The 56,832-nt window shown below is 45.1% G+C and carries 49 protein-coding genes and 1 pseudogene (1 of these 50 cut by a window edge); 23 read left to right on the top strand and 27 right to left on the bottom strand.

Annotation, left to right across the window (positions count from 1 at the left end; all coding sequences use genetic code 11):
* Positions 1–204 precede the first annotated feature (204 nt).
* From MU515_RS14425 to MU515_RS14415, 3 genes are all read right to left on the bottom strand, one after another.
* Positions 205–531: a DUF6176 family protein gene (locus tag MU515_RS14425; protein WP_260261113.1), complete on the bottom strand. Its 327-nt coding sequence runs from the start codon at positions 529–531 to the stop codon at positions 205–207.
* Between the two features lie 201 nt (positions 532–732).
* On the bottom strand, positions 733–1,185 hold the full coding sequence (gene azu, locus MU515_RS14420) for an azurin (RefSeq protein WP_260261112.1): 453 nt from the start codon (positions 1,183–1,185) through the stop codon (positions 733–735).
* A 225-nt stretch (positions 1,186–1,410) separates the two neighbouring features.
* Complete coding sequence (locus tag MU515_RS14415; RefSeq protein ID WP_260261111.1) at positions 1,411–3,468, bottom strand: TonB-dependent receptor; 2,058 nt, start codon at positions 3,466–3,468, stop codon at positions 1,411–1,413.
* 586 nt (positions 3,469–4,054) lie between these two features.
* Here MU515_RS14415 and MU515_RS14410 point away from each other — a divergent pair.
* The 4 genes from MU515_RS14410 (at position 4,055) to MU515_RS14395 (ending at position 9,213) form a co-directional block, all read left to right on the top strand.
* Positions 4,055–5,293 (top strand): ferredoxin reductase family protein, encoded by a 1,239-nt coding sequence (locus tag MU515_RS14410; protein ID WP_260261110.1) that lies wholly within the window; start codon positions 4,055–4,057, stop codon positions 5,291–5,293.
* Positions 5,294–5,605: 312 nt separating this feature from the next.
* Complete coding sequence (codB, locus tag MU515_RS14405; RefSeq protein WP_260261123.1) at positions 5,606–6,844, top strand: cytosine permease; 1,239 nt, start codon at positions 5,606–5,608, stop codon at positions 6,842–6,844.
* A gap of 9 nt (positions 6,845–6,853) precedes the next feature.
* Positions 6,854–8,131: a cytosine deaminase gene (locus tag MU515_RS14400; protein ID WP_260261109.1), complete on the top strand. Its 1,278-nt coding sequence runs from the start codon at positions 6,854–6,856 to the stop codon at positions 8,129–8,131.
* A 635-nt stretch (positions 8,132–8,766) separates the two neighbouring features.
* Complete coding sequence (locus MU515_RS14395) at positions 8,767–9,213, top strand: dCMP deaminase family protein (RefSeq protein ID WP_260261108.1); 447 nt, start codon at positions 8,767–8,769, stop codon at positions 9,211–9,213.
* Here the strand turns inward: MU515_RS14395 and MU515_RS14390 are convergent.
* Positions 9,210–9,590: pseudogene (locus tag MU515_RS14390) on the bottom strand (response regulator); the annotation flags it as partial. The gene MU515_RS14395 and the pseudogene MU515_RS14390 overlap by 4 nt on opposite strands.
* A gap of 706 nt (positions 9,591–10,296) precedes the next feature.
* Here MU515_RS14390 and MU515_RS14385 point away from each other — a divergent pair.
* The 4 genes from MU515_RS14385 to MU515_RS14370 all read left to right on the top strand — a co-directional run bounded on the left by MU515_RS14385 (position 10,297) and on the right by MU515_RS14370 (position 13,906).
* Positions 10,297–11,736: a glyceraldehyde-3-phosphate dehydrogenase gene (locus MU515_RS14385; RefSeq protein ID WP_260261107.1), complete on the top strand. Its 1,440-nt coding sequence runs from the start codon at positions 10,297–10,299 to the stop codon at positions 11,734–11,736.
* 233 nt (positions 11,737–11,969) lie between these two features.
* Positions 11,970–12,170: an FxsA family protein gene (locus MU515_RS14380; protein WP_260261106.1), complete on the top strand. Its 201-nt coding sequence runs from the start codon at positions 11,970–11,972 to the stop codon at positions 12,168–12,170.
* A 19-nt stretch (positions 12,171–12,189) separates the two neighbouring features.
* Positions 12,190–13,365 carry an alpha/beta hydrolase gene (locus tag MU515_RS14375; RefSeq protein WP_432816154.1) on the top strand — a complete coding sequence of 392 codons (1,176 nt, stop codon included), beginning with the start codon at positions 12,190–12,192 and terminating at the stop codon, positions 13,363–13,365.
* Between the two features lie 55 nt (positions 13,366–13,420).
* The gene (locus MU515_RS14370) at positions 13,421–13,906 is read left to right on the top strand and encodes an acyl-CoA thioesterase (RefSeq protein WP_260261105.1); all 486 of its coding nucleotides are present in this window, start codon (positions 13,421–13,423) and stop codon (positions 13,904–13,906) included.
* Between the two features lie 45 nt (positions 13,907–13,951).
* Here MU515_RS14370 and MU515_RS14365 read toward each other — a convergent pair whose 3' ends face one another.
* The 10 genes from MU515_RS14365 to rbsD all read right to left on the bottom strand — a co-directional run bounded on the left by MU515_RS14365 (position 13,952) and on the right by rbsD (position 23,847).
* Positions 13,952–15,109, bottom strand: coding sequence for a conjugal transfer protein TraF (locus MU515_RS14365; protein ID WP_260261104.1), 1,158 nt, complete (start codon positions 15,107–15,109; stop codon positions 13,952–13,954).
* Positions 15,110–15,313: 204 nt separating this feature from the next.
* Positions 15,314–15,994, bottom strand: a complete 681-nt coding sequence (locus MU515_RS14360) for a Crp/Fnr family transcriptional regulator (protein WP_260261103.1) — start codon at positions 15,992–15,994, stop codon at positions 15,314–15,316.
* A gap of 200 nt (positions 15,995–16,194) precedes the next feature.
* On the bottom strand, positions 16,195–16,926 hold the full coding sequence (locus MU515_RS14355) for a nucleoside phosphorylase (protein WP_260261121.1): 732 nt from the start codon (positions 16,924–16,926) through the stop codon (positions 16,195–16,197).
* A complete protein-coding gene (pnuC, locus tag MU515_RS14350) occupies positions 16,923–17,654 on the bottom strand; it encodes a nicotinamide riboside transporter PnuC (RefSeq protein WP_260261102.1) in 732 nt (243 codons plus the stop codon). The genes MU515_RS14355 and pnuC overlap by 4 nt, the downstream gene beginning before the upstream one ends.
* A gap of 131 nt (positions 17,655–17,785) precedes the next feature.
* Positions 17,786–18,790: a substrate-binding domain-containing protein gene (locus MU515_RS14345; protein WP_260261101.1), complete on the bottom strand. Its 1,005-nt coding sequence runs from the start codon at positions 18,788–18,790 to the stop codon at positions 17,786–17,788.
* Between the two features lie 12 nt (positions 18,791–18,802).
* Positions 18,803–19,726 (bottom strand): ribokinase, encoded by a 924-nt coding sequence (gene rbsK, locus MU515_RS14340; protein WP_260261100.1) that lies wholly within the window; start codon positions 19,724–19,726, stop codon positions 18,803–18,805.
* 176 nt (positions 19,727–19,902) lie between these two features.
* Positions 19,903–20,781, bottom strand: a complete 879-nt coding sequence (gene rbsB / locus MU515_RS14335) for a ribose ABC transporter substrate-binding protein RbsB (protein ID WP_260261099.1) — start codon at positions 20,779–20,781, stop codon at positions 19,903–19,905.
* A 125-nt stretch (positions 20,782–20,906) separates the two neighbouring features.
* Positions 20,907–21,893 (bottom strand): ribose ABC transporter permease, encoded by a 987-nt coding sequence (gene rbsC, locus MU515_RS14330; RefSeq protein WP_260261098.1) that lies wholly within the window; start codon positions 21,891–21,893, stop codon positions 20,907–20,909.
* Positions 21,890–23,395 carry a ribose ABC transporter ATP-binding protein RbsA gene (rbsA, locus tag MU515_RS14325; protein ID WP_260261097.1) on the bottom strand — a complete coding sequence of 502 codons (1,506 nt, stop codon included), beginning with the start codon at positions 23,393–23,395 and terminating at the stop codon, positions 21,890–21,892. The genes rbsC and rbsA overlap by 4 nt, the downstream gene beginning before the upstream one ends.
* A gap of 32 nt (positions 23,396–23,427) precedes the next feature.
* Positions 23,428–23,847, bottom strand: coding sequence for a D-ribose pyranase (rbsD, locus tag MU515_RS14320; protein ID WP_260261096.1), 420 nt, complete (start codon positions 23,845–23,847; stop codon positions 23,428–23,430).
* A gap of 461 nt (positions 23,848–24,308) precedes the next feature.
* On the opposite strand from rbsD, the gene MU515_RS14315 reads away from it, so the two are divergent.
* Positions 24,309–24,857 (top strand): MSHA operon transcriptional regulator, encoded by a 549-nt coding sequence (locus MU515_RS14315; protein ID WP_260261120.1) that lies wholly within the window; start codon positions 24,309–24,311, stop codon positions 24,855–24,857.
* An 83-nt stretch (positions 24,858–24,940) separates the two neighbouring features.
* Here the strand turns inward: MU515_RS14315 and MU515_RS14310 are convergent, their stop codons facing one another.
* A complete protein-coding gene (locus MU515_RS14310; RefSeq protein WP_260261095.1) occupies positions 24,941–25,846 on the bottom strand; it encodes a DMT family transporter in 906 nt (301 codons plus the stop codon).
* A 105-nt stretch (positions 25,847–25,951) separates the two neighbouring features.
* Between MU515_RS14310 and MU515_RS14305 the strand changes: the two genes are divergently transcribed.
* On the top strand, positions 25,952–27,370 hold the full coding sequence (locus tag MU515_RS14305) for an aminotransferase-like domain-containing protein (RefSeq protein WP_432816151.1): 1,419 nt from the start codon (positions 25,952–25,954) through the stop codon (positions 27,368–27,370).
* Here MU515_RS14305 and MU515_RS14300 read toward each other — a convergent pair.
* Both MU515_RS14300 and arcC read right to left on the bottom strand, forming a co-directional pair.
* A complete protein-coding gene (locus MU515_RS14300; protein ID WP_260261093.1) occupies positions 27,367–27,648 on the bottom strand; it encodes a hypothetical protein in 282 nt (93 codons plus the stop codon). The two genes, MU515_RS14305 and MU515_RS14300, sit on opposite strands and share 4 nt — an antisense overlap.
* Positions 27,649–27,826: 178 nt before the next feature.
* Positions 27,827–28,756, bottom strand: a complete 930-nt coding sequence (arcC, locus tag MU515_RS14295) for a carbamate kinase (RefSeq protein WP_260261092.1) — start codon at positions 28,754–28,756, stop codon at positions 27,827–27,829.
* A gap of 333 nt (positions 28,757–29,089) precedes the next feature.
* Between arcC and MU515_RS14290 the strand changes: the two genes are divergently transcribed.
* Genes MU515_RS14290 through MU515_RS14275 form a run of 4 tightly spaced genes read left to right on the top strand, consistent with a single transcriptional unit; the run spans position 29,090 to position 30,897 of the window.
* A complete protein-coding gene (locus tag MU515_RS14290) occupies positions 29,090–29,626 on the top strand; it encodes a DUF924 family protein (protein WP_260261091.1) in 537 nt (178 codons plus the stop codon).
* Positions 29,626–30,222 carry a LysE/ArgO family amino acid transporter gene (locus tag MU515_RS14285; RefSeq protein WP_260261090.1) on the top strand — a complete coding sequence of 199 codons (597 nt, stop codon included), beginning with the start codon at positions 29,626–29,628 and terminating at the stop codon, positions 30,220–30,222. Before MU515_RS14290 ends, MU515_RS14285 begins: the two co-directional genes overlap by 1 nt.
* A gap of 22 nt (positions 30,223–30,244) precedes the next feature.
* On the top strand, positions 30,245–30,655 hold the full coding sequence (locus MU515_RS14280; RefSeq protein ID WP_260261089.1) for a VOC family protein: 411 nt from the start codon (positions 30,245–30,247) through the stop codon (positions 30,653–30,655).
* Positions 30,652–30,897 (top strand): Rho-binding antiterminator, encoded by a 246-nt coding sequence (locus MU515_RS14275; protein WP_260261088.1) that lies wholly within the window; start codon positions 30,652–30,654, stop codon positions 30,895–30,897. The genes MU515_RS14280 and MU515_RS14275 overlap by 4 nt, the downstream gene beginning before the upstream one ends.
* Before the next feature lie 54 nt (positions 30,898–30,951).
* Here the strand turns inward: MU515_RS14275 and MU515_RS14270 are convergent, their stop codons facing one another.
* Positions 30,952–31,518, bottom strand: a complete 567-nt coding sequence (locus tag MU515_RS14270; protein WP_260261087.1) for an aldolase/citrate lyase/malate synthase family protein — start codon at positions 31,516–31,518, stop codon at positions 30,952–30,954.
* Between the two features lie 184 nt (positions 31,519–31,702).
* Between MU515_RS14270 and MU515_RS14265 the strand changes: the two genes are divergently transcribed.
* Positions 31,703–33,202, top strand: coding sequence for a DUF3612 domain-containing protein (locus MU515_RS14265; protein ID WP_260261086.1), 1,500 nt, complete (start codon positions 31,703–31,705; stop codon positions 33,200–33,202).
* A 275-nt stretch (positions 33,203–33,477) separates the two neighbouring features.
* On the opposite strand, the gene MU515_RS14260 is transcribed toward MU515_RS14265, so the two are convergent.
* Positions 33,478–34,848: a diguanylate cyclase gene (locus MU515_RS14260; RefSeq protein ID WP_260261085.1), complete on the bottom strand. Its 1,371-nt coding sequence runs from the start codon at positions 34,846–34,848 to the stop codon at positions 33,478–33,480.
* A 176-nt stretch (positions 34,849–35,024) separates the two neighbouring features.
* On the opposite strand from MU515_RS14260, the gene MU515_RS14255 reads away from it, so the two are divergent.
* Both MU515_RS14255 and MU515_RS14250 read left to right on the top strand, forming a co-directional pair.
* Positions 35,025–35,624, top strand: a complete 600-nt coding sequence (locus MU515_RS14255; protein WP_260261084.1) for an alpha-ketoglutarate-dependent dioxygenase AlkB family protein — start codon at positions 35,025–35,027, stop codon at positions 35,622–35,624.
* Between the two features lie 97 nt (positions 35,625–35,721).
* Positions 35,722–36,789, top strand: a complete 1,068-nt coding sequence (locus MU515_RS14250; RefSeq protein WP_260261083.1) for a DUF3541 domain-containing protein — start codon at positions 35,722–35,724, stop codon at positions 36,787–36,789.
* A gap of 89 nt (positions 36,790–36,878) precedes the next feature.
* Here the strand turns inward: MU515_RS14250 and MU515_RS14245 are convergent, their stop codons facing one another.
* Positions 36,879–37,799 (bottom strand): DMT family transporter, encoded by a 921-nt coding sequence (locus MU515_RS14245; RefSeq protein WP_260261082.1) that lies wholly within the window; start codon positions 37,797–37,799, stop codon positions 36,879–36,881.
* 101 nt (positions 37,800–37,900) lie between these two features.
* Between MU515_RS14245 and MU515_RS14240 the strand changes: the two genes are divergently transcribed.
* On the top strand, positions 37,901–38,830 hold the full coding sequence (locus MU515_RS14240) for a LysR substrate-binding domain-containing protein (protein ID WP_260261081.1): 930 nt from the start codon (positions 37,901–37,903) through the stop codon (positions 38,828–38,830).
* A gap of 192 nt (positions 38,831–39,022) precedes the next feature.
* Positions 39,023–40,204 carry a GGDEF domain-containing protein gene (locus MU515_RS14235; RefSeq protein WP_260261080.1) on the top strand — a complete coding sequence of 394 codons (1,182 nt, stop codon included), beginning with the start codon at positions 39,023–39,025 and terminating at the stop codon, positions 40,202–40,204.
* Here MU515_RS14235 and MU515_RS14230 read toward each other — a convergent pair.
* Both MU515_RS14230 and ppnP read right to left on the bottom strand, forming a co-directional pair.
* On the bottom strand, positions 40,185–40,478 hold the full coding sequence (locus MU515_RS14230; protein ID WP_260261079.1) for a hypothetical protein: 294 nt from the start codon (positions 40,476–40,478) through the stop codon (positions 40,185–40,187). The two genes, MU515_RS14235 and MU515_RS14230, sit on opposite strands and share 20 nt — an antisense overlap.
* Before the next feature lie 226 nt (positions 40,479–40,704).
* On the bottom strand, positions 40,705–40,986 hold the full coding sequence (gene ppnP / locus MU515_RS14225; protein ID WP_260261119.1) for a pyrimidine/purine nucleoside phosphorylase: 282 nt from the start codon (positions 40,984–40,986) through the stop codon (positions 40,705–40,707).
* Positions 40,987–41,492: 506 nt separating this feature from the next.
* On the opposite strand from ppnP, the gene MU515_RS14220 reads away from it, so the two are divergent.
* Positions 41,493–41,915 carry a DUF2850 domain-containing protein gene (locus MU515_RS14220; protein ID WP_432816153.1) on the top strand — a complete coding sequence of 141 codons (423 nt, stop codon included), beginning with the start codon at positions 41,493–41,495 and terminating at the stop codon, positions 41,913–41,915.
* Positions 41,916–41,993: 78 nt separating this feature from the next.
* Entirely contained in the window at positions 41,994–43,091 is a 1,098-nt protein-coding gene (locus MU515_RS14215; RefSeq protein WP_260261117.1) for a mechanosensitive ion channel family protein, read from the top strand.
* A 60-nt stretch (positions 43,092–43,151) separates the two neighbouring features.
* On the opposite strand, the gene MU515_RS14210 is transcribed toward MU515_RS14215, so the two are convergent.
* Together MU515_RS14210 and MU515_RS14205 are read right to left on the bottom strand one after the other, a co-directional pair.
* Entirely contained in the window at positions 43,152–44,399 is a 1,248-nt protein-coding gene (locus MU515_RS14210) for an MDR family MFS transporter (protein ID WP_260261078.1), read from the bottom strand.
* A gap of 140 nt (positions 44,400–44,539) precedes the next feature.
* Positions 44,540–45,700, bottom strand: a complete 1,161-nt coding sequence (locus MU515_RS14205; protein ID WP_432816150.1) for an MBL fold metallo-hydrolase — start codon at positions 45,698–45,700, stop codon at positions 44,540–44,542.
* Between the two features lie 109 nt (positions 45,701–45,809).
* Between MU515_RS14205 and MU515_RS14200 the strand changes: the two genes are divergently transcribed.
* Positions 45,810–46,421: a TetR/AcrR family transcriptional regulator gene (locus MU515_RS14200; protein WP_260261076.1), complete on the top strand. Its 612-nt coding sequence runs from the start codon at positions 45,810–45,812 to the stop codon at positions 46,419–46,421.
* A 226-nt stretch (positions 46,422–46,647) separates the two neighbouring features.
* Positions 46,648–47,976: an anaerobic C4-dicarboxylate transporter gene (locus MU515_RS14195; protein WP_260261075.1), complete on the top strand. Its 1,329-nt coding sequence runs from the start codon at positions 46,648–46,650 to the stop codon at positions 47,974–47,976.
* A gap of 77 nt (positions 47,977–48,053) precedes the next feature.
* Here the strand turns inward: MU515_RS14195 and MU515_RS14190 are convergent, their stop codons facing one another.
* From MU515_RS14190 to MU515_RS14180, 3 genes are all read right to left on the bottom strand, one after another.
* Complete coding sequence (locus MU515_RS14190; protein ID WP_260261074.1) at positions 48,054–49,361, bottom strand: peptidoglycan DD-metalloendopeptidase family protein; 1,308 nt, start codon at positions 49,359–49,361, stop codon at positions 48,054–48,056.
* Between the two features lie 136 nt (positions 49,362–49,497).
* Positions 49,498–49,893, bottom strand: a complete 396-nt coding sequence (locus tag MU515_RS14185) for a hypothetical protein (protein WP_260261073.1) — start codon at positions 49,891–49,893, stop codon at positions 49,498–49,500.
* 169 nt (positions 49,894–50,062) lie between these two features.
* A protein-coding gene (locus MU515_RS14180) for a retention module-containing protein (RefSeq protein ID WP_260261072.1) crosses the window boundary here: on the bottom strand, positions 50,063–56,832 show its 3' portion. Its footprint extends 6,895 nt past the window's final position; the window shows 6,770 of its 13,665 coding nt (coding positions 6,896–13,665); its start codon lies beyond the right edge, outside the window; it ends in the stop codon at positions 50,063–50,065.

Here is a 56,832-nt window from a genome sequence, read left to right as displayed (position 1 = left end):
TCCATGTTTATCCTACCGCCTCGAAGAGAAGATAGAAGTTATCCTCGATGGGTTAAGTTGAAACCCAAGAAGTACGCAACAAATAGGAAAAATGCCAGTCAGCTTAACTGACTGGCATTACACCTTTATGGTGGCTTTTCTTTTACTACTATATCTTTAGATTTTCAGCTTATCTCGTTTACAGCTTATTGAGGCGTTAAATCATTACGCGCTGAAATCAAGCAACGGCTGAGCGAATATTTGCTCACTCCCTTCTGCCATTTTTACGATAGATTGCATATGGAAAATATCTATCTCAGCAGTCGAAGCTTGGAACGCTTGCACGGCCTTCTCTAAAGATTCCGCTCGCATATACCATAATAGATAAGAGTTCGATTCGATTTCTAACTTAAACCAGCTTTCGACCATCACTTGCTCATTCTTTAATGACGCCGTCACTTGTTCAACACTCTCATTCATGCGCTGTTGCCATTCAGCCAAAGTCTCTTGATGCGATGTTTGCAATTTAATTAAGCCCGCTGCTACTTCCACGCTTTCTCTCCAAAATTTAATTTCAGAGCTATCTTGCGTAACTTCAGAATCAGTTCAAGCAAAGTTACATTTGAATCTGCGTTATCCGACAGAGGTTTTAATTCGACATAAAAAAACGCCTAGCGATATGGCTAGGCGCTCTTCGTAAGAACTTAACGACTTGAATACGCGTAACGGTTCTGCGTTTCAAGTAAACCGCGATTACTTGAACTCAAACTTACCCTTCATGATCGCCCAGTGACCAGGGAACGAACAGAAGAAAGTGTAATCACCACCCGCGGTGAGTTTTTCAGTACTAAAAGTCAAAGTGGTTGTTTCGCCGCCGCCAATCACTTTTGAAAAAGCATAAACACGAGCATCACCCGGTTTAACATAACTGTTATCAATGCCAGCGCTCATACCTTCTGTTCCCACAGCTTGAACATTCGCCGTATCAGAAATCACCACGTTATGGCCCATGGACGTAGCAGGCAGTGAACCTGTATGTTTCAAAACAATCGTCACTTCAGAACATGATGCAGGAACGCTCAATACATCCTTATTAAACTTCATCATGTCGTTTGCTTCTAATTCAAGGTTACATTCAGTGGCAGCTTGCGCAGAAAATGCGGCAAAAAGAACAGCAACACCAGATAGGATATTTCTAAGTTTCATTATTTATCTCCTTATTTGAAAGCCTTAGACATTATACGTCAAAGCTAAAGTGATGCTTGTGAAAAGCGCCCGGATAATCGGAATTAAACAACTTCTCTGTCACGCAGATCACTTTTTAAACATTTGCACCATTTATCATGCCTATTAATACTCCTAGCTTAGAGAATATGATCACCAAAACGAAAAACGCACCCGTTTGGGTGCGTTAGCTTGTCTTAATCGGTGTTAGAACCTTAGTTCCAGTGACGCGCCAATTAGGCGTTCACGCTGCTTCAATACCTCGGTACCAGTACGGCTTGCTGAATAAAGTAATTCATCATCAGAATCAAATAGGTTTTCAACAAACAATGCAGCTCGGCCATATTCGAAGTCATATGCAAATTGAGCGTCTACTAACCAGTAGCCGTCAATTTTTAACTCTTCAATATTATCCTTTTCTGAATAGTATTCGCTCGTGTATTTCGCATTAGCGCTCAACTCAAAACCGTCACCAAAGTAGAACAAACCACCTAATGTTGAAGTAAACGCAGGTGAGCGATCTAGCTCTAACGTTTTACCGCCTTGAGAAGCTTTCTCTTTATATTCTGTCTCTAGCCAACCAAGGTTTGCATACAACTCCACGTCTGAAGTCGCATACCAACGGGTTGCAATCTCTGCACCGTAGGTCTCAGCATTATCGATATTCGTTACAACACTAATATCATTGTCATTTCGCTGACTAATTTGGAAGTTGTCATAATCATTAAAGAATATATTCGATGTCAACTCGACAGCTCCGTCTGCTAAAGCATGACGTGTGTATAACTCATAGTTCCACACATATTCGCTGTCGTACTCAAAATCTTGGTAACGACCACCTGTAGAATCGAATCCTAACCCAGCGCCACCACCATTATAGCCCTTAGCAATTTTGAAACCGACGGTACTCGTATTAGCTGGCTTATATGCTATATCAAAGCGAGGAAGAAACTCAGAGAAGGTTTCATCATAATCAACTGTCATGTTCAGAGGATTAGGCTCTACAACTCGAATTTTATGCTCTTGCTCAAAGCGGCCCGCAAAAGTAACGGTTACTTCAGGTACAACATCGTAAGATACTTCAGCAAATGCCGATTTTGTTACCGTTCTATCATACATAGGGCTTGAGCCAGCACTATGAATATAAACTTCATCTTGCTCAGAATTAAAGTAACGAATACCAGCTAAGCCGTAAAGCTTGTCTTGTAGGGCATTGTAACGAACAATAGCTTCAGCCTGAATTTCATCCCCTTCAATCAAAAAGTCAGCTGGATAGGAAGGAGGAGTGCGACGGTGATTAACAAAGTCAGTATAGATTACGTTAGTTTCAAACCTTAAGTGGTCGTTAACGTCGAAACCGGTATCCCATGCATAACTTATCGAATCCGTTTCATAGATAGCCCTATCAGCTGTATAGCCAGAGCTAATATCGTGCTCAGATTGAGGAGAACGAGAATCTAAATAAGCTACCGATAAACCTGTTCGGAAACCCGGAAGTGACGTTGGCTCAAGTAATAACTTGGCACGGACTGTCGACATTTCAATGTCTCGAGAATCACCAACAGGGTCATAAGAAATCATTTCAATATGACTCTTACGTTTTTGTTGATCAACAGACAAACGGAAAGCCAGTTGGTCTTCCACAATTGGTGCTGAAATTATTGCTGCTGTTTGAGAGTAGTTGTGCTGCCCTACTGCAACTTTTACCGCACTTTCAAAATCATAGGTTGGGTCTTTCGACTTCATCACGATCGCACCTGCGATAGCATTACGACCTTGAATATAGCTTTGTGGACCAAGATAAATCTCAGCCTGCTCCATATCCCATAACGAACGAGGACCAAAAGCGATTTCAGAATAATTTAGAGAGCGGCCATCGATTGAAAGATTCACGCGTGGGCGAGAACCAGAGAAGCTTGCAATACCACCAATAGAAGGGCCAGAAGCATCCACACCTCGAATAGCAGGAAGGTTATTACCTAGGCCAGAATCAACCACATTTGGAGCAAGCTGAATTAGGTCTTTAATCTCATTGGCATTTGGCGTGCTATCAAGGCGATCAGAGTCGTATACCTCTACGCTTGAGCTAGTATCGTAGATTGTACGATCAGTCTTCTCACCAATTACCGTAATTACATCTTTAACTTCTTGTTGAGCAAAAGCTGGTTGGGCTCCAACTGCACTGATGCATACGCCTGCGATCAATGCCGACAGAGGACGAATTCTAAATTTCGTTACTTGTCGAGCTGGAATAGACGCTGTCATTTCAATTCTCCTTCATTAAACAATAACAACTATTTGGCTCATTACGAGGAGCATGAAAAGGCGTGCAACAAATATTCAGGGTGCACGAAACCTACCCTACTTCTAAGGTACAAGCGTCATGACGCGCGACATTTGTTAAACGTCGTTCAAAAACCAATCGTGTTTATGAGCTAATATCCCATAACTCAATCGACTACGTGAAAGCAAAGCGAAACGCTCCTTTAACCACAGGTTCAGGAATGCTTTAACTGCGTATTTTTGCCAGATTGATTTATGGGTCAATTTTCAAGCAGAGCAATAGAATGCTCGCCATTAACAATCAGCTAGATGAAGGTGAACATATGGGATGAATCACAATCACTGCGTTAACTATTGTTTTAATTATCTATATTGACGGGAGAAAACTAACAATTAGCGAGCTAAATGTAAAGCATTCTCATTAATAATTTGTCGTTCTATTATTAAGTTTTCTTAATGTTCTTACTATCGCCTGTTTAAGCCGTAATAAGCAACCTGACTAAAGCATTCATTAAACGTTCATTTATCGAGTGTCATTCTGTGTAAAACTTTTTGCTCAGAGAACGCTATGAAAGCACGAAAAATCATTATCTTATCTTCAATTGCCTTACTCGTGTCTAGCGGTGTTTGGGCACTGCTTCCCGTTGATTTAGAGCTTGCCAGAAAAGTGCCAGCCTTTTTCGCCACCGTTTCTATGATAGCCATGGCATTAGCCATGCTGCTTAGCTGTCGATTAAAATGGTTAGAACCAATATTCGGCGGGATGGACAAGGCCTACATTTGGCATAAATGGCTAGGCATTGCAGGGCTAGTAGGCGCAAGCTTTCACTGGCTACTGGTTCCCGGCCCTGCGGGTAATGGCATTGACCCACAATTTGCTGATTTTGGTGAAGAAGTCGGTCAGTGGGCCATGTATGGCTTATTGGTGCTCGGCAGTATGAGCATGGTAAAGCAGATTCCTTATCGTATTTGGTTTTACACCCATAAGTTGATGGGGCCTATTTTCCTGATCTCGGTTTATCACACGTTTTTCTCTGATGTGCCATTTGAGCTTTTTAGTACTACTGGCGCAGCGCTGTTCACTGTATCCACGATTGGCACTATTGCTTACCTCTATAAATGCCTAGTTAAGCCGCGAAGCTATAAAGCCTACACGGTCAGTCAGGTAAGCTCTATTGATAATGCAGTTGAAGTGACCTTAACGGCAAATGAAGACGGCATTAAGCATCATGCTGGGCAATTTGCCTACCTTGACTTTGGCTTGGATAACATTGAGCACTTTCATCCATTTACTATTGCTTCAGCGCCAACAAATGGCCACCAGCTAACCTTTATTATTCGCGCACTGGGGCGTCATACTCAGCAATTGCAAACCGCAATTAGCGTTGGCCAACAAGTTACGGTTGATGGCGCTTATGGCCGATTACACGCGCAGCGTAATCGCAACAAACCTCAAGTTTGGATTGCAGGAGGCATTGGAATCACGCCATTTTTGGCATGGTTACAAGCTCGCGATACTGATCAGCCGATCGAATTATTCTTCGTTGGCCGAGGTAAGCTTTATCAATTGCTGATAGACAAAGTACAACAGCTTATTGGTAACACAAACGTGACACTGCACTTACCTAGCACGAAAAACCAACGCCTTGATGCAAAAATGATCCAGAAATCGCTCGGAAAACCGCTAGATAGCTATCAGTTTTTTGCATGTGGACCAAATAACATGATGAAGTCGATAAAAGATCAACTTTGTGTTGCGGGAATGAAGCCTAAACAGTGGCACAATGAAAATTTTGCTATGCGCTAAGCTTATTAAACCGATCAAGGGCGATAATGAGCTCCCTTAATTTTTACAGTATTACACATTAATCAGTTTTAATTATATATTTTACAAAAATCGCAAAATAATAAACTAACCTTCAAAAAGCAAACGTTATCAACCTTGATTCATAAATAGCTCGCCTCACTCAAATAACTGAAAAATAAAAGAATTATTTTAAAATAATCACAAATCAATTTAATAACAAAAATATCATTGACTATTGAGTTTAGATCCACATAATACGCGCCGTTTAACTAAAATTTGTTCACCAATTTTAAAAGCGATACGAGGGTAATGATGGCTGCTGATAACAACTATAGTCTGGGTCCGGTTCCTAATTCCGCAAGGAAAGGGGTCATGTCTTTAACCATGGTAATGTTAGGACTGACCTTCTTTTCTGCCAGTATGTGGACGGGTGGTTCACTCGGTACTGGTCTCTCATTTGACGATTTCTTCCTTGCTGTTCTCATTGGTAACCTCATCCTCGGTATTTACACTTCTTTCCTCGGTTACATCGGCGCTTCTACTGGTCTTTCTACTCACCTCCTTGCTCGTTTCTCTTTCGGCTCAAAAGGCTCTTGGCTTCCTTCTGCATTACTTGGCGGTACACAAGTTGGTTGGTTTGGTGTTGGCGTAGCCATGTTCGCCCTTCCGGTTCACAAAGCAACCGGCATTGATACCAACACTTTGATCGTCATCTCTGGCTTATTAATGACCGCGACCGTTTACTTCGGTATCTCTGCATTGATGATACTGTCTGCGATTGCCGTACCAGCCATTGCGTTACTTGGCGGCTACTCAGTCATCGAAGCGATTAACAGCATTGGCGGTGTTGCCGAGTTGCAAAAAGTACAACCGGCAGAACCTATCGATTTCTCAGTGGCATTGGCACTGGTGGTCGGCTCATTTATCAGCGCAGGGACACTCACGGCAGATTTTGTTCGATTTGGTAAAAAACCAAAGAGCGCGGTTCTAGTCACCATGGTGGCCTTCTTTATCGGTAACTCGCTTATGTTTATCTTTGGTGCAGCCGGTGCTTCAGTAACAGGTCAATCAGACATTTCAGAAGTTATGATTGCGCAGGGTCTACTGATTCCAGCAATCATCGTGCTTGGCCTAAACATTTGGACTACCAACGATAACGCACTTTACGCATCAGGCCTTGGCTTCTCAAATATTACTGGCCTACCAAGCAAGTACATTTCTATGGTTAACGGTGTAGTGGGAACTTTGTGTGCGCTATGGCTTTACAATAACTTTGTTGGCTGGCTAACATTCTTATCGCTAGCGATTCCACCGATTGGCGGCGTTATCATTGCAGATTTCTTTATTAACCGTAAGCGTTACACTAATTTTGAAACTATCCAGTTCCAAACGGTTAACTGGGCTGGCATCATCGCGGTAGCGATTGGTGTGGCTGCGGGTCACTTCCTACCGGGCGTAGTACCTGTAAACGCAGTGCTAGGCGGTGCAATTAGTTACCCAATATTAAATTCTATTCTTAATAAAATAACACTGGCAAAGCAGCCAGCGTAAGGAACCAAAATGACAACTCTGTTGATCAAGAACGTAGCGCTACAAGGCCAAGCAGGCCTTAAGCAAATTTTGATTGAGAATGGTCAATTCAAGCGTATTGAAGACAACACTCTAAACCTAGATGTTGCTGGCGATATTCTTGATGCAGAGGGCGGCATGGCTGTCGCGCCTTTCTGTGAGCCCCACATTCACTTAGATACCACTCAAACAGCAGGTGAACCAAACTGGAATATTTCTGGTACGTTGTTTGAAGGCATTGAACGTTGGGCCGAACGCAAGGAAATGCTGTCAATCGAGGACGTAAAAGCCCGCGCGAAACAGACGCTAAAATGGCAGATTGCCAATGGCGTTCAGCATGTTCGTACTCACGTTGATGTTTCAGATCCTACACTTGTCGCACTAAAAGCGATGATCGAAGTACGCGAAGAGATGAAACCGTGGGTCGATATTCAAATCGTCGCGTTCCCACAAGAAGGTATTCTTTCTTACCCTAATGGCAAAGAGTTATTGGAAGAAGCGGTTCAACTGGGTGCGGATGTGATTGGCGCAATCCCTCACTTCGAGTTCACTCGTGAATACGGTATCGAGTCACTTCATTACGTGTTTGAGTTGGCGCAAAAATACGATCGCCTGATTGATGTTCACTGTGACGAAATTGACGATGAGCAATCTCGCTTTGTTGAAACTCTAGCTGCATTGGCACACAAATTTAATATGGGTCATAAGGTTACAGCGAGCCATACCACAGCGATGGGCTCATACAACGGGGCTTACGCCTCTCGCCTATTCCGCTTACTACGTATGTCAGGCATCAACTTTGTCGCTAACCCGCTAGTGAATATTCACTTGCAAGGCCGTTTCGATGATTACCCGAAACGCCGCGGTGTTACCCGTGTAAAAGAGATGTTGAATGCTAATATCAATGTATGCTTTGGCCATGATGATGTGTTCGATCCTTGGTACCCACTTGGCACAGCCAACATGCTGCAAGTGTTGCACATGGGTTTACATGTATGTCAGGTGATGGGTTACGATCAAATCAATAACTCGCTTGATCTGATCAGCACGAACTCGGCGCGTACATTAAACATTCAAGATAAACATGGTATTGAGACAGGTAAGCCAGGCAGCTTACTGATCCTGCCTGCGGAGAATGGTTTTGATGCTGTGCGCCGCCAAGTGCCGGTACGTTACTCAGTGCGCCAAGGTAAAGTGATTGCAGACACTCAGCCTGCGACAACGCATCTTCATCTAGAAAAGTCTGAACCCGTAACTTTCAAGCGATAAAAGAAAAACCCGCTAGGTTCTCACCTAGCGGGTTCTATTCTTACTCGCAGCAATCCGGCTACTAATAAGTGCTCCCTGCATCATATCCTTGATAGTACGCTGCTTCCCTCAGCACTTCCTTAACATCGCTATCCTAGCGGTGTCCTTTGCTATCCTAGCTAGTCATCTGTCCTCGATGACTATATCTTCGTCCTGAAGATGACCAATCCTTGGGTCTTTCCTGTTCCATGTCCGCTTCCTGCCGACACGTTTAAGATATCGCTAGTGCCGATTTTAAACAACGCGGCGATCACCATTATTTCCGGCTTACAAACCATCAACCAAACAAATAACCAAATAAAATCATATGCTTAAATAGAAACGCCCGGTAATCACTCTAGATTGAATCGCCTCAATCTCACGCATTTGTAAGAGATCTCGCACAGAGTACTATCGACAAATACTTACTCGCCTTCTAAGTAGTTATTGTTCTCTGAACAAAAAACACACTATCCCACAGGCTAGATTCAACAAATTCGGTTCTAACTTGTTAAAAATTGAGATATTATTTACTGATCAAAATCACAATTTTGTATCTTTAAAGTGTGCGGGCTTAACTATCTGCAACACACATTAACCATCACTAAGGAACTTAGATGATTTCAAAATGGGCGCAACGCTTTTACCAAATGGCTGAACTTGTTGGCTCTTGGAGTAAAGACCCTTCAACACAAGTTGGTGCAGTCATTACAAAACAAAACCGCATCGTATCGGTTGGCTTCAATGGCTACCCACACGGTATTTCTGATAGCGCGATGACAGATGAACGCGAAATGAAATACCTAAAAACCTTACATGCAGAAGAAAATGCGATTCTGTTTGCTAAGCGTGATCTTGATGGCTGTGAAATTTGGGTGACACACTTCCCTTGCCCAAACTGCGCAGCGAAAATCATCCAAACTGGAATCTCTGCAGTGCACTGCCCAGAGCAAACGGAAGATTTTCTGTCTCGTTGGGGCGATAAAATCAAAGTAAGCCAAGAGATGTTTCTTCAAGCGGGCGTAAAGGTAAATTGGTTACCTTTGGATGAACTGGGTAACTAATCCGCTGCGCGGATAACATCCAATTTTTGCAATGTTTCTAATAGCTGCTCTAATTTGTAGGGTTTCGATAAATACGCATCCATACCCGCATTAAAGCAGCTATTTACTTCCTCAGGTAACTCACGCGCAGTCAGCGCGATAATAGGTAATCTGTCTCGTTGATTGTCACTTTCCCACTGACGAATTTGTCTCGTTGCGGTTAGCCCATCCATCACGGGCATCATGCAATCCATCAAAATAACGTCGAACTGCTCTCCTTGAGTGATAATGTTCAATGCTTCACGGCCATTACACGCCAGTTGATGGGGCATTTGTGCTCGATTGAGAAAGCAACTGGCAATCTTCTGATTCATCAAATTATCTTCTACTACCAAAACATGTGGCGCTTTGCTCGCAGTTAACGCGATAGAGAGCGATATTTCAGAACTAGTCACTTTTCTGTTGGGCTCAGTAGGTTGCAGCAATCCTTGCTTGGCAACTCGAATTGAGTGCATAGGTTCATTCATCCTTTGAATAAATTTTGACCAAATATAGAGAGTTGAGTCCGCGGCTACCAATAAGTCTGTCACTAATTCAAGGCCTTCTTACAAATAAAACAAGCAAATCATTGCCCGCTAGCAACTGTGATCAATCTCAGCTTTTGTAGCAAAACTCTTAATCGTTGAAGAAAATCTTCTCCATTCACGCTGTCAAAACAGCACGCTATTGCGATGACCAAAGTCGCAACCACTCACTTCTCACTTGTTATAACTATTTATGTTGATAAATTGACAAATACCTCAACCAACAGTCTTGATGTCTCATCATTTTCAACCTTGACTTGAACTGAGTATTTATCGGCACGAATTAACTGACCACTTTTACAAAAGTCAATCAGCAAAACAACCTAGTCCTTCATGCTTAAAACCTATAAAAACCGCAATACACAGCACAATAGCCTGTCATTATTTTTACTAGCAGAATAAGAAGTCAGCAATTACACTCCCGCCACATAAAAATTACAAATAATTCACCACCTCACATTGCCGTTGACCTGTGAGGTGGCCCCTATATCTATAACGTGAAATAAGGCCCCAACAATCCATGAGCCCTGAGAAACACCTTCTAGATTGGCAAACCAGCCAAACGATTGCAGAAACCATCTCCCCTTTGCTCGGTCAACTGTATCGTCAAAAAGGCGTAGAAGTGACTCTGTTTGGTAAAACCTTGGTGAATGCCGCGACCATCGACATCATCAAGACCCACCGCTTGTCACGCCACTACACTAAAGAAGCAATCCAACCGAATCAGACCCTTCCTATCATCCAAGCCTTGTGTGAAATGCCACTTTCGCCATGTCGTATTGATGTGGGCATGTTGGCAGAAAAGTTTTGGCAAGATAGAGACGATGCCCACGGAGTTAAAGACTTCCTCTACTCTGCTTTGCTTACTGCAATGACGGGCGAAAGCGTCAGCAAACCTAGAGATGTTGTTTTATATGGCTTTGGCCGTATTGGTCGATTACTCACTCGTTTGCTGGTCGAAAAGAGCGGTCCGGGCTATCCACTGCGCTTACGAGCGATCGTCGTTCGTGGCGGCAAACAAGGTGATCTTGAAAAGCGAGCCAGCCTTTTACGCCGCGACTCAGTACATGGTCAATTCAACGGCAGCATAGTGATCGATGAAGAGCGTAAAGCGATCATCGCTAACGGTAACTACATTCAGATCATCTACGCGAACAACCCAGAAGAAGTGGATTACACTCAGTACGGAATTAACCAAGCGCTTATCGTAGATAACACTGGTGTATGGCGCGACAGTGAAGGACTAGGAAAACACCTCGCGTGTAACGGCGCAGAGAAAGTTCTTCTTACCGCACCGGGCAAAGGCGACATCAAGAACGTCGTATTTGGCGTCAATGAATCAGTGATTCAAAAAGAAGATGCCATCATTTCTGCGGCGAGTTGCACTACCAACGCCATTACACCAGTATTAAAAGCGATCAACGATCGTTACAGTATTACCTCTGGCCATATTGAGACCGTTCACTCATTCACCAACGACCAAAACCTAATTGATAACTTCCATTCTGGTGAACGCCGCGGCCGCAGTGCCTCACTCAACATGGTGTTGACCTCTACTGGCGCAGCAAAAGCAGTATCGAAGGCCTTACCTGAACTTGCGGGTAAGTTAACGGGCAATGCGATTCGAGTTCCGACTCCGAATGTGTCGATGGCAGTGGCTAACTTAAACCTAAACAGCGCAGTCGAGACAGAAGAACTCAACCATTACCTACGTGAAATGGCGCTTAACTCCCCATTATCAGGCCAAATCGATTACACCGACTCTACTGAAGTCGTATCGTCAGACTTAGTGGGCTCTCGATATGCAGGAGTGGTTGATGGCGCAGCTACCATCGCGCAAGACAATCGCTGCGTATTGTATATTTGGTATGACAACGAGTTTGGCTACAGTTGCCAAGTCGTGCATTGCATGGAACAAATGATGGGGGTTCGCTACAAGAGCTACCCTGAATCCAACTAGCCTTTAATAACCTCCACAACATAATAATAACGATACTTTTTTTGCCGCTTTTCCCCAAAAAGCGGCTTTTTTCTCTCATTTCAAACCTCGTTTGCATTTCTTCCATTATGTGAGGAATTCAATCCTAAATGTGATGTTCATCTACTATTCATTTTCAACCGATTAATATGATTCCATATTGCGAATGAATGTTTATCAACACGCTTTCGCCCCACTGAATTGAGGTATTGATTATGTATAAATTCATCTCAGGCGTTATGGCACTGTTGGTCGGTTTTATATCAGTATTGTTTGGCCTACTGCTTGCTATTCCACTTACTATTCTTGCCTTGATTACCGGCAAGAAGCTGCGTGATACAGTGAAATCTCAACAAGCAAACCAGCCAAAACACGGTGCGGTACTTGAGGGCGAATATGAAGATATCTCAAAATAAAAAGGAACGTCTGGAATATATGATGCGTAAACGCTCTGCCATGGTATTTTACGTTGCGGCCGCCGTAACAACGGGGTTAATAGGCTGTACCTCAAACCAAAGCAGTGATCCGCACTTTCAAGCGGCTCAGTCATTGCCAAGTCATACACAGGCAAGTTTTGCTGAGTACATTAATCAAACGCAGCAATGGCTTGAAACCAATCGTATCTTCATGTCCGCAGACAAGCAGAGCGAGTTAAATCAAATTTTACCGCGCGAGTACCGCCCCGCTGAGCCAAATGGCCAAGGGGTACTGCTTGTTCATGGCTTAGGGGATTCTCCCTACTCGTTTGTTGATGTTGCCACACACCTAGCCGAGCAAGGCTACCTTGTAAGAACGGTTTTATTGCCAGGCCACGGTAGCAAGGTCGGAGATCTACAATTGCCAAGCCTTGATGAATGGCAAAGCGTGGTCGCACACCATACAGAACTACTCAAGCAGGAGGTAGACTCAGTTTGGTTAGGTGGTTACTCAACCGGTGCGAACCTTGCGACTTCACAAGCAATTACTGATAACGAGATAGGAGGCTTATTGCTATTTTCACCTGCGTTTGAACCGGGTTCTTCTCTCGTAGGCTTTGCCGATATTGCCAGTTACTTTGTTACTTGGGCCGACCAAGATAAAGAAGATAACCCTCTGCGTTACAACTCATTACCTATGAATGCCGCAGCGGTTTACTATCAAACTTCGGAAGTCGTGCGCAATCAATTACAAGAAGCTAATTATCAAAAGCCCGTCTTTATGTTGATGAGTGAAGGCGACAAAGTGATCAACACAAAATTTGCTATTGATACTTTCAGCCAGCATATGCCAAACCCTAGCAACATGATTGTATGGCAAGGTGAAGAAGGCATCAGCGATCCACGCTCGACCCGATTTAGCATGAAACTGCCAGAGCAGCGTATTTCCAATGGTTCACACATGGGCTTGCTGTTTTCGCCAACCAACCCAAACTATGGCATTGGCGGCAGAAACATTATCTGCGATAACGGCCAAACCGCCGCTAACGAAACCAGCTGCGCAGGCGGTGAACAAATCTGGTACTCCGCTTGGGGTTACTCTGAAGCGGGTAAATACCATGCTCGATTAACTTATAATCCATACTTCGACCAAAGCATGGCAATTATGGATAAAGTGATGGCTCAGCCGTTATAATCTAAGCAATTGATGTAGCCTATTGGGCAAAGCGAATGCATAAAGGAGTATGACAATGAGCGAACCACAACGAGAGATTACCTTACGCTTTCTCGCCGAGCCGAGTGACGTAAACTTTGGTGGCAAAGTGCACGGTGGCGCGGCAATGAAATGGATCGACTTAGCAGCCTATGCCTGTGCTGCTGGTTGGTCTGGTAAGTACTGTATCACTGCTTATGCTGGGGGCATCCGCTTTGTTGCGCCAATTCATGTCGGAAACTTAGTAGAGGTCAGTGCGAAAGTCATCTATACCGGAAGTTCATCAATGCACATTGCGATTGATGTACAAGCAAGTGATCCGAAAGAGCTGAAAAACCGTTTAACCACCCACTGTATTGTAATCATGGTGGCGGTGGATGAAGAAGGGAAACCAACCAAAGTACCGGAGTGGATTCCGCAATCTGATGAAGATATTGAGTTAAAACAATCGGCCATTCGCCTAATGAATATGCGTAAACAAATTGGCGAAGAGATGCAAGCTCACGTCAAATACCTTAAATAGTAAAAAAGCGACCTCAGGTCGCTTTTTGTTATCTTCTATCTTGCATTAGAAAGTAAATGCTAAGTTTAGAGACGCACCAAATTGATTATCACCTGCGTAAGAGCCCGCAAGATCTAAGCTAACCACATCAAACGGACTAATACCGATACCCGCAGTGATTGAGTTCTCTAGCGTATCTTCTAGATCGATCTCATAACCTGCACGTAGCTGTGCCCACCCCCAAGCATTGCCTTCAATACCAAAACGTAAGAACTGAGTATCGTCTGCCAGTTGCTGGAAGCGCTTTTGCTTAGTCAGGTCAAAATCAACACTTGCCGCCACAAACTCACCAGCATAACCAAAGCCGACAGTGGCTTGAGGATTTAGCTCATAAGTGTAGTTGCCCACTTGCGTGTTGATTTCTTGCGAGAATAGGTTTTTCAGTGCAAGACCTGCGCGTAAAGGGCCTGAGTGCCAAGCCATACCCAAGTCTAGGTTGAACGCGCTCTCGGTCACTTCACTCTTGTCATAGTTATCAAGATCAAAAGAATCGATGCTATCAAGTTGTGAATAGGTCACCAAGTTTTGATATTTAGGTGAGATACCAAACGCAATATCATGATTGCCAAATTCAAAGCTCTTAGCGAAAGATAAACCCACTTCGGTCACACCAAAGGCAACCATAGCGAACTTAGAGTTCAAATAACGGTTTTCCACGTCTGTTGGATCGGTTGGATCATAACCTGCTTGCTCTGAAGCGATCTGAGTATCCGCAATCACATCTGTATAGCCACCAGCGAACAAGTTAATTGAAACAGCGCGTGTAGGAATCGCTACCGCGAAATTTGCACCGCCGGTAATAGCGACAGGTTGGTTGCCTTCTAGCTCATCCATAAAGCGGTCGAGCTCTAATGCATCGCTCGCCACCACTGAACCGTTTTCAAAACGGTCATATAGGCCTTGAGCATCATCAATGGTCGACACGGTTTCGTCTTTATCACTAACGTTCACACCCAAAGCTGGCAGCAGGATACCTACATCGTCGTCTTCACGATGGAGTGCACCTAGCGCCGGGTTATGAAATGGAGCTAACAGATAGTCAGATGAAACAACACCTGTATTACCCATAGCGTTACTGCGAGCATCGGCGACTATCGTGCCAGCTAGCGCTTGAGAAGACATCGCGCCTAACGCGCATACCACTGCGATCGTTGTCTTTTTCATACAATTTCCATTTTATTTACGTTGTTGAGTTTAACTCTTTGGTCAAATCTCTAGTTAGCGTGGCAATAACAAGCACCCATTACCATTAGATAACGGTTATTCCACCCCATATAACATAGACAATATTTATGATTTTTCAGTTAATTAGAAAACGCTTCATCAAATATTGATCATTAAACTGGATTAGAGTTGGCTAAGCGTGACTTAGCTATCACTTTCTAAGTAACGGCTTAATCGCGTGATATCGACGATTTTCAATCCTGAGTCGCTCTTTTCAACCAAGCCTTTTTCAACCAACTCCTTCACTGCGCGTCGGTATACACGGCTTGATGTGCCAAAACGTTCTGCCTCTTGGTTTACTTTCTCGAAGCCGCCTAAGCTAATACTATCTTGGTGCTGTATCAGCAAATCGTGGGCGATATTGTAGGCGATTGGGTGTAGTAAACGGCTGGTGTAGATATCCAGTGACTCTTGATAATCCTCAGCCAAAGCAGACGCAAAAAACAGCATCATTTCAGGCTGTTGTTGCAGCATTTGGCTCAGCGTTTTTATACAAATCACATCCACTTGCATTGATTCGTCAGCCACCACATTCCACTGGCATGGGGTCGCGGTGAAAAACTCCATCTCACCAAAGATATGATCATCGCAAACAGCTTCACCCAATTGAAAGCAGCGTCCATTGGCAGCAATGATGTTCATCGACACGCGGCCTACTGGCACAATATATAGAGAGTCTAATTGTTCACCTTGAGTGAGGATCGCCTCACCAGCGTCCACATATCTTGAACCCGTTTGACACTGATAAATTAGGGATTTGAACTGCTCACTTTGCGCAGCTAACTGCTGTGAAAATCGACCGATGGAAGAAGGCTTAACTCGCATGGAATTGACTCTGTTTTATTAAACGCCGCCAAACTAACGACTTGGTCTAGTGATTACAACTTTAGCTAAAAAGTTTAGCTGCAATATCTGCCCAAGCTCCCGTTTTATCGATTGAAGCCCAAAATAAAAAAAGCGACATCTATTGATATCGCTTAAATTGATGTCGCTCGAAACGGGGGAAGTTTCAGGATGTCATATGGCTATGCTGCGTTGACTAAGGCATGCAAAGCCGCTTTGGCAGCCAGAGTTTCTCCAGCCATCATTGCTTGGTTTTCATCGACGTATTGCGCCACTCCTTGCTGCACATCTTGCTGGTAAAGCACCACGTTATTCAAGATAGACGCCACGTTTAAACCTCTTAGCCGACCAACAGTTAGCAGTGCTGACGTTTCCATATCTGCGCCAAGCACGCCTTTTGCGCTCCAGCGCTCACATAACTGGTCTTCTTCATCGGTGTAGAAGCTATCATGAGAGCGAACCGCTCCAGAATGGTAGCGAACGTTTTCTGCACTCAGATAACCATGAATGCCACCTAGTAAGCCAAAGCTCGAGTATGCAGGGTAAGCCGCAGAAACATAAGCTTTCGAGCCACCTTCGTCTCTTACCGCGGCTTCTGCCACAACAAGCTCACCAAGTTTAATATTGCTTTGCAATGCACCTGCAGAGCCCACGCGAACAATATCCGTTGCACCGCATTGCTTTAATTCTTCAACAGCAATGATCATTGAAGGTGAACCAATACCCGTACTACACACAGTGATGGGTTTACCTTGATATTGACCAGTAAACACACGGTACTCGCGGTTTTCAGCCATCAGTTCTGCGTTATCAAGCAGCGCGGCGATTCGGTTTGCTCTGTCAGGTTCACCGCACACAATAACCTGTGCGGCAACTTGACCACTCTCTACACAAATATGCGGTTGTTTCATTATGCGCGAGCCTCTTGCATTGGCTCAGAGCGATTTTGCTTCGCAGTACGTGCCCATTCACGAGTGCCGTTAGCGGCAATAAACATTAGGATTGCGTATTGTACTGACATAGCCATAACACCTTGCGTTGCATACACGCCCACACTGATGATGTTAATCACGACCCATAGAATCCAGTTTTCAACGTACTTACGCGTCATCAGAATTTGCGCCACAATCGATAACACAGTCATGGTTGCATCCCAGAATGGGAACGCATCAGGTTCTAGTGTTGGAGCTGCGATCTCGGCACCAAATAGATTTAACACGTCCACAGAAATGTTAGCCAAAGAGAAGAAGAATGGGTCAATGTAGATGGTCAGCAGCGCAATCGCGACAGCACTAACACCGGCAGTCACCACCAGTTTTTGTTTACTCAACCAACGTACTTCTAATGTGTCTCCCTGCGCATTCGGGCGAGTCCATGCGTACCAGCCATAGATGTTGGCGCAGAAGAAAAACAGTTGCAGTAGCAACAATCCGTACAATTGAATTTGGAAAAAGATCACCGCAAACAAGGTTACGTTAATCAGACCAAACAGGTAGTTGATAGTTTTCTCTTGGCTAGCAAACCAAATACACAGCAAACCAAACAGTGTGCCAAAGCCTTCAATCCATGACATAGCGTAGCCGCCACCGATCGGAATATTGACTAGGGTATTGTTGATATCAAGTAGGGCGAATAGGTCCATTGTGATGTCCTTTAATTGTTATTACTTACGTTAGGTGCATCATAGAAGGGTTCAAAATGAAAACAGGAGGACAATTGTCCTCCTGAATATCGATGCGATCATAGTTTGAAATAATACTGATAGTTTTATACTTATTTCAGCATCGCGACACTATCCCGCTCTACCAAAGTTGGCTCAAGTTGCACCACTTGCGCATCTTGGCTCTCCTTATTGAGTTTGCTCAACAAGGTATCTACCGCGGCCTTACCTAAACGATATTTTGGCTGGTGAATAGTACTTAATGATGGCGACATAAACTTAGCAATATGGATGTCATCATAGCCAATAATGGATAAGTCATCAGGAATCGAAATCCCCTTTTCGTTAGCCGCATTGATCACGCCTAAAGCCATCATGTCGTTACAGACAAAAATAGAACTCGGCAGAGGGCCTTTGTCGTACATCTTATTGAACGCGTCATAGCCGCCTTCACTTTCGAAATCAGATTCGATAATCCAATTTGGGTTGAAGGTCAGCCCTTCTTCGTTGAGGGCGCGTTTGTATCCTTCATAACGCATTTGCGCTTGATGACGGTTCAACGGGCCTGTAATACAGCCAATCTCTTGGTGGCCACACTCAATCAAGTGTTTCGCCGCCATGTAGCCACCGCGTAGCGAGTTATCTTGAATCTTATCGCTGGCAAATAGCATCGGGCCCCAGTCCATGACCACAACGGGTACGTCAGGGTACTTATCAAACATATCAATGCGCTCACCTTCTAGCGATGAGCACATCAAAATCATGCCATCCACACGCTTTTGCAATAAGGTTTTAATGGACGACTTCATTCGTTCATTATCCCCTTCGGTATTACACAAGATGAGGTTATACCCTTGCTGATAACAGCTACGTTCTACCCCTTTTACCACTTCACCAAAGAATGGGTTGGTTGAGGTTGTCACCAACATACCGAGGGTTTTGGTGCGATTGACTTTAAGACTACGGGCTAGCGCTGAAGGTGTGTAGTTAAGATCCTGAGCGGCTTTGTTCACTCGCTCAGAAATCTCTTCACTCACATAGCGCGATTGGTTAATAACATGGCTGACGGTCGAGGTAGAAACCCCAGCGAGTTTGGCAATGTCTTTCATTGTGGCCATGCTATCGTTCTCCTACTGCTGCTTGGCGAGAAATTCCTCTACCTCTTCACGGGCTGGAATTGACGTTTGCGCGCCAAAGCGAGTCACACTGATCGCTGCTGCTGCGTGGGCAAACGTTATAGCAGATTCTATCGGCTTATCTTCTAACAAACCAGTGACGAATGCCCCATTAAAGGTATCGCCCGCAGCGGTTGTATCAGTCGCATCAACGCGAAAACCTGGGATAATTTTGCCGCGGCCATTTTCACTCAGCCACACCCCCTTCGCGCCTAAGGTAATCATAACGATATCAATACCTTTACGGTGCAACACATTTGCCGCTTCTTGTGCTGAATCGTCGTCATTGACCGTGATACCGGTTAGCACTTCTGCTTCAGTTTCGTTTGGCGTAATGATGTCGACATTTGCAAGTAAACTATCTGGTAAATCACGCGCTGGCGCTGGGTTTAGAATTACCTTGGTTTTGTTCTGGTGAGCAATCTCAGCCGCATACTCGATACCATCAAGTGGCGTTTCAAGTTGCATCAGCAGATATTCGGCGCTGGCGATATTCGCAGAATCGCTCTCTTCAATGGCTTGCTTGGTTAGACACGCATTGGCTTCTGCCGAGATGCAAATGCTGTTTTCGCCGCTATCGGCAACTTGGATCATCGCAATGCCGGTAGGCGTGTTTGGTTGCATCTTAATCCCATTGATATTGATGCCATCCATTTTGAAATTTTCGCGAATATTGATGCCAAACGAATCATCACCGACACAGGCAATAAAGCCGATATCCGCTTTTAGTCGCGCGGCTGCAACGGCTTGGTTAGCCCCTTTGCCACCAGGAATTACTTGATAATTGGAACCGTGTAACGTCTCGCCCGGACGAGGAAAAGAAGGCACTTTCAAAACATGGTCTGCGTTTACACTACCTAAAACCACTAACTTATTCATACAGAGATCCTCGGCTCTTACGAACCTGATGTTACTTAGATACTGCTCGCTCTATGGAGCAACAAAACTGATGGTTATGGGCTCTACTTATCTGTGATAGGAAAAGCCCAGAAGCATCGGCTTTGCTCTCTCAGGCCGATAGGGGAACACCCTGAGAGAGCAAATCGACTCAATGGTTATTTAGCAATAACTTTTAGCGGCACAGGAATGCTCGCTTCTACTGATTCACCTTTTAGCACTTTCGCTGCGGTCTCTACGCCAAGAGCACCGATTAGGTCCGGCTGCTGCGCGACAGTTGCGCCTAGCTTGCCACGGTTAACTGCTGCAATGCCGTCGTCTGTACCATCAAAGCCAACGATCAGCACGTCTTTACCTGATGCTTGAACTGCACGTAGTGCACCCAATGCCATCTCATCGTTCTGTGCGAATACGGCTTGCACATCTGGGTTAGCAGCCAGTAGGTTTTCCATTACGTTTAGACCTTTAGTACGGTCAAAATCAGCTGGCTGGCTAGCAAGAAGATCCATGTTGCTGCCTTTTACTGCTTTCATGAAACCTTCGCCACGCTCACGCGCTGCAGAAGTACCAGCGATACCTTCAAGCTGAATTACTTTTGCCGTTTCACCTACTTTTTCCATGATGAACTTACCTGCCATTTCGCCACCAGCAACGTTGTCAGAAGCAATGTGGCTCACTACTTCACCACGGCTTGCGCCACGGTCTAGTGTCAATACAGGGATGTTTGAACGGTTAGCCATGCGAATCGCATTGGATACCGCATCAGAATCAGTCGGGTTGATTAGAATTGCTTTCACGCCGCGGATTGTTAGATCTTCAACGTTTGATAGCTCTTTACTCGGGTCGTTTTGCGAGTCCAGAACAATCAGGTCATAACCCAGCTCTTTTGCTTTCGCCTCTGCACCATCTTTCATTGTTACAAAGAAAGGGTTGTTAAGAGTTGAAAGTACAATCGCCATCGTATCTTGCGCTTGTGCAGATACAGAAACGGTTGAAGAAAGTAGTGCAGCAGAAATAAGAGTTGCGAGTTTTTTCATCGTTATCGTCCTTTAAGTAGAGATGCTTGGTGCATTCTTTTGTTTTGTATTCACAAGGCTCAGGGCCTAGTTAATGTGAATGATGTTGTGGCCAGAGAGCCATTTCACTCTCTGGCTAAGGGGAATTATTTGTTTTTGTTGTCGACCAGTACCGCCAGAAGAATAACCACCGCTTTGGCAATCATCTGGTAGTAAGAAGAGACATCAAGTAGGTTTAGTGCGTTGTTCAAGAAGCCGATAATCAGTGCACCAATCAGTGTGCCCATGATTCGACCTTTACCACCCATCAAGCTGGTACCGCCAAGCACAACCGCCGCAATCGCATCTAGTTCATAGCCCATACCTGCCGTTGGCTGCGCCGAAGATAGACGAGAGGTAATGATGATGCCTGCAAGCGCTGCCAGTAGACCACAGATGGCGTACACACCGATTTTTACGCGGTCAACGTTGATGCCTGATAGACGAGTCGCTGATTCGTTACCACCGAGCGCGTATACATAGCGGCCAAAGCGAGTGTGGTTTAGTAGGTACCATGCCGCAGCAAATACAATCACCATTAGCCATACAGGTACTGGGATGCCCAATGCGTAACCTGTACCAAACCAAGCAAATGCATCTGCTGTATCAGTAAAGCCTGTAGATATAGGTCGGCCATCGGTGTAAACCATGGTTACGCCGCGAAGCAGAGTCATAGTAACAAGCGTCGCGATAAAGGCTTGCACCTTACCCTTAGCGATAATGATGCCACTGATCGCACCAAGCGCAGCGCCCGCTACCAATGCCGTTGGCACGGCGATCATGACAGGTATTTCTAACCCAATCATGGTTGCGGCAAATGCACCACACAGTGCCAGCACTGATCCGACGCTCAAATCGATACCAGCGGTCAAGATAACCAGTGTCATACCGACCGCGATAATCGCATTAACCGAGGTTTGACGCAGAATGTTAAGAATGTTGTCTACAGTAAAAAAGTTCGGGTTTAAGAATGAAACAACAACGATCAGGAACAAAAGTGCGATAAGAGATTTTTGCTCAATCAGCCACTCTTTACTGAATAGTTTTTTACTGTTTGCTTGGGGTGTTGGTTTGCTCATGGTATTGGTACTCATGCTGCTTCCTCATTAATCTTTTTACCTACCGCACAGGCCAGTAGCTTCTCTTGGTCTGCCTCTTTGGCATCAAACTCACCGCTAATGCGGCCTTCATGCATCACCATGATGCGGTCACTCATCCCCAAAACTTCCGGCATTTCAGAAGAGACCAAAATGATGCTCATTCCTTCTGCTTTGAATTTGTTGATCAGTTGGTAAATTTCTTTCTTCGCGCCGACGTCCACACCGCGGGTTGGCTCATCAAGAATCAATACTTTCGGCTTAGTCATTAAGCCCTTCGCGATCGCTACCTTCTGCTGGTTACCACCCGATAGGTTGCCGATAATCTGTTCGCGAGTCGGAGTTTTGATATTGAACAGCTTGATGAAATCATCCACCGCTAACACTTCGTCTGAGTGTTGGATGCGGCCACCTTTGGTTAGCTTGTTCAACGCGCAAAGTGACATATTTTCTTTCACTGATAGGCCAAGCACTAAGCCGTCGCCTTTACGGTCTTCAGAGATATACGCAATACCATTGGCTAAGCCATCTTGTGGGCTAATTGGGTTAATGGTTTTGTTGTCTAGATTAATCACGCCACGCTCACTTGGTAATGCGCCGTAAACAACCTTCATAAGTTCAGTGCGTCCCGCGCCCATCAAACCAGATACGCCTAGAATCTCACCGCGCTTAAGGGTAAAGCTCACGTCATGTACGCCTGAACCCGTTAGGCCAATGACCTCAAGACAGGTTTCGCCATGCTGCACATCAATGCGTGGATATTGTTCTTCAAGCTTACGGCCTACCATCATCTCGATTAGGCCATCTTCGTTGGTTTCTGCCACTTGGCATTCACCAATGAATTTGCCATCACGAAGCACGGTGATGTCATCGCAGATTTCAAAAATTTCTTTCAAACGGTGAGAGATATAAACAATGCCGCAGCCTTGATCGCGCAGTTCATTGATAACCTTAAACAGAGATTCGGTTTCAGTATCGGTTAGAGCATCGGTCGGCTCATCCATGATGATGACTTTAGATTCAAACGACAGCGCTTTCGCGATTTCCACCATTTGCTGCTCACCTAAACTCAGATCGCCAAGTAGCGTTTGAGAGCTGTGTTTTACATTAAGACGAGCCAGTAACTTATCCGCTTCCTCATACATCTTTGCCCATTGAATACGCCCCATTGCGCCCGTAAATTCGCGGCCAATGAAGATATTTTCAGCAATAGTGAGCTCAGGAATAAGGTTCAGCTCTTGGTGAATAATACTGATACCCGCTTGTTGGGAATCACGCGGGCCTTTGAATGCCGCTGGTTGGCCTTGGTAATGAATCGTACCGCCATCAAGAGGATGAATACCGGTAAGTACCTTCATCAAGGTCGACTTACCCGCGCCGTTTTCACCCATCAACGCCATTACGCGTCCCGGATAAACATTTAGGCTCGCTTTATCGAGAGCCTTAACGCCCGGAAACGCCTTTTCAATCTCGTTGAGTTGCAAAATTGCTTGAGTCATAAATGATCCTCAATTCGTTTCTTTACTGACGTTTAAAAAACAACGCCAGATTGGAATATAACGTTCGCATAAGGTGTGCATTCACCAGTGCGAATCACCGCTTTACTATATGCGGTACGCTGCTTGAACTCTTCATGGCTGATATAACTGATAGCAATGTTTTTGCCCGTGCGCTGCTGCTCTTGCTCTAGTAAATGGCAAAGCTGCTGATGCAATTTTGGGCTCACATTGGTGAACTCTTCAGCCATGATGACGCCTTCAAATTGCGCTTCATCTAGCATCACTTTCACCGTGTCAATAAAACTCGGTACGCCGTGAGTAAGCGCGAGATCGATACGCTGCACTTCATCAGGGATAGGCAAGCCAGCATCACAAATAGTGGTTTCATCGGTATGACCCAATGTCGACACTAGGTAAGAAATTTCAGAATTCAGTAGGGTGCTTTTTTTCATCTCATCGACCTTATTTGGTTAACGTTTCATCCGATACAACGTTTCTATCTTGGAATTTTATTTATTGATAAAAACATCATCGAAACGTTTCGATGGGAATAATAGCTCACCAAATTGGCTTTGCATCTCATCAAAACGAGATGTGTGATTTCGATCTTTTTAACCTAGGATTTGAAGTGAAGTTTGGAGAGTTTGATCACGAATATTGACGATTTACTCAATTAATAGACTAGGCAACGCGTTTCAATCGACATAATTAATCGTTCAAAAATCATAAGTAGTGCTTGAACAAAGCCTTAAAATGATTACACTTTGACGTGAATTTGTTCATAACGCATAACTAAGCCGTGAATCGTATCACCGCGACAATAGCGTTACTTTCTAACCTTCTGCTGAATTCTGCACCTATTCAAGACCATGCAAATCCGTCGCTTTGCTGGTGTATGTGAGTGTTTATTGATATGGACCAAGATAAGTTTACTAACATCTATCGCCTGCCAACCGCTATTCAAATTCGAATCGGCAAATGGCAACAAACGTTTAACGGCACCTCCGATCTGGTGCTGCATAACGCTATCGACGTTCGTAACAAGCAATTCAAACGTCAGGACTTTTTGCCATCCGGCTGGTGCGTGAAACCGTTCGAGTTGGACGATATTTCTATTACTAACCATGGCAAGTACATCCAAACAGCAATGCGTACGATGAAAGACCGTAAGGTGTCGTACAAGCGTGTTTACCTGTCACGCGTACCTTTGGAGCAAGCGGAGCCCGCGCTAAAAGAATTTAAATTAGAGTGGATAAAGAAACACAATCGAGTTGCTAAGAAATACAACCAAATTAAGAAAAAGCAGTTCTTAAAATTTGCATTCGAAGAGTTTGAAACCCTCTACCCTTCTATTCCTAAAGGCGAATTTGACCGTCAACTGTGGAACAAATTGGTGTGGTCTGAGATTGGGCCAGAGAAGAAGTTTGATAATCCATACTTCGTTAAAAAAGCGTGTTTCTAGTTTCAACACAGAATCAATAAAGCCGAGCAATTAAGCTCGGCTTTGTCGTTTATCCACTTCTGAAAATGAACAACCGGGTGAATTTAAGTCTTACTCACTCGCGGCACTTTTCTAACCATACTCGCCAGTTTAGGCCCCTTAACCACTAAGTAAACGGCGACAGCGGCCAAAGCAAAGCCCATAATACCAAGCCAGTCAAAAGACTCGCCAAACAGCAGCCATGCTTGCAAGGCGGTAGTGGGTGGCACCAGATAAAATACCGATGCAACGCTCGACGCCGCGCCATGCTCCACCATATAAAGCAACAGCAAAATCGCGACACAAGAAAGCACCACCACCAACCAAACCATGGTTAACATGAATTCTAGCGTCCAATGGATTTGCATCGTTTCAAAGCTATACGCGACCGGAAAAAACAAACAACCTGCAGCAAAATATTGCACCATGGCACTGCCTACCATATCAGCGCCTTGGCAAAACTTTTTCTGATATAGCGTACCAATAGTGATGCCAATCAACGCGCCCATAGAAGAGAGTATCGCCAGCACTTTATATTGCTCCGATTGCCACTCGGTTTTCCCAATCAACACACAAGTAATACCAATAAAACCAAGAACCAAACCTAGCCATTGCGATGGGGTAAATCGCTGCGCAGCAAAACTGACTAAGATTAATGCCGTCACGATTGGCTGCAAGCCAACCAAAAGCGAACTAAGCCCGGCTGGCATACCAAGTGCAATCGCTAAATAAGTACCGCCTAGATAGAAACCGTGAATCAGCAACCCGACCACAACGCAATGAAACAAAAACTTACCCTTTGGCATGGGGCGCTTTAGCACCACCATCAGCAACACAAAAAGTAGCACATTACACATCATGCGCAGCGACAGCAACGTCGCAGGCTCCGCATACTGCAAACCAAAGCGCGCACCAACAAACCCTGATGCCCACAACAGAACAAAAACAAAGGGTATTGCTCGTATCAACATAATCTTCCCCTGACAATCCGCCAACTTTCCGTTACTTTATTTAGGTACAGTGATTAGAAATAGACACAGACAACACTATTTTATTGGGTACAGATGGAGCATAGGATGAACAGCATCAACAAATACCTGTCAGTAGAGCAGCACCTAAAACAAGCCATTGATTTAGGTGTTTATGCGGTTGATGACAAGCTACCTTCTATTCGGCAACTGAGCGGCGAGCTTGAGGTGAGTAAAAATACTGTCATTCGCGCGTATCAAGAACTTGAAGCCCTTGGCACCATTTACTCTGTACCCAAATCAGGTTACCGAGTCAAAGCGCCACTCTCTCAACCTTCGGCCAAGCAAGCACCAAGTGAGGTCGATATGTTGGCTATTTGCAAAGAGATCCTCAGCCCAATAAATCACAAAGCGTATTTACCCGCAGGCTCTGCGCACCCGCGTACCGATGCCCCTGCCATACGTAGTCTATACGCAGAAATAGGCCGCCATAGCCGCTTACAAAGCCAGATCCCGAGTAACTACCAACTGCCACCAGGGCATGACAAATTGATTCAGCAAATCGTGCGTATTTGCCATGAAATGAAGGTCAGTGCTCATGCTGACGATATCGCCATCACTCATGGTGCTCAGCAAGCGATCAGCTTGGCACTGCGAGCAATCACCCAACCGGGTGATATCGTCGCCGTCGAGTCACCCTGTTATTTTGGCAACTTATTGCTAATGGAGTCGCTAGGGCTAAAGGTGGTTGAGGTGGCAAGCTGCGTCAATAATGGCCTTAACCCAGAAGCCTTGGCCGAAGCGATAGAGCAATGGCCCATTGCGGCAGTGCTACTTACGCCTAACTTTTGTAACCCAACGGGGTCGCGCATTCCCCTCAAACAAAGAGAACGAATACTCGATGTCAGCCGTGACATCCCAATCATTGAAGATGATGTCTTTGGTGAACTCGCCTACGATCAAGGCATCCCATCACTCTACCAACTCGATGATAAGCAGAGGGTTATCTACGTGAATTCATTTTCCAAGACGCTAGATTCTCGCTTACGCGTGGGATGGGTTATCTCAGGCCGCTACCGAGCAGCGATAGAAAAGCAGTTGTTGTGTGACAACATGGGAAGCTTAAACCTGATGCAATCAGCCTTGAGTAGTTTTCTTGCCTCGGGAAAATATCGCTCTCACATCAATAAGATGAGGCGCGTCTATCAGCAAAACAGTAAGCAGATGATAAAGCTGCTTAAACAAGCATTAAATGAATATCCTAGCCTCAAAGAGCACTATCATTTGACTCAGCCTGAAGGCGCATTCTTAATTTGGTTTACGTCGCCAAAACTGAAAGACAGTTATCAACTCTACCTAGAGTGTAAGCGCGATAATATTAGCCTGCTGCCCGGCAAAGTGTTTGCAACTAGCGATCAATTTAATCACGGGCTTCGCTTAAGCAGTGCCAACTTTGATGACACACCGAAATGGCGTCAAGGTATTACAGCGTTGGCCGCCAAAATCGCCGCCCACTGCAGCGATTAGGCTGACAGCAAGTTATTACGGTCTAAGCCGCGACGCACGCTATTGCACATTTTGCCAAAGCGACGAATCTCATCAAACTGGGGCACTATCCCGCGCTCCATCGCGCTTTGCCAGTAGCTCAGTTCCCCATCGACCATCTCTAACAGTTTCTTGGGGCAACCGACACAACTGCCTTTACTCCCGCAAATAAAGGATTCTGGCTCATACAAAGGCAACTCATTGATAACGTCAGCGATCAGTTGTTTCATCGCGGTAGTTCGATCGGGTTTTCTACTCATGGCTATTGTTCAAGCACGTCTAATATGGGCGACGGATTATATGAACAGAATTGAGATTTGCAAACTGATAATCACAAGAAAGCCCACTTAGAATCGGGAATCTAAGTGGGCTTTGGGTTTGCCCTTTCGGGCCTGCAAAGAAAAGTATTAACAAGTCAGAGGCATACGCCTAACTGAATTAGTAGTATTCAATACCTTCGCCTTGTTTAATTAATGTACCCGCTTCATTGGTGATCACTCGATCCAATTCAAACAGCGAGCCGATAGCCGCGTGAGAGCCTTTCGCTTCAACAAAGCGACATACTGCTTCCACTTTTGGTCCCATAGAACCGGCCGGGAAGTTAAACTCAGATAGGCCTTTTGGCGTTGCAACCTTCATTTCAGCTTGATCTGGTTTACCGTAGTTACGGTAAATCGAACCATCTGTCAGGATAACAAATAGGTCTGCATTGATTTTTTCAGCAAGCAATTCAGCGGTAAGATCTTTATCGATCACACACTCTACGCCTACGCCTTTGCCATCACGATTTGCAACTGGTACGCCGCCGCCACCACAAGCGATTACGATGTTACCTGCGCTAAGCAAGGTTTCAATTTGCTTAAGCTCAACAATGTCGTTTGGCTTTGGAGAAGGCACTACGCGACGGTAGTATTCGCCATCGGCTTTGAATACTTTATCGCTAGCAGCCATCATCTCTTTAGCGCGTGCTTCTGTGTACACTGGGCCAACAAATTTTGTTGGGTTAGCGAACGCAGGATCTGACTCATCAACCAATGTTTGTGTTACAAGTGTCGCGATATCAAGTGTTTGATCTTCGTTACGCAGCTCTTGCTGCAACATGTAACCGACCATACCACAAGTTTCTGAGCCTAGAACGTCCATCGGGTAAGGCGTTGTCTGCGGAGATACTTCTTGGTATGCCGCATTCTGCTCCATCAATAGACCAACTTGAGGTCCGTTGCCGTGCACGATAACAATTTCATGTTCTTTGGCGATAGCCGCAATACTTGCTGCTGCCTTTTGGATATTTTCACGCTGGTTCTCTGCGGTAAGAGCTTGTCCACGAGCAAGCAAAGCATTACCACCTAAAGCTAAAACAATACGCATAATTCTGCCCTTTTGATTATTATTTTTCGGAGGTAAGAATAGAGAGTTAGGCGGCGCATTTTAGTGAGCGTTATCATAGTATAACTGGATGAATAAACATGGATTTTTATCCAACAATATTCACTCTGACTAATATTTCACAGAACACGCAAAAGCCGCTACTAGAGTGTTTTTTTGCTCGTAGAATTGCGAATAAAGTGCATATTCGTTGCCACACAATGAATCGTAAAAAGTGAGCTTTTTGCGAACAGTTTAAACAAACTCACAAACTAGGCTATATTGATGTGCTTCAAGCAATAAATATCCCTAGGTTATGCAAGACAAGGAGTTGGTATGCCACAACAAGTGCTCGATTTCTGGTTCAAAGAACTTGAAAGCAAAGATTGGTTTGTAGCCAGTGATGATATAGACGCGCTCATTACTCAGCGCTTTACGCCTTTATTGCAACAAGCCGCAGCAGCAGAGCTTTTCACTTGGCGCAGCAGTGCTAAAGGTCGCTTGGCAGAAATCATAGTGCTCGATCAGTTCTCCCGTAATGTCTACCGCAACAGCGCAAAAGCGTTCAGCCAAGATCCACTCGCGTTAGCGCTCGCCCAAGAAGCCATCGCCCTTGGACTGGACAAGTCGCTCTCAGCTATAGAGAAAAGCTTCCTCTACATGCCCTTTATGCACAGCGAATCAGCGCTTATCCACCAGCAGGCGGTTGTACTCTTCAACCAACCTGGGCTAGAGCACAATTACGATTTTGAACTCAAACACAAAGCCATTATCGACCGCTTTGGCCGCTACCCACACCGCAATCAAATTTTAGGCCGTGAGAGCAGCGCTGAAGAAATTGAGTTTCTTACTCAACCGGGGTCGAGTTTTTAATGACCAGTTATTTTGCTGGCTTAGCGCTTGGGTTGTCGTTGATCGTGGCGATTGGCGCGCAAAACGCTTTTGTACTTAAACAAGGTATTCAACGGCATCATGTGTTTTGGGTCTGTTTCGTCTGCGCCTTTTCCGATGCGTTGCTGATTTCGGCGGGCGTGGCAGGCTTTGGATTGCTTGTCAGTCAGTACCCACAAATTGAAACTATCGCCCGCTATGGCGGCGCACTGTTTTTGCTGTTTTACGGCTTGAGTAACCTCTATTCTGCATGGCAGCGCAAACATCAACTGACCCCGCAAGGCGATAGCAAAGCGAGCTTATCGAAAACACTTGGCCTATGCCTTGCGTTTACTTGGCTTAATCCACATGTCTATCTTGATACGGTTGTCTTACTCGGTTCAGTCTCCACCCAATATGAGGCGACTAAGCTAAACTTTGCTTTAGGTGCCATCAGCGGTTCATTTTTATTCTTCTTTTCACTCGGCTACGGTGCGAGGTTACTTGCGCCTGTGTTTCGTCATGCGAAAGCGTGGGTTGTGGTCGACAGTGTTATGGGAATCATCATGCTGAGCTTAGCGTACAGCTTGATCCGCTAATCACGCCAACAAGGAGAGGTTAATGATAGCCATTGTCGGATTAGACCATATCGTTTTGCGTACCACCAAGCTGCAAGCCATGCTGAACTTTTACTGTGAGCATTTGGGTTGCCCTATTGAACGTACTCTACCAGATCTTGGCCTTACTCAGTTAAGAGCGGGCAATTGCCTAATTGATATCGTCGAAGTAGACAGTGAACTCGGTAAGCTTGGTGGTAAAGCGCCTAGCCAAAATGGCCGAAATCTGGATCATTTTTGCCTGCAAATTGAGCCCGTCGATCCACAAGCGCTCATCGCATGGCTGACCGAGCGAGAACTGCACTTTTCTCCTCCAGCGGAGCGATATGGCGCACAAGGCTTTGGTGAATCCATTTACGTTGATGACCCTGAAGGCAATGTCGTCGAGTTAAAACCGAGGAAACTAATAGTATGATTAGCTGTAGCCAATACGATTACCTTGAGATCGCCTGTATGTATAAATTGGCGATAAAGCTAGTACTCACTGATGGAAGTATCGTCGAAGGCACCGCATTTGATACTGGTTATAACTCAGACAAACAAGAAGTGATTGTTTTAAAAATCGCGAATGAGCTTACAAAAATACCAACCGAGACATTAGCCAGCATAACAGCATTAACTGCTAACCCTCACTTTAACCACATCGACTTTCAATAATAAAAAAATCCGGCCCTTTGACCGGATTTTGCGCAGGCGTTCATCCTAGATAGGTTAAATCTTATAACAGCAATCTAGGCAGTAGTCGTCACCGTTCTTGGCGGTGAACTCTTTGTCCTCGCTACAAGCACTTGGTCGGCCCTTAACGTCGCCTTTTACTAAACTGATCCAGTGGCGCATTGCCGAAATACTTTCCGCTTGTGGAAACATGGTACATGTTTCCATTTGAATATCTTCAATGTCCATCAGTTCGATACAACCCGTCCCTTTGCACCCCCCAAGCGTCAGTTCAAAGTGGCTACCGTTACCATCTCTAAACAAAATCGAACTCGGTTGCTCTTTTTCACCGGTGTAAGCCACAAAGTGCTTATTGCATTTCAGGCCACTGTGGCTGCCATCTTTGAAGTAAGCCATCACGTGACGGTAATCAATCACATACGCGGTTACTTCCGTGTGGGAGCCATTTTCTAAGGGAAACAAACTATCGAGTAGTTGCTTAGAACGCATTTGTTTTTCCATCGCTTCGCTAGCGTTAATCGCTTCCACGGCAAAGACTGCTTGTGCGATAAATGGAGTCGTATTGTTTTGGATGTCGTTATTATCGATTGTCAGCATATTCATAGTCTTTCCCTCGTGGATAAAGCACACAACTTAATTATTCCGTTTACTTACTTGTTGTTCGTTCGCCGTTCATGAAATCGTCATTTCTGTTTAGTGACAAATTTGTGAACTTGCTTACTTTGTAGACTAGCGAATTTTTGACTACAATTTCACAACAAAAATTTTACAATGTGAATTTTACAAAATGTCTCTGTCAAAAAGCTTAATACGTCAGTCCCACTTTTTGGGTACTAAGATTCGTAACCTACGAAAACGCAACCATTTAACTATGGAAGACCTCTCTGCGCGCTGTATTCGGGTTAACCCTGAGTACGCTCCGAGCGTGTCTTACCTATCCATGATCGAACGGGGTAAGCGCGTGCCGAGCATCGATATGTTGGAGGTAATCGCAGAAGTTTTTCAAAAAGATCCCGCTTGGTTTCTAGATGACGAGCCCGCCCAGCAAGACATCACGCCCGATAAAGGCAATCGCGGTGGCATTAGTGGCATGGCTTTAGAACCTAGTTTTCTGTTCTCGAAAGAAATATTGCAGATCGCAATTCCTGAAATGTTGTCACAAACTGGCATCACCGGGCGTCAATTTGCACACTTATTGATTCGCGCTCACCAAGAAAGCCATCAAAATCACTTCCCAGATCTCGAACGCGCCGCTGAAGAAATTGGGCTAAAGCGACTCAACCTCTCAACACAAGATCTGATGGATATCGCCCGCAGCATGGGATTAACCATCCGATGGGTCTCGGAAGCACCAAAAGATGTAGTGGATGAGCTAGGCGTTAACGCCAAGCAGGTCGTCACCTCTTTTTTTGAGCCGCCCGGTAGCATCTACTTAAATGAATTACTCAAAGAGTACCCAACGCGGCTCAAGTATGATTTGGCGGTTTATGTCGGCCACTGCGTGTTACACAGCAAAGAAGGGCTGAAAGGCGTGCTGTCTGTTGGCCACGCCAATACATGGGAAGAGAACCCGCACGAAGCGCCCTGTGCCGAGCTCAATTCTAAGCACATTTTGCAAGCATGGCGCGATTTTGAATCAAGCTTTTTTGCGGGCGCTTTACTTTGCCCCAAAGTCCCTTTTCGCCAACTGCTAGACCGCAACGGCTATGAAATCGATGTTCATCAAAAAGCTGGCGTTTCACCCTCTGTGGCGATGCGACGTATGACGGTAGTATCCCCTTACCCACACTGGCACTACTTTGATGCTTACGGACAAAATAAACTTAAGGCGGTTTATCGCGGTAATGGCATCCCACTACCTTGGGGAAATATGCGCAAGGTACAAAACCCATGTCAGCACTGGGCCGTGTTTAGAAGGCTTTCAGAGCCTCAGGTAGGTAGTACAGCGCAAATCTCCATTTTGCACGTCGCTAACGAACCTCGGATCTATTGCTGTGAATCGGTCAATGTGACCGACCCTGCGGGTAATCATCGCGTGTTGTGTGCGGGCATCGACCTTAACCCTGCCATCGATGCTCAAGGTGGACACTCGGCTACCATAGCACAAGAGTTAAAGGCGTTATGTGTCGCCAATGATGGCAGCGCAGTGATCCCTCGTAACATTCAAAAAGAACTAACTACCATCGCTAAGATACTCAATATTAATTGGGTTGAGCGTGGTATTCACTCCCCCGCACAAATGATTTGTCCAACAGGGGCGGTGTGCTCGCGAATGGCTCAAGAGTAAAATTGAGATAAAAAAAAGCCAACCACAATACTTGTGATTGGCTATGTATGAATGTGAACAATAATAAGGTTCACTAACAACGTCAGTTGGCTAGGTGACCCTCGGCTTAATAAGGGTCAATATCTATAAAGCATGTAGCGTGCCAACTTTTAAATATTCCCAAATCGTACAAATACGGTGAGTTTATCACCAAGTTCACAAAAACCTAGTGCATAGGGCATTCTTGATTTGCGAAATCAATGCAAATTGCAAAAGTGGCAATTGCAATATGCAAATCATCGAAATTTAAGCGCATGACTCTTCTTTACGTCATACATTCGTGTATCTGCGACACGAAGCATCTCCTCTACATCGCTAAATTCGATTTTATACAGCGCATAACCAATGCTCACTCGTAGGTTAATTAACTGCTGCTGATAAATAACCGGCGTGTGGCTAAGCGCTTTCTCGATCTGAACACAGATAGAATCGACATCTTCCGCTTTAGAGACGCGAGGCAACAACACCAAAAATTCATCGCCGCCGACTCGAGCAACCACATCAGACGCCCTCAGCGCCCCCTGAACCCGCTGGGCGATGGATTTCAGTACTTTATCCCCAGCGCTGTGACCAAAGTTATCATTAATCGACTTAAACTTATCCAAATCGATATTGAGCAGTGCAAAACTGTCTACGCCCTCTGATTTCGCTGCCAGTTCAAATTGATGACGTAGAGTAAACATGAAGTAGCGTCGGTTTGGTAACCCTGTCAATTCATCATGAAGCGCACGTTTGTTCGCGCGTCGATAAAGGCTAAAGATCGCGAAAAAAGCACTCAGTACAATAAATAAAACCCCATAACCCAGCACTCGCGCTCCATGCTTTTGATACCAAGGTACATCAGACAATAGGTTCTCTTTTGCAGCAATGGAAATCATCCAATCCCCATAAGGGAAGTGAACATGTTCTATCGAGAATGCATCATCGAAGGTAGACTGCGTACCGAAAAATACCGCGCCTGATTCACCCCTGCTGTCTACTCCTCGAATGGCGATGTGGTATTTGTGGGTTAATGTATAGATGCCCGCATCTTGGAACAGGCTCTTCAAGCTAATCACCACGCTACACACACCCCAATAATGATGATTGAATGGCGGGTCAGTAAAAATAGGGACACGGGCGATAAAGGCTTTACCACCTTGCACCAGTTGAACGGGGCCTGAAATCAAAGTCTCTTCAATTTCACGTGCTTTTTGAATTGAGCGCCATTGCGCTGGTACGGTTCGATAGTCCAACCCCAGTACGCGCTCATTTCCTTGCAATGGATAGATATACTTAACGATATCATCAGGGGCTAACCCGACAACATTGATGTGCGTGCTGCGCAAAATGATATTAGACGCTAGCTTGTTCCATTCATCCAAATCTACGTCAGGGTTGGCCGCTACTAAAGTCGACAAACTGTTCACCACGTAGATGTCTGAAACAATCAAAGATTCCAGTCGTGAACGAACAACCGACAATTCCTCTTTTGCGTTCTGTTGTTCAATGCCACGTAGATGTCTCAACTGGTAGCTGTGAAGTAATTCCACGCCACCGACTGCGATACAAATGAGGCATACAAAAAACAGATAGAACGACCAATGACTACCTCGGTCAAACCTCATAAGTTCCCCCTTTTAACAACCTAAAACGTACTCTAGCGGTACTTAGTGCCAATAAATATCTGGCCAATTTTTCATTCGTTTATTACGAACTTATATTTTTATCATTTACTACAAACTATAATAGTTGTAAGGAAAATTCACCGCCTAAAAGCCCAAAATAGCGATAATAATAATACATGTGTGACCTCATCCCACTCTCGACCCAACCTCAATGGCAAACGATTACGCAAGGTCGATTGTTATTTGAGCAAGCATTTATAATGCCAACGGATGCAGAGCAACTTTATGACCAGCTTTTTCATCAAATAGATTGGCAACAACTGTCGATAAAAATGTTCGGTAAAGAGGTATTACAGCCAAGACTGCAAGCATGGTTTGGGGACAGATCTTATCAATACTCAGGGTTAAAACTCTCTCCAGCACCGATTCCCGATTTCCTGCTCCCCATTCAAAAGCGTTGTGAACAAATCTGCGACAGCCGTTTTAATTCTGTGCTGATCAATTTATATCGAAATGGCGAAGATTCTATGGGCTGGCATCAAGATAATGAAGCAGAACTAGGCCGCAACCCTGTGATTGCGTCACTCAGTTTGGGGGCCGAAAGAAAATTTGTACTCAAACACAATCAAACAAGCGAGAAGCTAGCGTATCAACTAAGCAGTGGTAGCTTGTTGGTGATGGCAGGAGAAACACAGCACTTTTGGAAACATGCGCTACCGAAAACCAAACGGGTCAACACGCCGAGAATCAACCTCACATTTAGGTGGATTGAATAATCCTTCATACTTTAACGCGAATATGACTAAGGTTTTACATTAACCCTATTTATATTTGATATGTTCACTTACTCAATTGCACTGTTAGGGATAACCAATGCTTCGCACACTTTTCACTCTTCTGCTCAGTCTCAGCATTGCTAGCACGGCGTTTGGCCAATCAAGCAACCAATACAAAGATGCTGCTGACATTCTAAAGCACACATACGAGAGTGAGCTCTATACCTTATCGGCTTTTAAAGAGGGTCATTATGGATTAAGACTCTACCGCCAAACGCAAGATCCTAAATACACTGCGGCTATTTGGAGTGATTTGGCGCGTGTCGCAAGTCGATTGAATCATTTTGCCGCTGAAGTGAATACGCCAGAGCAAATATACCTCTACTCTGAAAAACGTTTGGCCAAATATGTCGGCGAAACGGACGAGCGTAGCTTAAGACGCTATAACGTCACCAAGCATAATCCGGAGTACCTTTACCTTGGCGTCTCGCTGCTAGGCTCAATGGCTCGTGCAGATGAGTATGGTTTAAAGCATCACCAAGATAACAAGCTTCGCCAAGTGATTCGCCGTTACGATTTTAATCGCTACGCCACTGATCCTGAGATGATTCGTGCGTGGGCGGCACAACTGGCTAATCAAGTATTTTGGCTAAAGCAACTAGGCGAGCAAGATGTGGTTGAGCCATTTATTACCGCTTTTCGTCAAACCTATCCTGACGCAAAAGACAGCAAGCTTTCGACTCAGCAATTCGGCAATAAAATCTACGGTATGACCCACATTATTTTTGCCGATTCCGAATACTATCAACGCCAAGTGAGTGAGAAACAGCACCAATGGATCTATGATTATTTCCGTACCCATATCGACACTATCTTGTTACGCGCTAAAGAAGATGTGATTGCCGAAGTGGGGATCAGTTTCTTACTGGCCGGCCTTGAAGACGACCCCGTGGTAGAGAAAACCCGCGCGGCAATCGCGAAATCAATCAACAAAGAAAAAGGCATGATACCTTCGGTAAGTGGCGACTTTGACCTTAGTTATGGTGAGCACCGCAATGTACTCGCGATCATGTTGCTTGATTGGCAACAAGTAAACCAAGGGCCAAGCATAGATACACATCCTAACGTAATCAAAAGTCTGCCTTATGGATTAATAGCCAAATAGACCTAACACAATTAACGGCAACTAAATTCAAAACGCCCTATACCGTGAATGCTCAGTATAGGGCGTTTTCTTTTAACGCTTGCGATCCATTAGCTGTGCCTTAGTGGTAAATATGCCAAGCAGCGAGGCAATAATATATTCAGTGAGCTAGCAGTCACTATCAAAGCTAAGCCCAATAGCTGATGGCCAGTAAAAGTGACATCAAAAAACAGCAACTGCCAAATCGCCGTAAACAGTAAATTGGTAAAAATCAGCGGTGCCAACTGCGAGCCAGACTGAGCCAAGCGATATGCTTTAGAACGATTAACCTGAGTGGTAATGATCAACAATGACATCGCAACCACCAGCATCGCCAACCAGTATGGATTCAGCTCTGGGTTCCCCTCAAGATTGATCATCTCAAAACCACCTATACCTGAGGCCAATACCAAAGGTATCGCAAACAACGCGGCGATGGCGAAAGTCCAAAAATTAATCTCAAATGCATTCAAACTACTTTTACTAGCACGATACAAACTTAGCTGCGATCCGGCATTAAACAGGCCAGAGGCAAGTCCCACTAATAACTCAGGCCGCATTACCCACTCTTCGCCGTTTGAAGCAAGCAACACAACACCGCCAAAGGTGAGCAGTAAACCAACCATGGTCGAGCCTTTCACGCTTACCCCAAAGATCAGTTTTTCTAACAGCGGAATAAACAAAGGACCAGTGCCAAACAGCACCATACTTTCAACCAAAGTGAGCTGGTTAAGCGAATAGATAAAGCAAGCTTGGCTCGCACCAATACAAAAGGCACGAATCCACAATGGCTTAAGTAACGCACGTTCTGGCACTCGAACTTTTATGCCGAGAAAAAATAGCCATAAGATCACGGCTGGCACTAAAAATCTTAATAAGGTTAATAAATTAGAATCTAGCGATTGAGCTAAAAATTTAGTGGTTAACCCCGTCAGCGAAAGACTAAAGGTCGAGATCAACATAAACAAAATTGGGTACAAATGGCGCGGCATTATTCACCTCCCTTACAACAACGCCATTTTACGATTCTTCGCACAGAAAAAATAACGAGTAATTATTACACTTATTGTAAGTTTGGCTTACAGATTAACTCATGAAAAAACTAGCTCCTCTCAACCATCTATACTCTTTTGTGGCTGTTGCTGAAACCGGCAGTATGACCCAAGCGGCCGAGCAACTCTATGTAAGTCACTCTGCGGTTAGCCAAGCGATAAAGTCTTTAGAAACGCTCTTGGGGCGAACGCTTTTTCAACGACAAGGCAGACGAGTCGTACTCAATGCGGCTGGCCGAAAATACTACAAACAAATCGCCCCTCATCTGGAAGCGATTGTCACCGCGACTCAGCAAATGCAAACCACTCAACCTAGCCAAACCCTTACCCTAAATATGGTCAATTCTTTAGCCATGCACTGGTGGATCCCTCAACTGCATCGTTTCAATCAGTTTGCGCCGCAACTGGACATTCGCTTGTCTAACTTAACAGGCCAATTTTCTATGCAGCAAGAAGGGATTGATGTCGCACTGATCCACGGTGACACGCAAGATTGGCAAGATTACTACTGTGAAAAGCTCGCGCCGGATGAAATCGTCATGGTATGTACGCCAGCAATGGCTAAGCTCGCTAACTCGGCGCAAGAATTGCTCGAGCGCTATCCCGCAATCTACGCAACCAATGACAAGCGTAAGCATGATTGGCAGCTGTGGTGTGAAGCCCATGAAGCGCCATTACCCAAAGCAACTGACAACCTAAGCTTTAGCGCTTCAATTCAAGCGGTGCAAGCGGCTATTCGTCAACTGGGAGTACTCGTTACTCACCGATTATTCATCAATCAAGATGTTCAGCAAGGGCTACTGGTTGAAGTAGGAAAACCGATCATTAACCCGTACCAGAGTTACTACTTCGCGACTCAAAGCGACGCATTAAAAAACGAGAACATCCTTTTACTGCGTAATTGGCTTAGACAAGAATTTAGCGCCAATTTGCCAGCAGAGACACATAGTGAGCTAGGTAACCGTGTCTAAAATTTAAGATGAGCAGATTTCGTCAAATGCCATATTTGAGATTTTCGACCTTAATCCAAAGTTAAATCTGACACACAGACAAATACATGCAAAATTATGATTTAACTCACACTATATTTGCCAACTTCAACTTCAAGCACAGATTTTTCACCTAGACTTAGCCTTACCTATGCGCATAAGGACATATAAGGCATGAGCAATTTTGTCGGACGTCATTTGGAGGAAATGGCGGATATTCGTTCCACCCGAAAATGTAAGTTAGTACTGCTTTGTTCAATGTTGTCATTGATGATTTTGCTGGGTTATAGCGTCGTACACGTCATCAATCAGCAACCTAACTTCGCTATCATTAATGTTATTTGCTCAGTCATCCTTGCAGCCAACCTATGGCATCTCAATAAACATCGCTGCCTCAACTACTCTGATTTAGTTCTGACCGGCGTGCTGATGTTTCAAGGGCTGATGCTACTACTATATAGCGAGCAGTTTACAGACCGCCTGATGTGGATCTTCCCAATTATGGCTGGGGTTATCCTTATTAATGAGTTTCGCTTAGGGTTACTCTTTAGCTGCGTCTTTTGCATGTTAACTCTCGCGGCCACGCTGTTTACTGACGCGCTATTTAACCACTCGCAACCTTTCCAAGAGCGCTTTTTGTTTAGCCTAGTGACTATATGTGTAATTTGTAACACCGCCTCGTACTATTACTCGAAAATGGTTAACTACATACAATCACTTTATCGCGAAGGGATTGAAGACCTCGCCTACCTCGATCAGTTAACGGGGCTTGCGAATCGTTGGAGCTTCGAACAATGGGCAACACAAAAGCTTGCCGAGGTAAGCCATCGCTCAACCACAACCGCCCTAGTGTTTCTCGACATTGATGATTTTAAGGAAATTAACGATACCTTCGGCCATGACGTTGGCGATCAAGTATTACAGCACTTCTCGCAGCGACTAAAGAACAATATTAGAACCAAGAATAGAAAAACCAATACCCACGACTACTCTATTGCCCGTTTTGCTGGTGATGAATTTGTTATCTTGCTGTATGACGTGCGCAGCAAACAAGATCTAGATGGAATATTGAACCGCATTTGTCACCTATTCAGAGATAGTGATTCCAGCTTAAATCGGGTTAGCAACCTTACATTAAGTGTCGGCGCGGCTCTCTACCCACAAGATGCAGACAACCTGCCTGAGCTAACTCGATGCGCAGATAAGGCCATGTATGCAGCAAAACATAATGGCAAAAATCAATTTCAGTATTACGGTGACAGCAAGCAATGTGCGCTAAAAGAATTGGCAGTATCGAACAACGATAATCTGCGTTTGATAAAGAATAATGGAACGGCTAACCAGTCATATACATAAGCCAAAGTAACGACGCCATCACGACAATCGTCCAGATCGCATAGCGAACCGATTTCGCGTTTTTATCGTCTCGTTTGACGACTGGCTTCATCGCTTTGCGTTTGGCGCGCTCAACAAAATTGAGCCTCTCAAACTCTTCTTCCTTAAGCTTTTCATCTCGCGCTCGTTGCGCGCGATTGGCCACTTTACCAAATCGATGCAGTTGATCACCGGTAAAGTCATTCGTTGGGTCATAACGTGGAATCGGCTCCGAGGGCCTTGGTCCAACAGCCATAGTCACCTCCGTGTCGTTAGTCTAAAAGCATGATGAATTACTTTTATTATAGACAATCACACCAACTCAGTTGTTGGATATTTCGTTAGCAAATATCGGTTTAGCCGAAATCTAGCACGTTAAACACCTCAGTGAGTTAGCGGTATGACCGCTCTCTTATTCCCTATAAACAAAAGCGCACTCCCATTGGAGTGCGCTTAATATCTTTATAAACCGAGTGGTCTAACTACAAATATTCACATAGGTAAGCCGTTGCAAGCTCTACCTTTAGGTCGAACGAAGAGTTACCGGTCACGTTGAATGATTCACCATCACGGTAAGTGACCCAATCAGCCTCACCTTCTCTTTTCACCACTAATGCACCTTTCACTACAGTCATTTTCTCTGGCGCTGATGTTCCAAAGGTATATTCACCTGGTGCCATCACACCAATACTAGATTCATCACTTTGTTGGCTAAATCCTAGTGACTGCACGTTTCCTTCAAAATAAACGTTGTGCTTCATTATTTTCTTCCTTGGGCTAACTTAAATTATCTTGGCTGAATTACAGCGCACTCTGTTGTATCCCAAATCTCGACAAGCAACAAGCGAAAACACCATTTACTTTATCAGCCCAACAACAGTATGCATTGAGCCAGTAGCGAGGCTGCAAAATAAATGGCTAAGGCGAGCGATAAAGGCCGAAACTCATCGGGGAATCTAAAATGAGCATAGAAGGATCTATTGTTTTCATCGCTCAACCATTATGCTTGCCTATAATCACGGCACTTGGAAAATTCGGCAGCGGCTAAAACTTCCGTGTAGCCTTACCCGAATTTGAGAAAATATTTTGCGCAGAAGATCATAAATCAGACCTGTGCAATTGCGTTAGCATGGAAACTCTTTCAAGCTGTCGATCCATTAAGCGACTCCTCGCTTAGTGAATAGCAGTACTGGAGTAGGTTGTAGTGGTAGTATATTCCTCGAAAAAGAAGCGAGCATCTCGCTCTGCGATTGCGCTTAATTCTCGATTCGTGCGCGTCGTTTTCGGCTCGCTGCTACTTATCCTCGCCGGTCTGTTTTCCACCATTTTATATGTCAGCTATCAAGACTACGTACACCCTAAACATGTGTACGGAACTTGGATTGAGATAGGCAGCCCGCCCTACGACACCGAAACGTTAATCCTCAATGAACAAGGTGTGCTGAAAAACCAGCGTATGATAGCCACTCAATTTGAGTTTGATGGCAGTCAGGTCTTTGTGCAAACCGGGCAAGGTATGAGTATCTATCAGATGTCAGGAACGCCCAAATCCCCCCAATTGCGTCGTATTCAACCCAATAGCCCAACGCAACGTTTTATTAAGCAAGGCTTCGAACACACGGTTGATATGGAAGGCGGAGGCATTGCGAAGAAACGTCGCGCCGCTCTGAAAAACCATTTCGAAAATAAGTAACGCCAAATTCTCATTATCGCGTCAGACACTTACGGTATATACTCACTCAGTAATTACCGCCTATAAACAGACATAATGATGAACCAATCTGCCAACGTAAATATTGAGAAATTCCTGGCATTGTTCCAACAATCCGATACCAATGTCCTCTTCATCACTGCCGCCAGCTTTGTTGCTTGGATTGTTTGGCGATTGGTGTTTGGCCGCTTGGAATCGTTAGTTGGTCGTACGCCTTTTAAATGGGACGATCTCACCCTTCACGCGCTTAAGACGCCAATCAGTACCTTAATCTGGTGTTGGCCAGCCACCATCTCGCTGGGGTTACTTCTTCAAGAAAACTTTACCTCTAAGCTCAACTGGCTAAGCACTCTTAAACACATACTCATCATCGCGATCTTTGTTTGGATCACGATGAGACTTATCAACAATATCGAAGAGTTTGTGCTTGAGCAGAAAAAACGTGATGAGACCACAGTGCAAGCCATTGCCAAGGTCGCACGACTTTTCTTCATCGTTATCGGTACACTTTCTGTGATGCAGGCCTTTGGTCTTAGCCTATCCGGTCTACTTACTTTTGGTGGTGTCGGTGGCTTGATTGTCGGTTTGGCCGCAAAAGATTTACTGTCGAACTTTTTTGGCGGCATGATGATCTATTTCGATCGCCCATTTAAAGTTGGAGATTGGATACGCTCACCGGATCGCCAAATTGAAGGTACCGTCGAACGAATCGGTTGGCGTATGACCATAATGCGCACGTTTGATAAGCGCCCGCTGTATATCCCAAACTCTGTATTCAGTAATATCGTGGTGGAGAACCCATCGCGAATGTTAAATCGCCGCATCTACGAAAATATTGGCGTCCGCTATGATGACAGCGCAAAAGTGGCACTGATCGTGGAACAAATCAAAACCATGTTAGAGCAACACCCCGATATCGATGCCAACCAAACTCTTATTGTCAATTTCAATGCGTTTGGCCCGTCTTCACTCGATCTACTGGTTTACACCTTTACCAAAACCGTAAACTGGATTCGCTATCACGAAGTGAAACAAGATGTGCTGCTAAAGATTATGCAGATCATTCACGATAATGACGCTGATATCGCCTACCCAACTCAAACCATTAAGTTTGATCCAACCCATGCAGGTGAACCACCAACCATTTTAACGCCCTAGCGAGCGCCTAACATTGAGACAAAAAAAGAGCCTACTGATTGCCGATCAGTAGGCTCTTTTTTAATTCTGAGTGACGGGCTCTTCCCGCTCAATGTTGTCTTCGGTGCGCTGCGCTATCCAATACAGCCATATCATTGCCATGCACATTACAAAGCATAGTAAGAACAACCAGTTAGAGTTAAAGGCTTCTATCATCATGCCACCAGCAAGCGGCCCGACAGCAAAGCCCAATGAATATAACGCCGCCGCACCAAAGTATGAACCACGTAAATGAGGCGGAGCCAAACGGTCGATCTGCACATTAAGAGTTGGGAACGCAATCACCTCACCCAAGCTGATCACAAAACAAGCAACCGCCCAACCAATAGGAAAATCTGCTGGGGTCAGCATAAATCCGATTTGTGCAATCCCCATCAAGGCCATACCAATACGCGTACGCGTGAAAAGCGGTAGAGGCTCTAACCATTTCAACATTGGGAATTGGAAAATAACGATGGTTAAAGTGTTCACCAATACTAAACCCGCAACGATCTGCTCAGCAATATCTGGTGACGTTCTCACAATCACTTGCGGCAATGAAGACTCTAACTGCGCATAGATAAACATCATCAGAAAGTTGGCAATCAGCAATAGCAAAAAGATTCTGTCGCGGCTAATCACCTTCATGGTCGCGCGAAAATTGGGTAGCTGAGAGCGGTCAGGAGCTTGATGGTGGCCTTTTCGCTCGACGCCAAAGGCAATAAACAGTGCGTAGCCAAGAAAGCTCGCGCCAACAAAATAGAACAGACTTTGTGGGTGCAGTAATCCAACGGTAATGCCAATCAAAGGGCCAACCGCTCCGCCTAGGTTAATAATAAAGTAACGAATGTTGAGCGCGAGTTCTCTGTCTTTCAAATCCGGTAAGCTATCACTAATCACCGCCTTTGAAGGCGCTTCGATCATTGGCCTCATTAAACCAGCCAAAATCACTAGCACGTAGAACTGCCAGATTTCGACCGCCAGCGCGATACCAGAATAAGCCACACTCGCTAGTAAGCAACCAGCCAGCATCACCACTTTTCGGCCAAACTTATCCGATAGATAGCCGGAATAAAGCCCGGTAATCGATGCAACGAGTGCGGAGGCAGCCAGCATTCCGCCCACTTCGACCGCGCTCGCGCCGTAGTCTTTGTACAAAAAGACAATCAAAAATGGCCAAGCCATGAAGTAACTGGTTCGGGTCAGTAACACACCGCCAAACACTGTCCATACGGATACGTTAAACCGCGTTACCCGCTGCCATTGAAACAAACTCTGCTCTTTATCCATAAGCAACCTCTTCCCTGAACATTCAACCAGTATATGAACCTAAAAGCAGAAAGATAGTATTTATAAATTGCGCCTAACAAAAAAGCCTGCATTTGCAGGCTCTTTAAGACAAATTTAATGAAATTAGTCAGTTACATTATCTAGTTGTCGTAGCTCAGTTGTAAATTGGCTAGACTAATCTCTGGCTCTTGCCACCAGAATGCAGTGGTAATCTCTGAATTTAACTCAAAAGACTGCCCCACCATTGGCGTCACCAATTTTGCGCCACTTTTTTCGGCTTCAGAGATGAGATCCGTCATTGGCTCATCCCATTTATGAGCAAACAGTTCGTAGGTTGACCAGTGGACTGGCATCAACTGTTTCGCGCCCAAATCGAGAAAAGCTTGCATCGTGTGTTTGGCCTGCATGTGTCCCCAATTTTCTACTGGGAAACCTTTGTCCTCTTTCACATTGGCGGCAACTTCAATAAACGCAATATCAAACGGCCCTAAACGGTCACCGATCTGTTTAAAGTGCGTATCGTAAGCGCTGTCACCACTGTAGAACAATGATCCATTGTCACCTTTAATCGCCCATGAAGCCCAAAGCGTTTGGTTTGAATCAAACCCTGTTCTGCCTGAATTGTGGTTAGCAGGCGCGGCAGTCAATTGAATTGAGCCTAATTGAGCAGACTCCCACCAATCGAGTTCCGTCACCATTTGTGGATCAATGCCCCAACCTTCAAGGTGTTTACCCACGCCCAGTGGCACATAAAAACGCACCGCTTTATCGGCGTAATAACGAACCGTTGATTCTTCCAAATGGTCGTAGTGATCATGGGAAATCACAATCGCGTCTGGCAATGGTAGTGACTCCCGAGCTATCGGCGCTGCCACATTGCGCGAAAACAGCTTCTGCGCTAACCACGGAGAAGCGTAATCGAATACAGGGTCAACCAACAGCTTTTGCTGATCCAGTTCAATAAACAAGCTTGAATGCCCTAACCATGTTACTCGCGGCGCATCATGAGGTTGCTCAAAGCGCTTTTCATCAATAGCAATAAATGGCAATGCTTGTTGCGGCTTAAGGTTAGAACGCTCAAAAAAGAATTTGTACATCACTGACGACATCTTTTCTGGGCTTTCAACGCTTGGCATACGAGAAATCACTTTGCCGTCAAGGAACTGCGGTGACTGCGCAATACGCTCTGCTCGAACCTGCTGGCTGCGTTGCCTAGTCTCATTGTGCTGAGCGTGACTGTAAAGATTAAAACCAACTGCGCCCAATAAGGACACCACTGATGCTTTCACAAGATTACTCATTTTCATGCCTATTCGCTATTCAAGAAAGTAAACGATGGTGTATACTTTAGATTCCGATTCATTAAAAGTAAACACCATCGTTTACTTTTAATTAGCGTGGAAGCATAGCATGGTAAAAAGAAGCGATATAAAACAAGAAGATATCATCAAATCTGCCATTGAAGTTTTTTCTCAAAAAGGCTTCGAACAAGCAAGTATGGAAGGTATTTCTAAACATGCGGGCGTTTCTAAACGCACCCTATACAAATACTACCCAAACAAAGATGCTCTGTTTGAAGTGATTGTAGACAAGCTAATGTGTCGATTTGATGACCAATGCGAGCTTAAATTTGATCCTTCTGTGTCAGTGGCTGAGCAACTTACCGAGCTAACCTTGAAACAGATGTGTTACATCAACAAAGAAGATTTCCAAGTGACCGCTCGTTTGGTAATGGCGGAGTGTATTCGAAGCCAAGAAACCTCGCGCATTCTGATGGAGAAATTCGCAGCAATTGAAGATTGCTACGGCATGCATCAGTGGGTCAAACAAGGGATTGAAGCTGGCGCACTCAAAATCGATGATGTGCCTATGGCGATAGAGCAGTACATTGGTAGCATCAAGGCCGTGGTATTTTGGCCACAACTGCTTGGCCATTTAGCGCCACCAAGTTGTGAACAACTTAATGCCGCCATCAATCATGCGGTAAGCACATTTATTGCAGCGTATCAGGTTAAGCGCTGATCCAGTTCAAATTATTCCTTCGTTGTGTACCAGTGTGATAACACACTGGTCACCCATTGCCTTCCTAACCCTAACTATCCGACTACATTTCCGCTGTTCTGCGTGAGTAACATTCCGATTATCAAGATTGCATAAATTGGCATTTTTGTTGTGTGAAGCACGCAAAAAAAACCAATTCTATTCAGAGTAACAATAGGTTTATCCCTACACAAAACAAGGAGTTATTATGCTCTATTTTGAATTCCTGTTCTTGTTACTCATGCTCTATATCGGTTCACGCTTTGGTGGTATCGGCCTTGGTGTTGTTTCTGGTATTGGCTTAGTAATTGAGGTGTTCATCTTTAAGATGCCACCGAGTTCTCCACCTGTCACAGTCATGCTGATTATTTTGGCCGTTGTAACCTGTGCTTCGATTCTTGAGGCGGCTGGTGGCTTAAAATACATGCTGCAAGTTGCCGAGCGATTACTGCGTAAGAACCCGAAGCGCGTTACCTTGATTGCCCCTTTTGTTACTTATTCAATGACTTTTTTATTGGGTACAGGCCATGCGGTCTACTCCATTATGCCTATCATTGGTGACGTGGCGCTAAAAAATGGTATTCGTCCAGAGCGCCCAATGGCCTCAGCTTCCGTCGCATCGCAATTGGCCATTACCGCGTCGCCAATTTCTGCCGCGGTGGTGTATTACCTTGCTCAGCTAGCTGACATTCAGCACACCATTACGCTAATGTCGATTTTGTTAGTGACGGTTCCTGCAACGCTATTTGGTACTTTGCTACTTTCCCTTTACAGCCTTAAGCGTGGTAAAGAGCTAAAAGACGATCCTGACTACCAAGCAAGACTGCAAGATCCTGAGTGGAAAAAACGCATCGAAAACACCACAGCAACCTCACTTGATGAAGTGCTGCCGACATCAGCGCGTAACTCTGTGCTTATCTTCCTCGCCTCGATCGTCTGTATTGTTATCATCGCAATGGTGCCAGAAATTCGAACCATCGTAGATGGCGAAAAGCCGATTAAGATGTCGATCATCATCCAAATGATGATGCTCTGCTTCGGTGGTGTGATCTTGTTGGCAACCAAAACTGACCCACGAGACGTACCAAATGGCGTGGTATTCAAATCCGGTATGGTGGCGGCGATTGCAATCTTCGGTATCGCTTGGATGTCGGATACTTACTTTAAATATGCGATGCCTCAGTTTAAATCTGGCATTGTCGAAATGGTTACCCAATACCCATGGACGTTCGCATTAGCGCTATTTATCGTATCCGTTGTGGTGAACTCGCAAGCGGCAACGGCACGTATGATGTTGCCTGTAGGTTTGGGCCTTGGGTTAGAGCCAGCACTACTGATTGGCTTGATGCCTGCGGTATACGGCTACTTCTTCATCCCGAACTACCCATCAGACATCGCTACAGTAAACTTTGATGTCTCCGGCACAACCAAAATCGGTAAATGGTACTTTAACCACTCATTCATGTCGGTCGGTTTGATTGGTGTGGTCGGTGCCTGCGCACTCGGTTACTTCCTTGCCCAAGTCATTATTGGCTAACTCAATAGCCCCTTAACAACGGCTAAAATAAAGACGCGGATACTTGCTGAGTATCCGCGTTTTTTATTTGCAAGCGATTAAGAGACGTCGTGGTTCTCGGCACTATCGACTTGCTGTGATTGCTGTTTCTCGACCCATTGGTCAAATGCCTTCACCTCTGCAAGAAACTGCGCTTTGTCTTTTTTACTGATTGAAGTAGCCAAAGGTAAATCCGCTTTCATTGCATTAACCGCTTTGTTTCTCACTAGCACTTCATAGTGCAAATGTGGGCCAGTTAGCCTGCCTGTAGCGCCTGCCAACGCGATTTTCTGTCCTCGCTTAACTTGCTGACCTTTTTTAACTAAAAAACGGTGCAAGTGCAGATAGCGGGTTTTGTATACGCTGTTGTGCTCAATCACCAAATACTTACCAGCGTATGGGTGATTACGCACAGCGATCACCTTACCATCCCCCGTTGAATAGACCGGAGCACCAACTGGTGTGGCAAAGTCAGTACCATTGTGAGGAGAGATTCTTCCCGTAACAGGATGCTTTCGCTTAGGGTTAAACGATGAAGTGATACGGCGATACTTTGGGGCAATCGGATAACGATCAAAAGCTTGTTCTAAACTGTTGCCCTCTCGGTCGTAAAATCGGCCATCTTTGGCCAAAAATGCGGCCACTTCTTTGCGGCCAAGTTGAAGAGAGATCGCTTTAATTTCGTTGTTTCCAGTTAGATGGTCACCCAAATATTGCTCACTGACCAACACGTTAAAACCATCGCCTAAACGAAAATCTCGTTTAAAGTCGACCTTATCGCGCAGCACCCGCGTGATATTTGCAATCTGAGTAGGGTTCAGCCCTTGCTTGTAAGCTGAAACAGAAAAGCTACCAGCCACTTTTCCTGAATAAAGCTTCTGCTGCCATTTGCCCTGCTCTTCATGAAATTTGTAAGCAAAACTGCCATCATCGCGCTGAGTAAACACCGCGCGTTCAACGATGCTCTGGTGATAAGTCAGCTGCAACAATTTTTGCTTGTCTCGATCAATCACTAGCTCAAGGCTATCGCCCGGTTTAATCGTATCAAGCTTTAATGATTCTAGATCGGCTTCTAGCAAACTTTGTAACGTTGGATATGACAGCCCCCACGATGAAAAAATCGTACTCAACGTATCGCCAATCTTAACCAAATAGTGCACTCGTGCCACATCGCTGAGATCGGCTGGCTCAGCTTGTTGGGTTGGCTGGCTTTCACTTTCCAAAGAGAGTGAGTCACTCGGCTGATAAGGCGTCACCTTAATCTTTATCGGCTCTTTTTCGGGTGTGGGGGAGTAAATGGAAAGTATGGCCGCTAAAGAAAAAGCAATGATCGCTATAGCCGCTAAAAGAAGTCGAACACGTTTCATGGAAATAACAGATTAAATCGAAAGAAATTGTTATAACATAACAATTGCTGGGTATGAACAGTGAAAAGTAAAATGTCTGTTTGTATTGACTCAATCCTCGTTGCTGAGAATCCTAATGTTCAAGTAACCCAGTGACTTAGTCGATATAAAAATAGTAAAACTGATCAAGCAACCAACGCTCATTTACTTTAGATGCACGGCAAGCCATTTGCTTGTTTACAAACACTATAGAGTGATTAGAGCGCAGTACCACCTGCGCGTCTATTTCAAAACAGTGTTGCAATTGTCGGCGCAATTCTGGCTGTATACTCAATTGTTCAATAAAGGCTATCTGAGAGAGGTCACCACCGGGGCGATCAATTGTCTTATCTAGGAACTGAGGCAAACAAGTGGGGTAGTTCGTCAATGTTAAACATGCGCGAGTTTGGGCAAAGTAACGCTGAAAACTGTCACTAGATGGCTGAGTTTCCGCTTGAACATGAAAGCAGCTGAAAAGTAATACTAAGACAATACTGATTATCTGAGCGAGCATGGCTTCCTTCATTTGAGGCGAATCAACATGCCGTTAGCCTAACATGGCAAACCCAAACCACGATTTGCAGTGTTCAGTAAAAGGTAATTGTTAAAAGCGAACTCACAAAAAAGCAGCCTCGACACTGTCTAAGGCTGCTTTTAAGTTGAACTAAACGCGCAATACTCGATTAAGTGTCATGCAAGAAGACGTTCTCATTGATCAGAGTAGAGATAATTTGCGTTTGCGATTGAGTAATGTCCAAGGTTAAGTCTTGGGCGAGGTTTTCAACCACGATGGTTTGCTCATCACCCACGCCCAATCCGCTTGGATGAATACTTAGCTCTAAGTCATCATCTTTCACAGTAGCGACAATGTTATCGAGCAAATCAGTCACATCCACACTCGCTGACTTGAGCTCTGGCAACACGTCGCGCAAGTCAATCTTGTCTTCATTTACGGTGAACGACGTAATGGTGTCTTCTTTGTTCGGGTCAATCTCATGCCAAACAAAGATATCTTGTCCAGTTCCGCCTGTGAGAATATCTGATCCTAAGCCACCTTCGATAATATTGAATTCACCGGCGCCAGCGCCACCAGCAATGATGGTGTCATCACCCTCACCACCAATCAACTCATCGCCTTGAGCGCCACCTTGAATCAAGTCATTACCTAAACCGCCTTGCAGCTCAACACCAATATCTCCCGCAATCAGCTGTACATCCTCTATCGCAAGTGATTGATCAATGTCATTGCCGTCAGGCGTGATGGAGACATTCAGATCTAACTCCGCAGATTTAGCAAAGCTTCCATCTGACTCAGTAGAGACCGCGACCACCTTAATGGTGTGATCGCCTGTGCCTGCATTAACCAAGCTAATCGAATCGATGTCACTTGCCGGCACAGACCACGTTGAGCCATTCGGGGTTATCACCCCTGACGCGGTTTCGATGTACGCACCTACGGGTAAATCCGTCAGCTCTAACGTCAAGATTTCATTTACATCAGTCAGCGCCGCCACTAATCCTGCAATCGCGATACCATTGCTACTTGCCGTGAGGTTAGCCGAAATATTTTTCACATAATCGAAATTAGGCTGCAGCGATAAACTTGGCGCATTAGCAATAGGATTCACGGTAATGGCATGAGAGGTGTTGTAACTCATGGCAATACCCGACGGATTACCTGAATCCAGCGCAGTAATATCCAGAGTAATTTGATTGGTTGGCGCAAAGCGCGCATCCAACATAACCCCTTCACCCGCAGCAGGATTCTCAAGCAATGCATTGAGATCAGCCAAGGTTCCTGTCAGCGTGATACTTGGCCCACTCGCTGGATTAGCCGTCACCGTCGAACCTGCTGGAATCGAGGCAATAGACAAATCACCATAGCTGCTGGTTAATGTCACCGTCATTGGGTCATCACTGTAGGTGCCGACATAATCAATATCACTCACCACAATGCCACTAATTGATTGCATTGCGGCTTCATCGATAGTTGACGTCGCTGCGCTGTCATCAATAAACGGCTGATCATTTAGACCAGTCACTGTCAGTGATATTTCACCAGTATCAGAAAGTGGCATTGGCGAGCTGTTGGTCGTGCCATCATCTGTGATTTGATAGGTAATGGTCACATCACCATTGAAATCAGGTGCTGGTTCAAATGTCCACGTGACGCCATCTGGATTCAGTGACACCGTACCTTGTGAGGCCGGTACTGTCATTGAGGTAATGGTCAGATTATGCCCTTCAGGGTCAAAGCTTAATCCCGGCCCAATCAGATCGCTTGGTGCTATTTGAATCGAACCATCTTCCACCACAGTTCCAAGATCCACATTTTCTGCCGTTGGCTGATCATTCACTTCAGTCACGTTAATAACAAACTGAGATTGATTGGTGTTTGAGGTCGTAATATCTGTTGGGTCAACGTCACCAATATTGCCGCCATCATCCACAACAGCCGTCACTTGTACGCCATCAGTATCAACCAGATTATTGCTATCGGCCACTGGCGTGTATTTCACTAAGCCCTGACCAATCGCGGTATTGATAGCATCCACTGTGCCTAAAATAGTCACAAATAGATTGGATGGGTCTAAAGTCACCGAGGTGACGCCCATATTGCCCGCGATGCCTGAATCAAAGGATAAGGCTCCTGCATCAACGGTTAGAGTCAGCGTGTACACCGCACTTGGGTCATCTAAGCTTGAGTCGATATCGCTGATGGTAAAGCCTTTCACATCGACGATGGTATCTTCCGCCGTCGTAATGTCATTGATACCAGCAAATTCAGGTCGATCGTTGATCGATTGAATATTTACCGCGACATCGAAGTCATTAATTGGCCCAAGATCTTTAACGCCATTGTAATCCGTATCAACTGACTGAACTTTAATCTTCAGGCTATCAGTGTCCCAAGTACCTGCATTTTGCTCGCCAGAATTAAACACGATTTTATCGATGCTTTGCGCGTTCACTTCAAGCTGCCAAATACCGCCGCCTAAATTCACAGCTGGTGTGATGCCATCGCTGGCAAAAATAGTGGCACCATCCGGCACATTTTCTACCGTAACCAGTAAGGTTTCAGGTTGGTCTTCTGTCGGCTCTCCCGGTAATAAATCAACCGTATCAATGACACTCGCATTAATGGTGATATCGACATTTTCGCCCTCCACGCCATCAACTGACGCGACTGGGTCAACATCGACAATGTCACCTTTTGGTTTCACTTCAATGGTGAACTGACCTACGTGCGGGGTCGGTACACCAAGCAATTGCTCTTGTGTGAATACTTCGACATTGATATCCGCTCGCCCGCTAAAGTGCTGAGCAGGGGTAATAATGATCGATGAGAGGTCTATTGTCGTGATCGTTGGGTCAGTGAGCTGAATACTCCACTCACCACCACCGTTATTTTTCACCACAAAATCTGCTGAAGTACTGTCGACTAAGAAGTTCTCTGGTACACCAGTTAACTTGGCCGATAAGAACACTTCCGAGCCGTCGGTGTCGGTTAGCGAAATCTCTAAACCACCTGCGGTGGTCTTCAGTTCAATGTCCGTGTCTTCATCACCCACGACTATCGCTGTCGCGCCTTGCGGCGTAATCACAGGGTCAAGAACTGGGACCACTTCAAACGACATCTTGGTAATGAAGTTCTTATCCACTTGTTGATTGGTCACAGAGGTAATTCCGGTATCATCAAACACTGCGATATCCGCTACTGTACCCGTCACTTGCAACTCAACCATGTTACCGCTGGTCGCCGTTGGGTAGTTTTCAGTTAGCTTAAAGTGGATATTGCTTAATGCCGCAATAATATCGTTAGGATCACTAGAGGCGATCTCAAGCTGAGTGGTGACGTTAGGTATAGGGTTACCATTACTATCGACAAATGTGCCAGCGCTCGGGTCAACAAGGTCAATGACCACTTTAGTTAAACGCTCTCGTCCCTCATTATCTGCATTGAGTGAATCAGCCAGATCAACGGCTAGGCTGAGCTTTATGAGATTATCTTCAAGTGCATCGCTGCTTAGCGTAGCGCCTGTCGTCTCATCAACCGAGCTTGCGTTGATAGTAAACGAAGGAGAAACATCGTTGTCGCCTGGCTGACCATCACCATAATTGATACCCGCAACAGGATCTGGCACTCCATCCCCATCGGTGTCTTGTGCTTCAGGCACATCAACCAATGGCGATACCGCAAACTTAATATCTATCTTTTCTCGACTTGGATCATTCGGGTCTATCGCGAGCTTCTCATCACCAGATTGGGTATCTGTGGTGACCACACTGATTGGCAGTATAAAGTCCCCTGCATAATCAGTTGGCATCAAAAACTCTAAGCCACTTGGAATGATTAAATCACCATTGCTGTTCACTTCAGCTTTAAATAGATGCAGTTCATTAGCAAAATCATACTCATAATTTGCAGAGCCAGCACCTTGTCCAATAGACACACCCGTCACTTCCGCTGGAATATCACGGGTGTCGATAACAATCGTCACCTGATCCGGAATAAGATCCCCTGTGTTCGCTTTAACACGCAGCAAATTATTGAGCTGTGAGCTCACATCAAATCGATTGTCTTCGGTACCGACGACAATGGCATTCGCAGGATCGATAAGCTCTATTTCAGCAGCAATACTCGTAATGGAGGTTATGGTATGTGGGAAAGTGATATCCAGCTCAGTTCTCACTTCTCTTGGCGCACTACCTTCGCCTTCATCACCACGGTCAATGGCCTCTGCCACTATCTCAATTCGGATGGTGTTTTCTGTTGCATTCGGGTCTGGGTATTTCAACCCTTCTGGTGCGACAATGCTGAAGTCTTGCTCAGACGTAATCGTCCACGAGCCATCACCATTATTTACACCACCGATGACTACAATTTCATCCATCACCTGCTGTAAATCAGCATCAGGTATATCAATAAAGCGGATCACTATTTGATCGACTTCTTCATCCGAACTAGGGTCTAGGTCTTCAAATACAATGATGTTTGCATCACCTTGCCCGCCAGCAGAATGATTGATGGTGAAGTTAATTTTTCCATCAACTCCCATTCCGTTGTCGTCTTCAACCGAAGTCACTGTGTTGCCAAGCTGATCAGTCACACTTAAATCAGCATCTGCTTCAACAACAGGACGAACAATAACACTCAAGTTACCTGTCACTGTGGTATCTACAATCAATGACGGGTCATCTTCATCAATCTCGCGTACATTCAACTTAGCTTGGAACACATAGCTAGGGTCATCAGGGTCTTGATGAATAATGTCTATACTAGAGTCTTCTGGTGGTTTGACAAAAATCTGTGGCTCAGGGGAGTTTTGATCAAGCCCAGTAATGGTCAATACACCATTGGCATAGCTCACATTAGGGTAACCCGGCTGCAGTACGCCATCGATAACGACAATGTCGCTACTGCCAAGGCGAATATCTACCCCATCCGGAAAGTTAGAAATACTGATTTCAGTAACAAACTCAAAATCTCTGCCGTTCGTTGTCGAGGTACTATCGGGATCATTGGTATTGCCAGTTGCCTGCCAAGGTAAACGAATAAAGCTATCTTCATTGCCTGTCACAGAGCGGCTAAAGGTATTATTATCCCCGCCCATCTCTATCACAGGTTCTACGTCCACTTTGATTACGCCAGTCACTTCGCGCACGTGACCATCGTCTTCGGTGACGACAATTTTCGCTTGTATTTCAAAGTCATCAGTTTGGTGCTTGTCAGGAATAATCGTAATACCTGATTGATAGCCCGCTTGAGTAATATTGGCTTGGAAGACTGGCTTACCGCCAACTTCGCCGGTATACACCAAATCGATAATACCGCCATTGCCATCTTTCAGCTCCACCCCTTGTGGGATGTTAAACAACAATACAGATAACGACTCAGAGCCATCAAATACCCCATGCTGCTCTTCACCCGGAAGTACAGCAAAGTCGATTTCAATCTCACTACTTTCATCGATAACGGCCTGAACCCCAACTAGCCCAGTACCGTCATCGTATTGATACCAAATGCCTTTATCCGGCCCATTCGCTGGTACCATAGGCACGGTATCTAACGGGATATAAGGAATATCCGCCACACCTTTAACCGAAACGTTGACGGTTTTAGCCGCACCAATAGAGAGAGTGCTTTCAACAACAGAGCCGTTTTCTAACGTCGCGGTATCTTTGACAAACCCTTCAACATCAAAGGTAAAGTCTTTGTTGCTGTCTTTCGGTGGCTGAACTTCAACATAAGGTAATGCGGATTCTAGGATCTCATACACTCCCGGTGAAATTTCACTAATGGCGTCAGCAGGTTCTGGATCATCACCCACCCAACGAACCTTGTAACCAAACAGCTCGGAGTCATCGAGTGGAGAGCCATCTTCGCTGGTAAAGTTGCTAATGCGAACAAACTGATACTCTGAATCATCATTTGGCGCATCAATATCCACCGTCGACCCCAGAGTAATCACCTTGTCTAAAGTGAACTTTTCATGCTGAGCAGGATCATCTGGGTCAATCGCATCTTGAGTTTTAGCGTTGTCTTCAAAAATGCTAATACGGTTCACACTCAAGCTGCCTTGGTCAGCATCAGGCGTAACATTGATGATCAGATCTCGTGGCGCCGATTCAACGACTTGCTTATTTAGCTCCCAGTTATCACTCTCTTGAGTCAAAGCATATGCTTTAAAAGTGATGTAACCAGAGAACTGATCAATGGGGTCGACTTGCACATCGTTAATATCAGCCGCGGCAATCAAGTAGTGGCCTGTGATTGGATCGGGGTCAATAGTTTGCCCTTGGCCATCAACCAACACGAACTTACCCAACCCTGCGGTCACCTCTAAGCGATAAGAGATCGCTTCTGGGTTACTGGTATCTTGAGTTGCCGCTTCGAGATCTAGAACGGCGTTATCCACATCCTCTTTAACTGTGTATGAATATTGGTTATCTGCATCTTGCCACTCGGCAACATCAACAACCGCTTTCACTTCAAGATTGAGCGTGCCATTAACGTCGTGGTCCGCACCATCGCTATTTAATACTTGAACAGTGATTGGCACGGTAAAGCCATTACTGCTTGATGAATAATGACGCTCTGGCACAAAGAACAAGTTATTGAGCGTAGCGATTTGTGTCGTAGGATCTATTGATTGATTTACGTTGCTGGCATCAAGCACGACGCTTCCATCAGGTTGAGCGCTTAGCTCTCGGTAGGTTGAGCCATCATAGTAATAGAAAGTGCCATTGTGCGTGCCTGCCTCAACAGTAATATCGCCAAGTTGCTCGCCATTATCGAGGTCGAATAGGTTAACGGTTAACAAAACTTGTGACGGCGTAACTTGCAGACTGCCTTGATTATCGAAACTATTACTATTGGTGATCGCAGGATCAAAATCTAAATTGAGGTTTCGACCCGAATCTTCAAAGCTCACGACTTCAGATTGGGTAA

The organism is Vibrio intestinalis (genome assembly GCF_025195085.2).
Classification (GTDB): Bacteria; Pseudomonadota; Gammaproteobacteria; order Enterobacterales; family Vibrionaceae; genus Vibrio; species Vibrio intestinalis.
The sequence above is the reverse complement of the archived record's forward strand: the minus strand, read 5'-3'. Positions and strand labels throughout refer to the sequence as shown.

Excerpts from the sequence above, each read along its gene's own strand:
- MU515_RS14210 (WP_260261078.1), bottom strand. The coding sequence starts at position 44,399 with ATGGATAAAGAGCAGAGTTTGTTTCAATGGCAGCGGGTAACGCGGTTT.
- MU515_RS14195 (WP_260261075.1), top strand. The coding sequence starts at position 46,648 with ATGCTCTATTTTGAATTCCTGTTCTTGTTACTCATGCTCTATATCGGT.
- MU515_RS14200 (WP_260261076.1), top strand. The coding sequence starts at position 45,810 with ATGGTAAAAAGAAGCGATATAAAACAAGAAGATATCATCAAATCTGCC.
- MU515_RS14415 (WP_260261111.1), bottom strand. The coding sequence starts at position 3,468 with ATGACAGCGTCTATTCCAGCTCGACAAGTAACGAAATTTAGAATTCGT.
- MU515_RS14400 (WP_260261109.1), top strand. The coding sequence starts at position 6,854 with ATGACAACTCTGTTGATCAAGAACGTAGCGCTACAAGGCCAAGCAGGC.
- rbsD (WP_260261096.1), bottom strand. The coding sequence starts at position 23,847 with ATGAAAAAAAGCACCCTACTGAATTCTGAAATTTCTTACCTAGTGTCG.
- MU515_RS14305 (WP_432816151.1), top strand. The coding sequence starts at position 25,952 with ATGAACAGCATCAACAAATACCTGTCAGTAGAGCAGCACCTAAAACAA.
- MU515_RS14310 (WP_260261095.1), bottom strand. The coding sequence starts at position 25,846 with ATGTTGATACGAGCAATACCCTTTGTTTTTGTTCTGTTGTGGGCATCA.
- rbsC (WP_260261098.1), bottom strand. The coding sequence starts at position 21,893 with ATGAGTACCAATACCATGAGCAAACCAACACCCCAAGCAAACAGTAAA.
- MU515_RS14290 (WP_260261091.1), top strand. The coding sequence starts at position 29,090 with ATGCCACAACAAGTGCTCGATTTCTGGTTCAAAGAACTTGAAAGCAAA.
- rbsA (WP_260261097.1), bottom strand. The coding sequence starts at position 23,395 with ATGACTCAAGCAATTTTGCAACTCAACGAGATTGAAAAGGCGTTTCCG.
- MU515_RS14190 (WP_260261074.1), bottom strand. The coding sequence starts at position 49,361 with ATGAAACGTGTTCGACTTCTTTTAGCGGCTATAGCGATCATTGCTTTT.
- MU515_RS14215 (WP_260261117.1), top strand. The coding sequence starts at position 41,994 with ATGAACCAATCTGCCAACGTAAATATTGAGAAATTCCTGGCATTGTTC.
- azu (WP_260261112.1), bottom strand. The coding sequence starts at position 1,185 with ATGAAACTTAGAAATATCCTATCTGGTGTTGCTGTTCTTTTTGCCGCA.
- MU515_RS14365 (WP_260261104.1), bottom strand. The coding sequence starts at position 15,109 with ATGAAAAAGACAACGATCGCAGTGGTATGCGCGTTAGGCGCGATGTCT.
- MU515_RS14245 (WP_260261082.1), bottom strand. The coding sequence starts at position 37,799 with ATGCCGCGCCATTTGTACCCAATTTTGTTTATGTTGATCTCGACCTTT.
- MU515_RS14250 (WP_260261083.1), top strand. The coding sequence starts at position 35,722 with ATGCTTCGCACACTTTTCACTCTTCTGCTCAGTCTCAGCATTGCTAGC.
- MU515_RS14300 (WP_260261093.1), bottom strand. The coding sequence starts at position 27,648 with ATGAGTAGAAAACCCGATCGAACTACCGCGATGAAACAACTGATCGCT.
- MU515_RS14380 (WP_260261106.1), top strand. The coding sequence starts at position 11,970 with ATGTATAAATTCATCTCAGGCGTTATGGCACTGTTGGTCGGTTTTATA.
- MU515_RS14280 (WP_260261089.1), top strand. The coding sequence starts at position 30,245 with ATGATAGCCATTGTCGGATTAGACCATATCGTTTTGCGTACCACCAAG.
- MU515_RS14265 (WP_260261086.1), top strand. The coding sequence starts at position 31,703 with ATGTCTCTGTCAAAAAGCTTAATACGTCAGTCCCACTTTTTGGGTACT.
- MU515_RS14315 (WP_260261120.1), top strand. The coding sequence starts at position 24,309 with ATGGACCAAGATAAGTTTACTAACATCTATCGCCTGCCAACCGCTATT.
- MU515_RS14360 (WP_260261103.1), bottom strand. The coding sequence starts at position 15,994 with ATGCGAGTTAAGCCTTCTTCCATCGGTCGATTTTCACAGCAGTTAGCT.
- rbsK (WP_260261100.1), bottom strand. The coding sequence starts at position 19,726 with ATGAATAAGTTAGTGGTTTTAGGTAGTGTAAACGCAGACCATGTTTTG.
- MU515_RS14285 (WP_260261090.1), top strand. The coding sequence starts at position 29,626 with ATGACCAGTTATTTTGCTGGCTTAGCGCTTGGGTTGTCGTTGATCGTG.
- MU515_RS14260 (WP_260261085.1), bottom strand. The coding sequence starts at position 34,848 with ATGAGGTTTGACCGAGGTAGTCATTGGTCGTTCTATCTGTTTTTTGTA.
- MU515_RS14270 (WP_260261087.1), bottom strand. The coding sequence starts at position 31,518 with ATGAATATGCTGACAATCGATAATAACGACATCCAAAACAATACGACT.
- MU515_RS14255 (WP_260261084.1), top strand. The coding sequence starts at position 35,025 with ATGTGTGACCTCATCCCACTCTCGACCCAACCTCAATGGCAAACGATT.
- pnuC (WP_260261102.1), bottom strand. The coding sequence starts at position 17,654 with ATGGACCTATTCGCCCTACTTGATATCAACAATACCCTAGTCAATATT.
- rbsB (WP_260261099.1), bottom strand. The coding sequence starts at position 20,781 with ATGAAAAAACTCGCAACTCTTATTTCTGCTGCACTACTTTCTTCAACC.
- MU515_RS14410 (WP_260261110.1), top strand. The coding sequence starts at position 4,055 with ATGAAAGCACGAAAAATCATTATCTTATCTTCAATTGCCTTACTCGTG.
- MU515_RS14370 (WP_260261105.1), top strand. The coding sequence starts at position 13,421 with ATGAGCGAACCACAACGAGAGATTACCTTACGCTTTCTCGCCGAGCCG.
- MU515_RS14240 (WP_260261081.1), top strand. The coding sequence starts at position 37,901 with ATGAAAAAACTAGCTCCTCTCAACCATCTATACTCTTTTGTGGCTGTT.
- MU515_RS14235 (WP_260261080.1), top strand. The coding sequence starts at position 39,023 with ATGAGCAATTTTGTCGGACGTCATTTGGAGGAAATGGCGGATATTCGT.
- MU515_RS14345 (WP_260261101.1), bottom strand. The coding sequence starts at position 18,790 with ATGGCCACAATGAAAGACATTGCCAAACTCGCTGGGGTTTCTACCTCG.
- codB (WP_260261123.1), top strand. The coding sequence starts at position 5,606 with ATGGCTGCTGATAACAACTATAGTCTGGGTCCGGTTCCTAATTCCGCA.
- MU515_RS14205 (WP_432816150.1), bottom strand. The coding sequence starts at position 45,700 with ATGAGTAATCTTGTGAAAGCATCAGTGGTGTCCTTATTGGGCGCAGTT.
- MU515_RS14275 (WP_260261088.1), top strand. The coding sequence starts at position 30,652 with ATGATTAGCTGTAGCCAATACGATTACCTTGAGATCGCCTGTATGTAT.
- MU515_RS14375 (WP_432816154.1), top strand. The coding sequence starts at position 12,190 with ATGATGCGTAAACGCTCTGCCATGGTATTTTACGTTGCGGCCGCCGTA.
- MU515_RS14185 (WP_260261073.1), bottom strand. The coding sequence starts at position 49,893 with ATGCTCGCTCAGATAATCAGTATTGTCTTAGTATTACTTTTCAGCTGC.
- arcC (WP_260261092.1), bottom strand. The coding sequence starts at position 28,756 with ATGCGTATTGTTTTAGCTTTAGGTGGTAATGCTTTGCTTGCTCGTGGA.
- MU515_RS14385 (WP_260261107.1), top strand. The coding sequence starts at position 10,297 with ATGAGCCCTGAGAAACACCTTCTAGATTGGCAAACCAGCCAAACGATT.
- MU515_RS14395 (WP_260261108.1), top strand. The coding sequence starts at position 8,767 with ATGATTTCAAAATGGGCGCAACGCTTTTACCAAATGGCTGAACTTGTT.
- MU515_RS14230 (WP_260261079.1), bottom strand. The coding sequence starts at position 40,478 with ATGGCTGTTGGACCAAGGCCCTCGGAGCCGATTCCACGTTATGACCCA.